51 protein-coding genes, 6 tRNA genes and 1 pseudogene are annotated in these 56,538 nt (G+C 53.8%); 42 read left to right on the top strand and 16 right to left on the bottom strand.

Going from position 1 to position 56,538, the window contains the following annotated elements:
- The first annotated feature begins 96 nt into the window (after positions 1 to 96).
- A tRNA-Trp gene (locus KP80_RS20795) sits at positions 97 to 172 on the top strand.
- A 99-nt stretch (positions 173 to 271) separates the two neighbouring features.
- Here the strand turns inward: KP80_RS20795 and hdfR are convergent.
- Positions 272 to 1,090: an HTH-type transcriptional regulator HdfR gene (gene hdfR, locus KP80_RS20790; RefSeq protein ID WP_052285545.1), complete on the bottom strand. Its 819-nt coding sequence runs from the start codon at positions 1,088 to 1,090 to the stop codon at positions 272 to 274.
- Positions 1,091 to 1,208: 118 nt separating this feature from the next.
- Between hdfR and KP80_RS20785 the strand changes: the two genes are divergently transcribed.
- Positions 1,209 to 1,547 carry a DUF413 domain-containing protein gene (locus tag KP80_RS20785; RefSeq protein WP_052285544.1) on the top strand — a complete coding sequence of 113 codons (339 nt, stop codon included), beginning with the start codon at positions 1,209 to 1,211 and terminating at the stop codon, positions 1,545 to 1,547.
- Positions 1,548 to 1,572: 25 nt separating this feature from the next.
- Here KP80_RS20785 and KP80_RS20780 read toward each other — a convergent pair whose 3' ends face one another.
- Entirely contained in the window at positions 1,573 to 3,093 is a 1,521-nt protein-coding gene (locus KP80_RS20780) for a YifB family Mg chelatase-like AAA ATPase (RefSeq protein ID WP_052285543.1), read from the bottom strand.
- Positions 3,094 to 3,445: 352 nt separating this feature from the next.
- Between KP80_RS20780 and ilvL the strand changes: the two genes are divergently transcribed.
- The 6 genes from ilvL (at position 3,446) to ilvA (ending at position 10,001) form a co-directional block, all read left to right on the top strand.
- Positions 3,446 to 3,544: an ilv operon leader peptide gene (gene ilvL / locus KP80_RS22735; protein ID WP_072129181.1), complete on the top strand. Its 99-nt coding sequence runs from the start codon at positions 3,446 to 3,448 to the stop codon at positions 3,542 to 3,544.
- Between the two features lie 139 nt (positions 3,545 to 3,683).
- Entirely contained in the window at positions 3,684 to 5,330 is a 1,647-nt protein-coding gene (gene ilvG / locus KP80_RS20775; protein ID WP_052285542.1) for an acetolactate synthase 2 catalytic subunit, read from the top strand.
- Entirely contained in the window at positions 5,327 to 5,593 is a 267-nt protein-coding gene (gene ilvM / locus KP80_RS20770; RefSeq protein ID WP_052285541.1) for an acetolactate synthase 2 small subunit, read from the top strand. The genes ilvG and ilvM overlap by 4 nt, the downstream gene beginning before the upstream one ends.
- Positions 5,594 to 5,610: 17 nt before the next feature.
- Complete coding sequence (gene ilvE, locus KP80_RS20765) at positions 5,611 to 6,540, top strand: branched-chain-amino-acid transaminase (protein WP_052285540.1); 930 nt, start codon at positions 5,611 to 5,613, stop codon at positions 6,538 to 6,540.
- A gap of 60 nt (positions 6,541 to 6,600) precedes the next feature.
- Positions 6,601 to 8,451, top strand: coding sequence for a dihydroxy-acid dehydratase (ilvD, locus tag KP80_RS20760; RefSeq protein ID WP_052285539.1), 1,851 nt, complete (start codon positions 6,601 to 6,603; stop codon positions 8,449 to 8,451).
- Between the two features lie 5 nt (positions 8,452 to 8,456).
- The gene (gene ilvA / locus KP80_RS20755; protein WP_052285538.1) at positions 8,457 to 10,001 is read left to right on the top strand and encodes a threonine ammonia-lyase, biosynthetic; all 1,545 of its coding nucleotides are present in this window, start codon (positions 8,457 to 8,459) and stop codon (positions 9,999 to 10,001) included.
- 40 nt (positions 10,002 to 10,041) lie between these two features.
- Here the strand turns inward: ilvA and ilvY are convergent, their stop codons facing one another.
- Complete coding sequence (gene ilvY / locus KP80_RS20750) at positions 10,042 to 10,932, bottom strand: HTH-type transcriptional activator IlvY (RefSeq protein WP_052285537.1); 891 nt, start codon at positions 10,930 to 10,932, stop codon at positions 10,042 to 10,044.
- A 151-nt stretch (positions 10,933 to 11,083) separates the two neighbouring features.
- Here ilvY and ilvC point away from each other — a divergent pair, with 151 nt between their 5' ends.
- Entirely contained in the window at positions 11,084 to 12,559 is a 1,476-nt protein-coding gene (gene ilvC / locus KP80_RS20745; protein ID WP_052285536.1) for a ketol-acid reductoisomerase, read from the top strand.
- 53 nt (positions 12,560 to 12,612) lie between these two features.
- On the opposite strand, the gene KP80_RS20740 is transcribed toward ilvC, so the two are convergent.
- Complete coding sequence (locus tag KP80_RS20740) at positions 12,613 to 13,227, bottom strand: SAM-dependent methyltransferase (RefSeq protein ID WP_052285535.1); 615 nt, start codon at positions 13,225 to 13,227, stop codon at positions 12,613 to 12,615.
- A gap of 182 nt (positions 13,228 to 13,409) precedes the next feature.
- Between KP80_RS20740 and KP80_RS20735 the strand changes: the two genes are divergently transcribed.
- Positions 13,410 to 13,847: an RrF2 family transcriptional regulator gene (locus KP80_RS20735; protein ID WP_052285534.1), complete on the top strand. Its 438-nt coding sequence runs from the start codon at positions 13,410 to 13,412 to the stop codon at positions 13,845 to 13,847.
- Positions 13,847 to 14,212: a hypothetical protein gene (locus tag KP80_RS20730; protein WP_052285533.1), complete on the top strand. Its 366-nt coding sequence runs from the start codon at positions 13,847 to 13,849 to the stop codon at positions 14,210 to 14,212. Before KP80_RS20735 ends, KP80_RS20730 begins: the two co-directional genes overlap by 1 nt.
- A gap of 54 nt (positions 14,213 to 14,266) precedes the next feature.
- On the opposite strand, the gene ppiC (KP80_RS20725) is transcribed toward KP80_RS20730, so the two are convergent.
- Entirely contained in the window at positions 14,267 to 14,548 is a 282-nt protein-coding gene (ppiC, locus tag KP80_RS20725) for a peptidylprolyl isomerase PpiC (protein ID WP_052285532.1), read from the bottom strand.
- Positions 14,549 to 14,598: 50 nt separating this feature from the next.
- The gene (gene ppiC, locus KP80_RS20720) at positions 14,599 to 14,880 is read right to left on the bottom strand and encodes a peptidylprolyl isomerase PpiC (protein WP_052285531.1); all 282 of its coding nucleotides are present in this window, start codon (positions 14,878 to 14,880) and stop codon (positions 14,599 to 14,601) included.
- 115 nt (positions 14,881 to 14,995) lie between these two features.
- Here ppiC (KP80_RS20720) and rep point away from each other — a divergent pair, with 115 nt between their 5' ends.
- The gene (rep, locus tag KP80_RS20715) at positions 14,996 to 17,020 is read left to right on the top strand and encodes a DNA helicase Rep (RefSeq protein ID WP_052285530.1); all 2,025 of its coding nucleotides are present in this window, start codon (positions 14,996 to 14,998) and stop codon (positions 17,018 to 17,020) included.
- Between the two features lie 37 nt (positions 17,021 to 17,057).
- Here rep and gppA read toward each other — a convergent pair whose 3' ends face one another.
- Together gppA and rhlB are read right to left on the bottom strand one after the other, a co-directional pair.
- Entirely contained in the window at positions 17,058 to 18,539 is a 1,482-nt protein-coding gene (gene gppA, locus KP80_RS20710) for a guanosine-5'-triphosphate,3'-diphosphate diphosphatase (RefSeq protein ID WP_052285529.1), read from the bottom strand.
- A gap of 135 nt (positions 18,540 to 18,674) precedes the next feature.
- A complete protein-coding gene (gene rhlB / locus KP80_RS20705; protein WP_052285528.1) occupies positions 18,675 to 19,940 on the bottom strand; it encodes an ATP-dependent RNA helicase RhlB in 1,266 nt (421 codons plus the stop codon).
- 143 nt (positions 19,941 to 20,083) lie between these two features.
- Here rhlB and trxA point away from each other — a divergent pair, with 143 nt between their 5' ends.
- The 21 genes and pseudogenes from trxA to KP80_RS20605 all read left to right on the top strand — a co-directional run bounded on the left by trxA (position 20,084) and on the right by KP80_RS20605 (position 38,091).
- Positions 20,084 to 20,413, top strand: coding sequence for a thioredoxin TrxA (gene trxA, locus KP80_RS20700; RefSeq protein WP_002883224.1), 330 nt, complete (start codon positions 20,084 to 20,086; stop codon positions 20,411 to 20,413).
- A gap of 137 nt (positions 20,414 to 20,550) precedes the next feature.
- A pseudogene (locus KP80_RS23365) lies at positions 20,551 to 20,655 on the top strand (hypothetical protein); the annotation flags it as partial.
- An 89-nt stretch (positions 20,656 to 20,744) separates the two neighbouring features.
- Entirely contained in the window at positions 20,745 to 22,004 is a 1,260-nt protein-coding gene (rho, locus tag KP80_RS20695; RefSeq protein ID WP_052285527.1) for a transcription termination factor Rho, read from the top strand.
- A gap of 240 nt (positions 22,005 to 22,244) precedes the next feature.
- Positions 22,245 to 23,348, top strand: a complete 1,104-nt coding sequence (gene wecA, locus KP80_RS20690) for a UDP-N-acetylglucosamine--undecaprenyl-phosphate N-acetylglucosaminephosphotransferase (protein WP_052285526.1) — start codon at positions 22,245 to 22,247, stop codon at positions 23,346 to 23,348.
- A gap of 13 nt (positions 23,349 to 23,361) precedes the next feature.
- A complete protein-coding gene (gene wzzE / locus KP80_RS20685; protein WP_052285525.1) occupies positions 23,362 to 24,405 on the top strand; it encodes an ECA polysaccharide chain length modulation protein in 1,044 nt (347 codons plus the stop codon).
- 56 nt (positions 24,406 to 24,461) lie between these two features.
- Positions 24,462 to 25,592, top strand: coding sequence for a non-hydrolyzing UDP-N-acetylglucosamine 2-epimerase (gene wecB, locus KP80_RS20680; RefSeq protein WP_072129180.1), 1,131 nt, complete (start codon positions 24,462 to 24,464; stop codon positions 25,590 to 25,592).
- Complete coding sequence (wecC, locus tag KP80_RS20675) at positions 25,589 to 26,851, top strand: UDP-N-acetyl-D-mannosamine dehydrogenase (RefSeq protein WP_052285523.1); 1,263 nt, start codon at positions 25,589 to 25,591, stop codon at positions 26,849 to 26,851. Before wecB ends, wecC begins: the two co-directional genes overlap by 4 nt.
- Entirely contained in the window at positions 26,848 to 27,915 is a 1,068-nt protein-coding gene (rffG, locus tag KP80_RS20670; RefSeq protein WP_052285522.1) for a dTDP-glucose 4,6-dehydratase, read from the top strand. Before wecC ends, rffG begins: the two co-directional genes overlap by 4 nt.
- A gap of 230 nt (positions 27,916 to 28,145) precedes the next feature.
- Positions 28,146 to 28,820 carry a dTDP-4-amino-4,6-dideoxy-D-galactose acyltransferase gene (gene rffC, locus KP80_RS20665; protein ID WP_052285521.1) on the top strand — a complete coding sequence of 225 codons (675 nt, stop codon included), beginning with the start codon at positions 28,146 to 28,148 and terminating at the stop codon, positions 28,818 to 28,820.
- 4 nt (positions 28,821 to 28,824) lie between these two features.
- On the top strand, positions 28,825 to 29,955 hold the full coding sequence (gene rffA / locus KP80_RS20660) for a dTDP-4-amino-4,6-dideoxygalactose transaminase (protein ID WP_052285520.1): 1,131 nt from the start codon (positions 28,825 to 28,827) through the stop codon (positions 29,953 to 29,955).
- Between the two features lies 1 nt (position 29,956).
- Positions 29,957 to 31,207, top strand: a complete 1,251-nt coding sequence (gene wzxE / locus KP80_RS20655; protein WP_052285519.1) for a lipid III flippase WzxE — start codon at positions 29,957 to 29,959, stop codon at positions 31,205 to 31,207.
- Positions 31,204 to 32,283, top strand: coding sequence for a TDP-N-acetylfucosamine:lipid II N-acetylfucosaminyltransferase (locus KP80_RS20650; RefSeq protein ID WP_052285518.1), 1,080 nt, complete (start codon positions 31,204 to 31,206; stop codon positions 32,281 to 32,283). The genes wzxE and KP80_RS20650 overlap by 4 nt, the downstream gene beginning before the upstream one ends.
- Complete coding sequence (gene wzyE / locus KP80_RS20645; RefSeq protein WP_052285517.1) at positions 32,280 to 33,629, top strand: ECA oligosaccharide polymerase; 1,350 nt, start codon at positions 32,280 to 32,282, stop codon at positions 33,627 to 33,629. Before KP80_RS20650 ends, wzyE begins: the two co-directional genes overlap by 4 nt.
- A gap of 1 nt (position 33,630) precedes the next feature.
- Positions 33,631 to 34,371 (top strand): lipopolysaccharide N-acetylmannosaminouronosyltransferase, encoded by a 741-nt coding sequence (wecG, locus tag KP80_RS20640; RefSeq protein WP_052285516.1) that lies wholly within the window; start codon positions 33,631 to 33,633, stop codon positions 34,369 to 34,371.
- A gap of 231 nt (positions 34,372 to 34,602) precedes the next feature.
- Positions 34,603 to 35,988 (top strand): bifunctional threonine/serine APC transporter ThrP, encoded by a 1,386-nt coding sequence (thrP, locus tag KP80_RS20635; RefSeq protein ID WP_052285515.1) that lies wholly within the window; start codon positions 34,603 to 34,605, stop codon positions 35,986 to 35,988.
- 102 nt (positions 35,989 to 36,090) lie between these two features.
- Positions 36,091 to 36,167, top strand: a tRNA-Arg gene (locus KP80_RS20630).
- Between the two features lie 58 nt (positions 36,168 to 36,225).
- Positions 36,226 to 36,301, top strand: a tRNA-His gene (locus tag KP80_RS20625).
- Positions 36,302 to 36,325: 24 nt separating this feature from the next.
- Positions 36,326 to 36,412, top strand: a tRNA-Leu gene (locus KP80_RS20620).
- A gap of 47 nt (positions 36,413 to 36,459) precedes the next feature.
- Positions 36,460 to 36,536, top strand: a tRNA-Pro gene (locus tag KP80_RS20615).
- Positions 36,537 to 36,634: 98 nt separating this feature from the next.
- Positions 36,635 to 36,711 (top strand) — tRNA-Pro (locus KP80_RS20610).
- A gap of 144 nt (positions 36,712 to 36,855) precedes the next feature.
- Positions 36,856 to 38,091, top strand: a complete 1,236-nt coding sequence (locus KP80_RS20605) for an anaerobic sulfatase maturase (protein ID WP_052285514.1) — start codon at positions 36,856 to 36,858, stop codon at positions 38,089 to 38,091.
- 37 nt (positions 38,092 to 38,128) lie between these two features.
- Here KP80_RS20605 and KP80_RS20600 read toward each other — a convergent pair whose 3' ends face one another.
- The 5 genes from KP80_RS20600 to hemC form a co-directional block, all read right to left on the bottom strand.
- The gene (locus tag KP80_RS20600) at positions 38,129 to 39,781 is read right to left on the bottom strand and encodes a sulfatase-like hydrolase/transferase (RefSeq protein WP_052285513.1); all 1,653 of its coding nucleotides are present in this window, start codon (positions 39,779 to 39,781) and stop codon (positions 38,129 to 38,131) included.
- Positions 39,782 to 40,476: 695 nt separating this feature from the next.
- Positions 40,477 to 41,673 carry a protoheme IX biogenesis protein HemY gene (hemY, locus tag KP80_RS20595; RefSeq protein WP_052285512.1) on the bottom strand — a complete coding sequence of 399 codons (1,197 nt, stop codon included), beginning with the start codon at positions 41,671 to 41,673 and terminating at the stop codon, positions 40,477 to 40,479.
- 3 nt (positions 41,674 to 41,676) lie between these two features.
- Positions 41,677 to 42,885, bottom strand: coding sequence for a uroporphyrinogen-III C-methyltransferase (hemX, locus tag KP80_RS20590; protein ID WP_052285511.1), 1,209 nt, complete (start codon positions 42,883 to 42,885; stop codon positions 41,677 to 41,679).
- 21 nt (positions 42,886 to 42,906) lie between these two features.
- Positions 42,907 to 43,647 (bottom strand): uroporphyrinogen-III synthase, encoded by a 741-nt coding sequence (gene hemD, locus KP80_RS20585; protein WP_052285510.1) that lies wholly within the window; start codon positions 43,645 to 43,647, stop codon positions 42,907 to 42,909.
- On the bottom strand, positions 43,644 to 44,585 hold the full coding sequence (gene hemC / locus KP80_RS20580) for a hydroxymethylbilane synthase (protein WP_052285509.1): 942 nt from the start codon (positions 44,583 to 44,585) through the stop codon (positions 43,644 to 43,646). Before hemC ends, hemD begins: the two co-directional genes overlap by 4 nt.
- 408 nt (positions 44,586 to 44,993) lie before the next feature.
- On the opposite strand from hemC, the gene cyaA reads away from it, so the two are divergent.
- A complete protein-coding gene (cyaA, locus tag KP80_RS20575) occupies positions 44,994 to 47,540 on the top strand; it encodes a class I adenylate cyclase (protein ID WP_052285508.1) in 2,547 nt (848 codons plus the stop codon).
- A gap of 43 nt (positions 47,541 to 47,583) precedes the next feature.
- Here cyaA and cyaY read toward each other — a convergent pair whose 3' ends face one another.
- A complete protein-coding gene (cyaY, locus tag KP80_RS20570; RefSeq protein ID WP_052285507.1) occupies positions 47,584 to 47,904 on the bottom strand; it encodes an iron donor protein CyaY in 321 nt (106 codons plus the stop codon).
- A 138-nt stretch (positions 47,905 to 48,042) separates the two neighbouring features.
- Here cyaY and lptM point away from each other — a divergent pair, with 138 nt between their 5' ends.
- The 8 genes from lptM (at position 48,043) to corA (ending at position 54,958) form a co-directional block, all read left to right on the top strand.
- On the top strand, positions 48,043 to 48,246 hold the full coding sequence (gene lptM, locus KP80_RS20565; protein ID WP_052285506.1) for an LPS translocon maturation chaperone LptM: 204 nt from the start codon (positions 48,043 to 48,045) through the stop codon (positions 48,244 to 48,246).
- A gap of 35 nt (positions 48,247 to 48,281) precedes the next feature.
- Complete coding sequence (gene dapF / locus KP80_RS20560; RefSeq protein ID WP_052285505.1) at positions 48,282 to 49,106, top strand: diaminopimelate epimerase; 825 nt, start codon at positions 48,282 to 48,284, stop codon at positions 49,104 to 49,106.
- A complete protein-coding gene (locus tag KP80_RS20555) occupies positions 49,103 to 49,810 on the top strand; it encodes a DUF484 domain-containing protein (protein ID WP_052285504.1) in 708 nt (235 codons plus the stop codon). Before dapF ends, KP80_RS20555 begins: the two co-directional genes overlap by 4 nt.
- Positions 49,807 to 50,709, top strand: a complete 903-nt coding sequence (xerC, locus tag KP80_RS20550) for a tyrosine recombinase XerC (RefSeq protein WP_052285503.1) — start codon at positions 49,807 to 49,809, stop codon at positions 50,707 to 50,709. The genes KP80_RS20555 and xerC overlap by 4 nt, the downstream gene beginning before the upstream one ends.
- Positions 50,709 to 51,425: a 5-amino-6-(5-phospho-D-ribitylamino)uracil phosphatase YigB gene (gene yigB, locus KP80_RS20545; protein ID WP_052285502.1), complete on the top strand. Its 717-nt coding sequence runs from the start codon at positions 50,709 to 50,711 to the stop codon at positions 51,423 to 51,425. The genes xerC and yigB overlap by 1 nt, the downstream gene beginning before the upstream one ends.
- A 64-nt stretch (positions 51,426 to 51,489) precedes the next feature.
- Entirely contained in the window at positions 51,490 to 53,652 is a 2,163-nt protein-coding gene (gene uvrD, locus KP80_RS20540) for a DNA helicase II (RefSeq protein ID WP_052285501.1), read from the top strand.
- 147 nt (positions 53,653 to 53,799) lie between these two features.
- Positions 53,800 to 53,856, top strand: coding sequence for a YsgD/CorL family protein (ysgD, locus tag KP80_RS23360; protein ID WP_218007475.1), 57 nt, complete (start codon positions 53,800 to 53,802; stop codon positions 53,854 to 53,856).
- 151 nt (positions 53,857 to 54,007) lie between these two features.
- Complete coding sequence (corA, locus tag KP80_RS20535; RefSeq protein ID WP_052285500.1) at positions 54,008 to 54,958, top strand: magnesium/cobalt transporter CorA; 951 nt, start codon at positions 54,008 to 54,010, stop codon at positions 54,956 to 54,958.
- Positions 54,959 to 55,030: 72 nt separating this feature from the next.
- Here corA and rarD read toward each other — a convergent pair whose 3' ends face one another.
- Positions 55,031 to 55,924: an EamA family transporter RarD gene (rarD, locus tag KP80_RS20530; RefSeq protein ID WP_052285499.1), complete on the bottom strand. Its 894-nt coding sequence runs from the start codon at positions 55,922 to 55,924 to the stop codon at positions 55,031 to 55,033.
- 50 nt (positions 55,925 to 55,974) lie between these two features.
- Positions 55,975 to 56,442 carry an acyl-CoA thioesterase YigI gene (gene yigI / locus KP80_RS20525; protein ID WP_052285498.1) on the bottom strand — a complete coding sequence of 156 codons (468 nt, stop codon included), beginning with the start codon at positions 56,440 to 56,442 and terminating at the stop codon, positions 55,975 to 55,977.
- Positions 56,443 to 56,538: the final 96 nt, after the last annotated feature.

The raw sequence follows: 56,538 nt of genomic DNA, 5'->3' as shown, positions 1-56,538 counted from the left end.
AGATGTGTATAAGAGACAGCGTCCGTTCCGCCACTTATTTAAGATTAAGCCTGCTAAAATAGCAGGCTTAATGATAAGAAAAATTAAGAAAGATTTAGGGGCGTAGCTCAGTTGGTAGAGCACCGGTCTCCAAAACCGGGTGTCGCGAGTTCGAGTCTCTCCGCCCCTGCCATATATAATCCTTTGCTTCGGCGAAGGATTTTTTTTGTCTAAAATTTGCCTCTCTAAAGGCCCAAAGTTATTTCCTCCGGGCCAAAACTCTCTGCGAAAATTAAAAAACGTTATTTTTCAATATGTCGTAAATCTGCGCCTGTTTGTCGCTATTTTGCAGCCAAATTGCGTATAAAGGGCGTGAGATGGGTGAGCCGTCGGTAACCGGATAGAGTTCATTTTGTTCCAGAGCCCAGGCTGTAGGTAACCAGGTACAACCTTTCAGCGGTAAAAGCTGGCGGCGAGCCAAACTGGCAGAGCTGGTAGTTAAGAGGGGGATATCATCTCCGGCGATTAACCCAGCTTCATGCTGCTGAAAATCCGCGCCCCATTCTAAGCGAAGGTAATTAAGCTCCGATTTGACCGCCATCGGCATTGCGCAGTAAAGCTCGAGCGGGAAATGCCCTAAGAGCTGGCTGCTGAATTCATCCATTTTGGGCGTTTCTGTGGTGATCAGTAGGTCGAGCTGGCGTTCATGTAACTGCTTTACCAACGATTGTCGCTGGGCAATCCGCGCTTCAAACTGTAGCGTATCATCTGCCTGGTAAAGCCTGGCAAGCCATTCATTGAGCATACACTCCCACAGCGAGGCGCTGGCACCGATAGAAAATTCGTTGTGTCGTGAGGTATTTGCCACCTCTTTACGTGCCGCCTGCCAGGTACTCATCAACGTTTCGGCATAGGGAAGAAGTTTCTCCCCTGCTGCAGTGAGGCGGATGTTATTACGATGGCGGGTGAACAGGTTTACTCCGAGCTGGTTTTCTAACTGACGGATGCGAAAACTGACCGCAGATTGTGTCAGATAGAGCGCTTCCGCGGCCCGCCCAAAGTGGCGAGTTCTGCTCACTTCGAGGAAAGTTTTCAGCAATTCGGTATCCACAGCTTTCTCCGCAATTTTTTTTGTCGTAATGATTTAAATCTTTTGTTTTACACTCTGTCAAGCGTATCTAATACTCCGCGCCATAAATAGCTCGGCCAAAGAATTAGGAGCGTGTAGGATGGCGGAAAGCTTTACGACGACTAATCGTTTTTTCGATAATAAAAATTATCCGCGCGGGTTCTCTCGGCATGGTGATTTCACCATCAAAGAGGCTCAGCTGTTGGAGCGTTACGGCTTTGCCTATAACGAACTCGATCTCGGTAAGCGCGAGCCTGTGACCGAAGAAGAGCAGCAGTTCCTCGCGGTATGCCGCGGTGAACGTGAGCCGGTGACGGAAGCCGAACGCGTATGGCACAAGTATGTGACGCGTATTAAGCGTCCAAAGCGCTTCCATACTCTGTCTGGTGGCAAGCCACAGGTAGAAGGTGCTGAAGACTACACCGACAGCGACGATTAATAAAAAAGGGGCTCAGGCCCCTTTTTTATTGCAGCAAAGTTTGCAGATGCAGCAGCATTCTGTCGATACCACGATAACTTAGCGCTTCCTGCAGATGATGCCTCGCTATAAATTCAGCTCCCTCCATATCCGCTAGCGTACGTGAAACTTTCAACAGACGTTGCCAGGCCCGTATAGAAAGTCCCAACCGTATTAACGTCTGTTCCAGCCAAAGAGCATCATCATGATGTAACGTGCAGTGCAGCTTGATCTCGCTACTACTCAGGTGAGTGTTAAGTTTATCCTGCCGAGCATACTGAAGGCGCTGAGTGGCCATTACCCGTTTTTGTACCATCAGGCTACTTTCTCCCGGCTGAACCGGTTGGCTAAGCAAGCCTGGCGGTGGGAGTGGAATCTCCAGTGACAAATCGAAGCGGTCAAGGAATGGCCCCGAGAGGCGATTCAGGTAGCGTAAGGTTTGCTCCGGCGTGCAGCGATTATGCTGTCCTTCATAGTGACCGGTTGGGCTAGGATTCATTGCGGCAATGAGTTGGAAACGAGCCGGATACGTAATTTTTGCTCGCGTGCGGGAAATGTGAATCTTGCCAGACTCAATAGGTTCCCGTAGCGCGTCCAGAACCCGGCGTTCAAACTCCGGCAGCTCGTCCAGGAACAAGATGCCATTATGAGCCAGTGAAATCTCTCCGGGAGCCGGTATTGATCCACCGCCGACCATGGCAGCTAGCGATGCGCTGTGGTGTGGTGCGCGAAACGGACGACAGCGCCATTGGGTTCGTACATCGCCAATATTTCCCAAACTGATGATTGCGGCACTTTCCAGCGCTTCGCGATCATTCAGCGGGGGTAATAACCCGCGTAATCGACTGGCAAGCATGGTTTTTCCCGTGCCGGGAGGGCCAATTAGCAGCAGATTATGTCCTCCAGTCGCCGCGATTTCTAACGCCCGCTTACCTTGTTGTTGACCGATAACGTCGCTGAGATCTTCACTGTTCTCAAAGGCCGGGAGCGTTTCAGGTGGCGGGAGACGCAGCATCTGTTTCCCTTCAAGAAAGGCACAGACCTCAAGAAGATGGCTGGCGACTAGACAGTCGCTACCACCCAGTAGCCCGACCAGCGGAGCATTCTCTTCTGCAACAATAATTTGCCGTCCGGCATCAATGGCTTCTCTTGCTGCAGATATCGCCCCAGGAATACCGCGTAGTGCGCCCGTAAGCGCCAGTTCACCCACAAACTCATATTGGCCCAGTTTATCGCTGTTAAGCTGCTCAGAGGCCGCCAGAAGCGCAATAGCGATAGGCAAATCATATCTCCCCCCTTCTTTGGGGAGGTCGGCGGGGGCAAGGTTAATGGTGATCTTTTTAGCTGGGAAGGTATAACCGCTGTTGATGATGGCGCTACGTACCCGATCCCGCGACTCTTTGACGGTCGTTTCTGGTAACCCAACCATAATAAGGCCTGGTAGACCCTGACTGATATGAACTTCAATGGTAATGAGCGGGGCATTCACCCCCAGCGCAGCGCGCGTGTAAACAACAGATAGCGACATAATTCCTCCCAGGATGGCGGATTATGTCTGATCAGTTCTTGGCGTTAATGGTTTTTTCCCGTATTTACGCTGCTTATTCGCGTTTTTTAACTTCTTTTCACCACATTTCATCGAGTGAGGAATCACGATCGCATTTTGATGAACTTGTTTCCTGCAATCTTTAATTGTTATTGGACCTAAACGCAAAAAGGTGAAATTTTTTCATTTCATAATTTTTGTATATAAAACAAATCGTTTTAATTAATTCATTAGCATGATAAGCAATGGGGTCATAAAAAAAACTTGTGTAATTTGTGATGTCTGTGGTAACTCTGTAGGTATTCCTTCGAACAAGATGCAAGAACAAACAAAAATGAAAGCCCTTCTACTAGTGATTAGCCTGGTCGTGATTAGCGTGGTGGTGATTATTATCCCACCGTGCGGGGCTGCACTTGGACGAGGAAAGGCTTAGAAATCAAGCCTTAACGAACTAAGACCCCCGCACCGAAAGGTCCGGGGGTTTTTTTATGACTTAAAAACAATAACGAGGAGCAGAGAATGAGTACTAGCATAAAATTCTGTTTCTCACGATCTGCGGCGGGGAACTAACTATGAATGGCGCACAGTGGGTGGTACATGCGTTGCGAGCGCAGGGAGTCGAAACGGTATTTGGCTATCCAGGTGGTGCCATTATGCCCGTTTACGACGCTCTGTATGACGGCGGCGTAGAGCATCTGCTGTGTCGACACGAGCAGGGCGCAGCAATGGCGGCTATCGGTTATGCTCGCGCTACCGGTAGAACCGGTGTTTGTATTGCCACATCCGGTCCAGGTGCAACCAACCTGATCACTGGTTTAGCCGATGCGCTGCTCGATTCTGTTCCCGTTGTTGCCATCACCGGTCAGGTTGCCGCACCCTTCATCGGGACGGACGCCTTCCAGGAAGTGGATGTTCTCGGTTTGTCGCTGGCCTGCACCAAACACAGTTTCCTCGTGCAATCCCTGGAAGAGCTGCCACGCGTAATGGCGGAAGCATTCAAGGTGGCAAACTCAGGCCGTCCAGGCCCGGTACTGGTTGATATTCCTAAAGACATTCAGGTTGCTCAGGGTGATTTAGAGCCCTATTTCTCGACCGTAGAAAGTCATGACGATTTCCCGCACAGCGAAATGGCGCAGGCCAAACACATGCTGGCGCAGGCGAAAAAGCCGATGCTGTATGTGGGTGGTGGTGTCGGGATGGCGCAGGCGGTTCCAGCGTTGCGTGAGTTTATGGCGGTGACCCATATCCCTGCGGCCTGCACCTTGAAAGGTTTAGGGACGGTACCTGCGGAATATCCGTACTATCTGGGTATGCTGGGAATGCACGGTACCAAAGCGGCCAATCTGGCAGTACAGGAGTGCGATCTGCTGATCGCCGTGGGTGCGCGTTTTGATGACCGCGTAACCGGCAAGCTCAATACCTTCGCTCCACATGCCAAAGTTATCCATATGGATATCGACCCCGCAGAAATGAACAAACTGCGCCAGGTGCATGTCGCGCTGCAAGGTGACCTGAACGCGCTGCTGCCGGCCTTACAGCAGTCGCTGGCGATTGACACCTGGTGCGAGCATAGCGCGGCGATGCGTGCTGAACACGGCTGGCGCTACGATCACCCGGGTGACGCCATCTACGCGCCGCTGCTGCTCAAGCAACTGTCTGACAAAAAGCCAGCGGATAGCGTGGTGACAACCGATGTTGGCCAGCATCAAATGTGGTCGGCTCAACACATGACCTACACTCGCCCGGAGAATTTCATCACCTCCAGCGGTTTAGGCACCATGGGCTTTGGCCTGCCGGCCGCCGTAGGTGCCCAGGTGGCGCGACCGAACGATACGGTCATCTGTATCTCCGGTGACGGCTCCTTCATGATGAATGTTCAGGAGTTGGGCACCGTAAAACGCAAGCAGTTACCGCTGAAGATTGTATTACTCGACAACCAGCGGTTAGGGATGGTTCGACAATGGCAGCAGCTGTTCTTCCAGGAACGTTATAGCGAAACCACCCTGACCGATAACCCCGATTTCCTCACGTTGGCCAGTGCCTTCGGCATCCCAGGCCAACATATCACCCGTAAAGACCAGGTTGAAGCGGCACTCGACACCATGCTGGCAAGCGAAGGCCCGTACCTGCTTCATGTCTCAATTGACGAACTTGAGAATGTCTGGCCACTGGTGCCGCCTGGCGCCAGCAACTCACAAATGCTGGAGAAATTATCATGATGCAACATCAGGTCAACGTGCAGGCCCGCTTCAACCCGGAAACCTTAGAACGCGTCTTACGTGTGGTCCGCCATCGTGGTTTTCAAATTTGCTCGATGAATATGGAAACCGCCAGCGACGCGCAGAATATAAATATTGAACTGACCGTTGCCAGCCAGCGTCCGGTCGACTTACTGTTTAGTCAATTGAATAAACTGGTGGACGTGGCCTCGGTTGCCGTTCAGCAGTGTACAAGCACATCACAACAACAAATTCGCGCCTGAGCGCAATAGGAAGAGAAATGACGACGAAAAAAGCGGATTACATCTGGTTCAACGGAGAGATGGTACGTTGGGAAGAGGCGAAAGTGCACGTCATGTCCCACGCATTACACTACGGGACTTCCGTATTTGAAGGTATCCGTTGCTACGACTCTCACAAAGGCCCGGTCGTTTTCCGCCACCGCGAGCACATGCAGCGCCTGCGTGACTCTGCCAAAATCTATCGTTTCCCGGTCTCTCAAAGCGTTGATGAGCTGATGGAAGCCTGCCGTGAAGTGCTGCGTAAAAATAATCTGACCAGCGCTTATATCCGTCCTCTGGTCTTCGTTGGTGACGTTGGCATGGGTGTGAACCCACCTGAAGGCTATACCACCGACGTGATCATCGCGGCGTTCCCGTGGGGGGCTTATCTGGGCGCCGAAGCGCTGGATCAGGGGATCGATGCGATGGTCTCTTCCTGGAATCGTGCGGCACCCAACACCATCCCAACTGCTGCGAAGGCGGGCGGTAACTATCTCTCTTCGCTGCTGGTTGGCAGCGAAGCGCGCCGTCATGGCTATCAGGAAGGTATCGCGTTGGATGTTAACGGCTACCTGTCCGAAGGGGCCGGCGAAAACCTGTTTGAAGTGAAAGATGGCGTTCTGTTCACACCACCGTTTACCTCTTCCGCGCTGCCGGGTATCACCCGCGATGCGATTATTAAGCTGGCGAAAGAGATTGGTATTGAAGTGCGTGAGCAGGTGCTGTCCCGTGAATCCCTGTACCTGGCGGATGAAGTGTTTATGTCCGGTACTGCCGCCGAAATTACGCCGGTACGCAGCGTTGATGGTATTCAGGTTGGCGAAGGCCGCTGTGGCCCGGTCACCAAACGTATTCAGCAAGCATTCTTTGGCCTCTTCACCGGTGAAACCGAGGATAAATGGGGCTGGTTGGATCAGGTTAATCAATAAGATAGAAATGGGGCGGCACGCACCGTCCCACTAACGAGACAGAGACTGGGAGTACAAAGCATGCCTAAATACCGTTCCGCCACCACCACCCACGGCCGCAATATGGCGGGCGCCCGCGCACTGTGGCGCGCCACCGGGATGACCGATGATGACTTCGGCAAACCGATTATCGCTGTCGTAAACTCGTTTACCCAGTTCGTGCCGGGTCACGTTCACCTGCGCGACCTTGGTAAACTGGTTGCTGAGCAGATCGAAGCCTCCGGCGGCGTGGCGAAAGAGTTCAACACCATTGCTGTCGATGATGGTATCGCGATGGGCCACGGTGGCATGCTGTACTCACTGCCATCTCGCGAACTGATTGCCGACTCTGTCGAATACATGGTTAACGCCCACTGCGCCGACGCGATGGTGTGTATCTCCAACTGCGACAAAATCACCCCGGGGATGCTCATGGCTTCCCTGCGCCTGAATATTCCGGTGATTTTTGTTTCCGGCGGCCCAATGGAAGCCGGGAAAACCAAACTGTCCGATAAGATCATTAAGCTCGATCTGGTCGACGCAATGATTCAGGGTGCAGATCCAAAAGTGTCCGACTCTCAGAGTGAGCAAATCGAACGCTCCGCTTGCCCAACCTGCGGCTCCTGTTCCGGTATGTTCACCGCCAACTCAATGAACTGTCTGACCGAAGCGCTGGGCCTGTCGCAGCCGGGCAACGGCTCGCTGCTGGCAACGCACGCCGACCGTAAAGAGCTGTTCCTCAACGCCGGCAAGCGCATCGTTGAGCTGACCAAACGCTACTACGAGCAGGATGACGTGAGCGCGCTGCCGCGTAATATCGCCAACAAATCGGCGTTTGAAAATGCCATGACTCTGGATATCGCCATGGGTGGTTCCACTAACACCGTTCTGCACCTGCTGGCTGCCGCGCAGGAAGCAGAAATTGATTTCACCATGAGTGATATCGACAAGCTGTCTCGTAAAGTGCCGCAGCTGTGTAAGGTGGCGCCAAGTACCCAGAAATACCATATGGAAGATGTCCATCGTGCGGGTGGCGTGTTGGGGATTTTAGGCGAACTGGATCGCGCTGAGCTGCTGAACCGTAATGTGAAAAATGTGCTGGGGCTGACGCTGCCGCAAACGCTGGACCGTTACGATGTGATGCTGACCCAGGACGACGCGGTCAAAAAAATGTTCCGCGCGGGCCCGGCGGGCATTCGCACCACCCAGGCGTTCTCGCAGGACTGTCGCTGGGATACGCTGGATGACGATCGTGCTGAAGGCTGTATCCGTTCACTGGAACATGCCTATAGCAAAGATGGTGGTCTGGCTGTGCTGTACGGTAACTTCGCGGAAAACGGCTGTATCGTAAAAACCGCCGGTGTAGATGACAGCATCTTGAAATTCACCGGCCCGGCCAAAGTGTATGAAAGTCAGGACGAAGCGGTAGACGCTATTCTCGGTGGTAAAGTGGTTGCCGGCGACGTGGTGGTGATTCGCTACGAAGGGCCAAAAGGCGGGCCAGGCATGCAGGAAATGCTCTACCCAACCACCTTCCTGAAGTCTATGGGCTTGGGCAAAGCCTGTGCGCTGGTAACCGACGGTCGTTTCTCCGGCGGGACCTCCGGTCTGTCTATCGGCCACGTTTCCCCGGAAGCGGCCAGCGGTGGCAACATCGCGATTATCGAAGATGGCGACATGATTGCTATCGACATTCCGAACCGTGGTATTCAGCTGCAGTTGAGCGATGCGGAAATCGCCGCACGCCGTGAAGCGCAAGAAGCGCGCGGTGACAAAGCCTGGACGCCGAAAGACCGTCAACGGCAGGTTTCCTTTGCCCTTCGCGCCTATGCCAGCCTGGCAACCAGCGCTGACAAAGGTGCGGTGCGCGATAAATCCAAACTGGGAGGTTAACCACCATGGCGGACTCACAGCCCCTATCCGGTACCCCTGAGGGTGCCGAGTATCTCAGAGCGGTGCTACGCGCACCGGTCTACGAAGCGGTACAGGTGACGCCGCTACAGAAAATGGACAAGCTCTCTTCACGCCTCGACAACGTTGTCCTGGTCAAGCGTGAAGACCGTCAGCCGGTGCACAGCTTCAAGCTGCGCGGTGCCTACGCGATGATGGCTGGCTTAACTCCTGAGCAGAAGTCGCATGGGGTGATCACCGCCTCTGCAGGTAACCATGCGCAGGGCGTCGCTTTCTCAGCTTCCCGCCTGGGGGTCAAAGCGCTGATCGTGATGCCGGTCGCCACTGCGGATATCAAGGTCGATGCCGTTCGCGGTTTCGGCGGTGAGGTCCTCCTGCATGGTGCCAACTTTGACGAAGCCAAAGCGAAAGCGATTGAGCTGTCACAGCAGCAGGGTTTCACCTGGGTGCCGCCGTTCGATCATCCGATGGTGATTGCCGGGCAGGGCACGCTGGCACTGGAGCTGTTGCAGCAGGACGCACATCTTGACCGGGTGTTTGTGCCGGTCGGCGGTGGCGGTCTGGCTGCCGGCGTGGCGGTGCTGATCAAACAGCTGATGCCGCAGATCAAAGTGATTGCCGTTGAAGCCGAAGATTCCGCTTGCCTGAAGGCGGCGCTGGATGCGGGTCATCCGGTGGATTTACCGCGCGTTGGGCTGTTTGCCGAAGGCGTTGCGGTGAAGCGCATCGGTGATGAAACGTTCCGTCTCTGTCAGGAGTATCTCGACGACATTATCACCGTCGATAGCGATGCAATCTGCGCGGCGATGAAAGACCTGTTCGAAGATGTGCGTGCGGTGGCTGAACCTTCTGGTGCCTTGGCGCTGGCGGGGATGAAAAAATATATTGCCCAACATGATATTCACGGCGAGCGTCTGGCGCATGTGCTCTCGGGTGCTAACGTCAACTTTCACGGCCTGCGCTACGTATCCGAACGCTGCGAGCTAGGGGAACAGCGTGAAGCGCTGTTGGCGGTGACCATTCCGGAAGAAAAGGGCAGCTTCCTGAAGTTCTGCCAGTTGCTGGGTGGCCGCTCGGTAACCGAGTTTAACTACCGCTACGCCAATGACAAAAATGCCTGCATCTTTGTTGGCGTGCGCCTGAGCCGTGGCCTGGAAGAGCGTAAAGAGATCCTCCAGATGCTCAACGAAGGTGGCTATAGCGTGGTGGATCTGTCCGATGATGAAATGGCGAAGCTGCATGTTCGCTATATGGTCGGTGGGCGTCCATCGCAACCGCTGCAGGAACGTTTGTACAGCTTTGAATTCCCGGAATCCCCGGGGGCGCTGCTGAAATTCCTGCATACCTTAGGCACGCACTGGAATATTTCGCTGTTCCACTATCGCAGCCACGGTACCGACTACGGCCGCGTGCTGGCGGCATTTGAGCTAGGTGACAATGAGCCGGACTTCGAAACCCGGCTCAATGAACTGGGCTACGACTGCCACAACGAAACCCACAATCCCGCGTTCCGCTTCTTCCTCGCGGGCTAACAGTAGCGGGTGATGCGCATAAGTTGCCACCCGACAACTATCAGTGGTTCGGCAATAGTGACCAGAACGCATCAACAAGCGGCTCATGTAGCCGCTTTTTTTGTGCACAAACGCCAAGTTCAAACGGCGTTTTTTCGTCGCTGCGCTCCAGAATCATCACGCGGTTGCGCACGGGTTCGGGACTGTTTTCCAGCACCACCTCCGGTAGCAGCGCCACGCCGCAGCCGAGCGCGACCATTGACACCATCGCTTCATGACCGCCAACAGTGGCGTAAATCGACGGGTTGCTGATTTTATGACGGCGGAACCATAGCTCAATGCGGCGGCGTACCGGGCCCTGATCGGCCATGATAAATGGCACCGTCGGCCAGTCTGGATTCTCAACCGACACCTGATTACGCACCGGACAAGGGAGCGCAGGGGCGATCAGCACCACTGCCAGATTCTCCAGCATGGAGAATGCCACCGCGCCCGGTAGCGTTTCCGGCTTCCCGGCAATCGCCAGGTCGGCCTCCCCGGTCACCACTTTGTCCATTGCATCGGCGGCATCGCCGGTGGTGAGTTTGATTTCCACCGACGGATGCTCAGCGCGGAAACGATCGAGAATCGGCGGCAAATGGCTGTAGGCGGCGGTAACGGAACAGAAAATGTGTAGCTCACCCGACAGCGATGGGCCCTGCTGGTCAAGTGTGTGGCGCAATTGCTGATATTGCAGTAGCGTTTGTTGGGCGAAAATGCGCAGCTCTTCACCCGCTTCGGTGAGCGTCACCGTGCGGTTATCACGCACAAAAAGCGGTTGGCCGAGGTCTTCTTCCAGCCGCTGGATCTGCCGGGAAAGCGTGGAGGGGCTGACGTGCATCGCCCGGGCGCTGCGGCCAAAATGGCGGCTTTCCGCCAGATGCAGGAAGGTTTTGAGATCGCGTAAATCCACAGATCGTACTCCACGATTTTACGTTGCACTAATTGCAACGTGACGTTGTGAATATATCAATTTCCGCAATAAATTTCCTGTCATATAGTGGGTCCATTCTCGCAAAAGCGAACCGAACAATAAGACACACAACATCACGGAGTACACCATCATGGCTAACTACTTTAATACACTGAATCTGCGCCAGCAGCTGGCACAGCTGGGCAAATGTCGCTTTATGGGCCGCGACGAATTCGCCGATGGCGCAAGCTACCTTCAGGGTAAAAAAGTGGTCATCGTCGGCTGTGGCGCTCAGGGTCTGAACCAGGGTCTGAACATGCGTGACTCCGGTCTGGACATCGCTTACGCGCTGCGTAACGAAGCGATCGCTGAAAAACGCGCTTCCTGGCGTAAAGCGACCGAGAATGGTTTCAAAGTCGGGACTTATGAAGAACTGATTCCTCAGGCTGACCTGGTGGTTAACCTGACGCCAGACAAACAGCACTCTGACGTTGTACGTTCCGTACAGCCCCTGATGAAAGACGGCGCGGCGCTGGGCTATTCCCACGGCTTTAACATCGTGGAAGTCGGTGAGCAAATCCGTAAAGATATCACCGTAGTGATGGTGGCGCCGAAGTGCCCTGGTACCGAAGTGCGTGAAGAATACAAGCGTGGTTTCGGTGTACCGACGCTTATCGCGGTTCACCCAGAAAACGATCCGAAAGGCGAAGGTATGGCGATTGCCAAAGCCTGGGCCGCAGCAACTGGCGGTCACCGCGCGGGCGTTCTGGAGTCTTCCTTCGTAGCAGAAGTGAAATCTGACCTGATGGGTGAGCAGACTATCCTGTGCGGCATGCTGCAGGCCGGTTCTCTGCTGTGCTTCGACAAACTGGTTCAGGAAGGTACTGACCCGGCATACGCAGAAAAACTGATTCAGTTTGGCTGGGAAACTATCACCGAAGCGCTGAAACAGGGCGGTATCACCCTGATGATGGACCGTCTGTCTAACCCGGCGAAGCTGCGTGCTTATGCGCTGTCCGAACAGCTGAAAGAGATCATGGCGCCGCTGTTCCAGAAGCACATGGATGACATCATCTCCGGCGAATTCTCTTCCGGCATGATGGCTGACTGGGCGAACGACGATAAGAAACTGCTCGGCTGGCGCGAAGAGACTGGTAAAACCGCGTTCGAAACGGCTGCACAGTTCGAAGGTAAAATCGGTGAGCAGGAGTACTTCGATAAAGGCGTACTGATGATCGCGATGGTGAAAGCAGGCGTTGAGCTGGCGTTTGAAACCATGGTTGATTCCGGCATCATCGAAGAGTCTGCTTACTACGAATCACTGCACGAGCTGCCGCTGATTGCGAACACCATCGCGCGTAAGCGTCTCTATGAGATGAACGTGGTTATCTCCGATACCGCAGAATACGGTAACTACCTGTTCTCTTACGCTTGCGTACCGCTGCTGAAATCGTTCATGACTGAAATTCAGCCGGGCGATTTGGGCAAAGCGATTGCTGAAGGCGCAGTGGACAACGCGCAGCTGCGTGATGTGAATGAAGCCATTCGCGGCCACGCTATCGAGCAGGTTGGCAAGAAACTGCGTGGCTACATGACCGATATGAAACGTATCGCTGTCGCTGGCTAATACAATCCCGTTATCATCCGGCCCGGTCTGCGCCTCGCGACCGGGCCGTTTTTTTATGCGCGTTTCAGCGCGACCACCGCATCAGAAACCTCATCCTGCTGCCCTTCCGGCCCGATCATTACTCGCGAGACTTCTTCGCAGAACGCCACTTCCCAACCCTGAGGTAGCGGGCCTAACGACGCCAGCACTTCGCTTGCCGGCAGGAATGGACGAACATGTTTAGACCAACTGGGGACTTTGCCGTGTGACGTGATCAGTAGCAATCCGTCCGGCGCGAGATGGCTAAACGCAGTGCGAAAAAGGGTGGCGCGATCGAAATCCAGCGGTGACTCGAGGAAAGAGGCGGCGATCAGGTCGAATTCACCGGACGGAAAAGTTTGCGTGAGATCGTGGCGTTCAAAAGTGATATTCACGCCAGCACGGGCGGCATTGGCTGAAGCGTATTCAATGGCGCGATGCGAAAGATCCACCGCCGTGACCTGCCAGCCCTGCATTGCCAACCATACCGCGTCATCTCCCCGACCACAGCCTAATTCCAGCGCTTTGCCTGGGATTAACGCTTCGGTAAAACGTACCAGTATTCGCCCCGGGATCCCGTTCGAGAGGGGCGACATGGCGTCGTAATGTGCTTCCCAGAAGTTCTCTGGCGTTTGTTCTACGTTGTGCATCTCCACCTCGATGGCCGGTTATTATTTCATGTAATATTTAAAGTAACATAAGATTCCTTTTCGTCAATGATCGAAAGGAAAAAGATAAATTTCATTATTTATTAGTGTCTTGAGTTTATTATTTGTTTTATTTCTTTGGCTGGGATTGCCAAATTTAGAGTTTATGTAATATCGTAAGTTACATGAAAACGAACAACTCATTCTCCGCAACGCTGCATATTCTGCTGCACATGCAGCAGATGGATAAGCCTCTGACTTCGGAGCAGATGGCGGCCTTTATCGAAGGCAATCCGGCATTCATCCGCAAGCTGCTCGCTGGGCTACGGGAAAATAACATCGTTTGTGCCACCAAAGGGCATCACGGCGGTTGGCGGCTGTGCCGGCCGGTGGATGCAATCACGCTTCACGATATCTACATGGCATTGGGTGAACCGGCGCTGTTTGCTATTGGTAACCGCAGCGAGAACCCGCAGTGTCTGGTTGAGCAAGGCGTGAATCGGGTGATGTCGGCTACGCTCGCTGACGCGCAAACATTGATTCTCGATCGCTTTAAGAGCCTCACTTTGCACGATATTGGCAGCGAATTTATCAGCTACTTCAACGACAAAGGCCACGACTAATGATTGCTACCTTAACAACCTGTCTGATGATTGCCCTGGCAGCCAGCAGTATTTCAATGACGGTAACGCAAACGGAATTGTTTGCCGCATTCCGAGAATGGACAGCAAAAAAGAACGCGCTGATGGGTCATCTTTTCCAGTGTTTTTACTGTTTAAGTCACTGGGTGGTTTTTGCCGGAATGGTGGTGTATCGCCCGGCATTGCTGAACAGTGGATTTGTATTGATTGACTTGGCGATGACGGCGTTTATCACCATTACTGTCACCACTTTGATTAGCGGTCTGATGTTCAAGGTCTTCCAGGCGGCGATTCGCACTCACGTGATGAAGCACGAAGCCCAGCAGATCTTACAAGCACATAAATAAAAAAAAGCCTCTCTTTGCAGAGAGGCTTTTTTTATCTCGGCCTGATAAGGCGAATTAGTTGCGGTACAGCACTTTAATGATGTGGTAGCCGAACTGCGTGTGCAGTGGGCCAGTAGGCTCCAGCACCGGGCAAGAGAACACCACTTTATCGAACGCGGGAACCATCTGACCCTGGCGGAATTCACCCAGGTGGCCGCCTTTTTTACCTGATGGACAGGTAGAGTGCTTCTTCGCCAGCTTCTCAAAGTCGGCGCCATTTTTAATCTGCTCCAGAAGATCCAGTGCCAGTTGTTCTTCTTTTACAAGGATATGCAGTGCTGCTGCTGTTTTAGCCATGATTTGTGCCTTCAAAGGGGGAGATATCAGGCTGGCGATTTTAGCACGGCTTATCGGCGATATAGCACTTTGATGATGTGGTAGCCATATTTGGTCTTTACCGGCCCGTAAGGTTTTAGTAACGGGCAGCTAAACACGGCGGCATCGAACGGCCCAACCATGACGCCCTGTTTGAATTCACCCAGATCCCCACCGTTGCGCCCGGAAGGACAGCGTGAGTAGCGTTTGGCCAAATGATCAAAACTGATCCCACGCTCCAGTTTGCTGAGGATCTCAAGGGCCAGTTTCTCTTCTTTTACCAGAATATGCAGGGCTGCTGCGCTCTTCATCATGGGCTCATACTCATCAACGGATTTCTGCCCAACACTTTACCATTCGGCGGGTAAATCTCAGCCCGACTTTCTGCTACAATCCACACCCCCGTGTTTATAGATTGAGCAATACGTCATGCGTTTGAACCCCGGACAACAACAAGCCGTCGAATTCGTCACCGGACCCTGCCTGGTGCTGGCGGGTGCTGGATCCGGTAAGACCCGCGTTATCACCAATAAAATTGCCCACCTGATCCACCAGTGTGGCTACCAGGCGCGGCATATCGCAGCGGTCACCTTTACCAACAAAGCGGCGCGCGAGATGAAAGAGCGTGTGGCGCAGACATTGGGACGCAAAGAGGCACGTGGGCTGATGATCTCGACCTTCCATACCCTGGGGCTGGATATCATCAAGCGTGAGTATGCGGCGCTGGGGATGAAGTCGAACTTCTCCTTATTCGACGACACCGATCAGACAGCGCTGCTGAAAGATTTGACCGAAGGGCTAATCGAAGACGATAAAGTGCTTTTCCAGCAGCTGATTTCGACGATCTCCAACTGGAAAAACGATCTGATGACGCCCGCGCAGGCGGCCGCCACTGCGAAAGGCGAGCGCGACAGGATCTTTGCCCATTGCTATGGCCTGTACGATGCGCATATGAAGGCCTGCAACGTACTGGACTTTGATGACCTGATTTTACTGCCGACGCTTCTGTTGCAGCGAAATGAAGAGGTACGCGAGCGCTGGCAAAATAAAATTCGCTACCTGCTGGTGGATGAATATCAGGATACCAACACCAGCCAATATGAGTTGGTTAAGCTGCTGGTGGGCCAACGCGCCCGTTTTACCGTCGTGGGTGATGACGATCAGTCTATCTACTCATGGCGCGGCGCGCGCCCGCAAAACCTGGTGCTGCTGAGCAAAGATTTCCCGGCGCTGCAGGTGATTAAGCTCGAGCAGAACTACCGTTCCTCCGGGCGTATCCTGAAGGCGGCGAATATTCTTATCGCCAATAATCCGCACGTATTTGAAAAACGTCTGTTCTCCGAACTGGGTTACGGTAAAGAGCTCAAAGTATTGAGCGCGAACAATGAAGAGCACGAAGCGGAGCGCGTAACCGGTGAGCTTATCGCCCATCACTTCGTTAATAAAACGGAATATAAGGATTACGCGATTCTTTATCGTGGCAACCACCAGTCGCGGGTGTTCGAAAAATTCCTGATGCAAAACCGCATCCCGTACAAAATTTCCGGCGGCACCTCGTTCTTCTCGCGTCCTGAAATTAAAGATCTGCTCGCGTATCTGCGCGTGCTGAGCAACCCGGATGATGACAGTGCCTTCCTGCGCATCGTCAACACGCCAAAGCGTGAGATTGGTTCGGCGACGCTGCAAAAACTCGGCGAGTGGGCGACGACTCGCAACAAGAGTCTGTTTACCGCCAGTTTTGATATGGGGCTGAACCAAACGCTGACCGGACGTGGCTATGAGTCGTTAACGCGTTTTACCCACTGGCTGGGGGAAGTGCAGCGTCTGGCTGAGCGAGAACCCATAACCGCAGTACGCGATCTGATCCACGGTATCGACTACGAATCCTGGCTGTTTGAAACCTCGCCAAGCCCGAAGGCGGCCGAAATGCGCATGAAAAACGTCAACACGCTGTTTGGCTGGATGACGGAAATGCTGGAAGGTAGCGAGCTGGAAGAACCGATGACGCTCACTCAGGTGGTGACCCGCTTTACGCTGCGCGACATGATGGAACGCGGCGAAAGCGAGGAAGATATGGATCAGGTGCAGCTCATGACCCTTCATGCCTCTAAAGGGCTGGAATTCCCTTACGTTTTCCTCGTCGGGATGGAGGAGGGGCTGCTGCCACACCAGAGCAGTATCGATGAAGATAACGTCGATGAAGAACGTCGTCTGGCCTACGTTGGGATCACTCGCGCGCAGAAAGAGCTTATTTTCACGCTGTGCAAAGAACGCCGTCAGTATGGTGAACTGGTGCGGCCCGAGCCGAGCCGTTTCCTGCTGGAGCTACCGCAAGATGACGTTGCGTGGGAGCAAGAGCGCAAAGTGATCACTGCTGAAGAACGGATGCAGAAAGGGCAGAGCCACTTGGCAAATCTGAAAGCGATGATGGCGGCGAAGAAAGCGAAATCGTAAGCCGGATAAGCTGGTGCTATCCGGCTATTGTTTAAGGTTATCGCACTTCTAAAGGCCAGTGGACATAGCTTTGCCACTGGCTTTCTTGATCGATCGTCTCTTTACCCAGCGGATGTTGCTCCAGCCAACCTTTTGGCAGCGTAAGGGTCAGGCTTTCCTCTTTGACCTGCAGCGTCATATTCGGTACCAGATCGTCACGGCGACGGCTGGCGAAAATAATCGCCAGGCGTAATAGGCGGCAGAGATGCTCGGCCGCGCGCGGAGGCACGGCATTTTGCTGGTGGAGCGATGAAAGGTCGATAGGGTTAGTCTGGTTGAGCAACAAGGTAGCCAACAGCTTCTTTTGCGCAGGGGTAAAGCCTGGCAAATCGAGATTGCGCACCAGATAGGCGGCGTGCTGCGGAGCTTGTTTAAAATCAACACTCAGGCCGATTTCATGCAAAGCGCAGGCGCTTAACAGCAGTTCGCGGCTTAATGGCTCCAGATCCCAACTGTTGCCGACCTGATCGACAAAACGGGCAGCCAGCTGTGCGACGCGGTTAGCCTGCTCGGTATCCACCATAAAACGGCGCTGAATATTGCGTAACGTGCGGCTGCGAATGTCTTCGTCCACCGCCAGATGCAGCATGCCGTAGACCAGGCCTTCGCGAAGTGCACCACCGGCCAGCGTCATGCACTGGATATCCAGCTCGGTGAAGATGGCGATAAGAATCGCCAGCCCGCTTGGGAAGACCAGCGCACGTTCCAGCGTCAGCCCTTCAATTTCCAGCTCTTCCAGACGCCCGCATTGGATAGCGCGCTGTTTAAGCTGCTGAAGTTTGGCGAGGGTAATGCGTTCATCCATCCCCTGCGCCATCATGATTTCTTGTAACGCCTGAACCGTTCCGGATGCGCCAACGCAAACTTTCCAGCCGTGCTGACGCAATTCGTCGGCAACCGGTTTGAGCACTTCACGTGCCGCACGTTCGGCTTCGTCGAAATGTTCCTGTGCCAGGTTACGATCGGTAAAGTAGCGCTCAAGCCAGGTAACGCAGCCCATCGACAGGCTGAACAGTGACGTTGTTTGCGCACCGGTGCCGGTAACTAGTTCGGTGCTGGCACCGCCGATATCAACCACTAAACGGCGATCGTCGCCGCCGGTAGTGTGCGCAACACCCTGATAAATCAGGCGCGCTTCTTCTTCGCCACGGATAACCTGCACCGGGCAGCCGAGAATTTCCTGGGCTTTGGCGATAAAGACATCGGCATTAACGGCAAGACGCAGCGTTGCAGTCGCAACAATACGAATTTGGGTCGGGGGAATATCTTGTAAACGTTCGGCGAACAGGCGCAGGCACTGCCATCCACGTTCCATGGCCTCTGTGGACAACATGTTGTCCCGGTTGAGCCCGCCAGCCAGACGCACTTTGCGCTTTATGCGCGTGAGCGTCTGGATACTTCCCGCCACCTCGCGAACCAGCAGCATATGAAAACTATTAGAACCAAGGTCTATAGCTGCATAAAGCGAGGTGGAAGTCATACACTTCATCCTTCAAATTGTCTCTGCGTTGACTGCGCGCGCTCACCCGAATCACTTACTAATGTAAGCTCATCGGGATTCGTTTGCTTGCCGCCTTGATAAAATTCGAATGATTTTGTGTATGGCATAATGTATTTAACCTGAACGACGACGGTTACGTGGTGCGCCAGAACGACGCGGGCCATTGCCCTGACGAACACGCGTCAGACGTAATGGTTTTGGCAGTTCAGTCAACAGCGCATCCGGGTTGTACTTACTGACCGGAATAGAGTGGCCAGTGTAGGTTTCAATCGCCGGTAAGTTCAGTGCGTACTCTTCACAAGCCAGGCTGATGGAGTGTCCGCTAGCGCCTGCGCGCCCGGTACGGCCGATGCGGTGAACGTAGTCTTCACAGTCGTCCGGTAGATCGTAGTTAAACACGTGCGTCACGGCTGGGATATGCAGGCCGCGTGCAGCAACGTCGGTTGCCACCAGAATGTCGATATCACCGCTGGTGAAATCTTCCAGAATACGCAGGCGTTTTTTCTGTGCGACGTCACCGGTCAGCAGGCCTACGCGATGCCCGTCTGCTGCCAGATGGCCCCAGATGTCTTCACAGCGGTGCTTGGTGTTGGCGAAGATAATCGCGCGGTCTGGCCACTCTTCTTCCAGCAGCGTTTGCAGTAAACGCATTTTTTCTTCATTGGAAGGGTAGAACAGCTCTTCTTTAATACGGTGACCCGTTTTCTGCTCTGGCTCGACTTCCACGTACTCGGCGTTGTTCATTTGCTCGAACGCCAGTTCGCGGACGCGGTAAGACAGCGTTGCAGAGAACAGCATATTCAGACGCTGGTTGGTCGGCGGCATACGACGGAACAGCCAACGGATATCTTTAATAAAGCCCAGATCGTACATACGATCGGCTTCATCCAGTACCACCACCTGAATCGCGCCCAGGTTGATGTGGTTCTGTTTTGCATAATCAATAAGACGGCCAGTGGTGCCGATCAGGATATCGACGCCGCTCTCCAGCACTTTCAGCTGTTTGTCATAGCCGTCACCGCCGTAGGCCAGGCCCAATTTCAGGCCGGTCGCCTGAGCCAGTGGCTCAGCATCGGCGTGAATCTGTACGGCCAGCTCACGGGTTGGCGCCATAATTAAGGCGCGCGGTTGGTTCACCTGACGGTCTGCACTCGCCGGGTGAGAAAGGAGATAATGAAACGTGGACGTCAGAAACGCCATCGTTTTTCCGGTACCGGTTTGCGCCTGTCCAGCCACATCACGTCCGGCAAGCGTCAGCGGCAAAGCCAGCGCCTGAATGGGCGTGCAATTATAAAACCCTTTAGTTTCAAGGGCTTCAACCACTTTAGGGTGCAGGGCGAAGTCGGAAAACTTCTGTTCTGTTAAATGTGTTTTGCTCATAGTGTGGTAGAATATCAGCTTACTATTGCATTAAGAAAGCGTATCCGGTGAAATAACGTCAACCTTTGTTGGCGAAGTTAACATCAACACCTCGTTGGTTAATGCTACACCAACACACCAGGCTTATTCCTGTGGAGTTAAATATGAGCGATAAAATTATTCACCTGACTGACGACAGTTTTGACACGGACGTACTCAAAGCTGACGGGCTGACACTCGTCGATTTCTGGGCAGAGTGGTGCGGTCCGTGCAAAATGATCGCCCCGATTCTGGATGAAATCGCCGAGGAGTATCAGGGTAAACTGACCGTTGCTAAACTGAACATCGATCAGAACCCAGGCACTGCCCCTAAGTATGGCATCCGCGGTATCCCGACGCTGCTGCTGTTCAAGAACGGCGAAGTTGCAGCAACTAAAGTTGGCGCGCTGTCTAAAGGCCAGCTGAAAGAGTTCCTCGACGCTAACCTGGCGTAAGAAATTCGGTTTGGGCGTCCAGTGTTCTTAAATTAAGCAGAACTCTGGACGCCCGGCTTCAGTCGTGCTAAGTTATTTTTGACTTCGTTTTAAACATACCTTGTTTGAATCTTGTTTTATCCAAACCTCCCGTTGCGATGTATGACGTCAGAGGTGGAAAAATTCCAGGTTTGTCACTCTTTCCGTCTTGTCGTTTCAGTTCTGCGTACTCTCCTGTGACCAGGCAGCGAACAGACATGAGTGATGGCCGTAAACAGGCACGGATGACCCTGCCATACCATTCACAACATTAAGTTCGAGATTTCCCCCAAGTTTAAGAACTCACACCATTATGAATCTTACCGAATTAAAGAATACGCCGGTTTCTGAGCTGATTACTCTCGGCGAAAATATGGGTCTGGAAAACCAGGCACGTATGCGCAAGCAGGACATTATTTTTGCCATCCTGAAGCAGCACGCAAAGAGTGGCGAAGATATCTTTGGTGACGGTGTACTGGAGATATTGCAGGATGGATTTGGTTTCCTCCGCTCTGGAGACAGCTCCTACCTCGCCGGTCCCGATGATATCTACGTTTCCCCTAGCCAAATCCGCCGTTTCAATCTCCGCACTGGTGACACCATTTCGGGTAAGATCCGTCCGCCGAAAGAGGGTGAGCGTTACTTTGCGCTGTTGAAAGTTAACGAAGTTAACTACGACAAGCCGGAAAACTCGCGCAACAAGATCCTGTTTGAGAACTTAACCCCGCTGCACGCAAACTCTCGTCTGCGTATGGAGCGTGGTAACGGTTCTACCGAAGATTTAACCGCTCGCGTTCTGGATCTGGCATCGCCAATCGGTCGCGGTCAGCGTGGTCTGATTGTGGCACCGCCAAAAGCCGGTAAAACCATGCTGCTGCAGAACATCGCGCAGAGCATCGCGTATAACCACCCAGACTGCGTACTGATGGTTCTGCTGATTGATGAACGTCCGGAAGAAGTGACCGAGATGCAGCGTCTGGTTAAAGGCGAAGTCATTGCTTCCACCTTTGACGAACCGGCATCTCGTCACGTTCAGGTCGCTGAAATGGTTATCGAGAAAGCGAAACGTCTGGTTGAACACAAGAAAGACGTTATCATCCTGCTCGACTCCATCACCCGTCTGGCCCGTGCCTACAACACCGTGGTACCAGCTTCCGGTAAAGTATTGACCGGTGGTGTCGACGCTAACGCCCTGCACCGTCCGAAGCGTTTCTTCGGTGCGGCACGTAATGTGGAAGAGGGCGGCAGCCTGACGATTATTGCCACCGCGTTGGTGGATACCGGCTCTAAAATGGATGAAGTTATCTACGAAGAGTTTAAAGGTACCGGCAACATGGAACTGCACCTCTCTCGTAAGATTGCTGAAAAACGCGTCTTCCCGGCTATCGACTACAACCGTTCTGGTACCCGTAAAGAAGAGCTACTCACCACTCAAGAAGAGCTGCAGAAAATGTGGATCCTGCGCAAAATCATCCACCCAATGGGTGAGATTGATGCGATGGAATTCCTCATCAATAAGTTGGCAATGACCAAAACTAACGACGACTTCTTCGACATGATGAAACGCTCGTAAAACCTGGTTTTTGACGACAAACGCCACACTTTTGTGTGGCGTTTTTGTTTTTAGGAGTTTAGGTGATACGGCTTCGCATTTTTTTCACGGACAATTACGGTTTACAGCTACAATAAGAGTTAGTTTGTAAAATCGGTTATAAATCAGGCGAGTTTACCCAACATTCATCAGACCTGCTCTTCTGATGAGCCGCTATCGTGGGTATACTTTCGCTATTAATATTCGCAGCGAGTATAAATTGTGAGTTTACTGACCGTCGGTACTGACTTGATCAGTATTTTTTTATTCACCACCGTATTCCTTTTTTTCGCCCGTAAAGCGGCTAAAAAGGTCGGTTTGGTGGATAGACCTAATTATCGTAAACGTCACCAGGGGCTTATTCCGCTAGTGGGTGGCATCTCGGTTTACGCCGGGATCTGCTTAACTTTTGCGATTGCAGATTACTACATTCCTCATGCCTTCTTGTACCTGGCCTGTGCTGGTGTTCTGGTGCTGGTGGGTGCCCTTGACGATCGCTATGACATCAGTGTGAAAATCCGCGCAACTATCCAGGCGCTGATTGGCATCGTGATGATGACGGCAGGCAATTTATACCTCCGCAGCCTGGGTTATATCTTCGGTTCGTGGGAACTGGTGCTTGGGCCGTTTGGCTTCTTCCTCACTCTGTTTGCCGTTTGGGCAGTGATTAATGCCTTCAACATGGTTGACGGGATTGACGGTCTTCTCGGCGGCTTGTCGAGCGTTAGTTTTGGTGCAATTGGGCTTATTCTGTGGTTTGACGGTCAGACGAGTCTTGCCATGTGGTGCTTCGCGATGATTGCCGCCATTCTGCCGTACATCATGCTGAATCTAGGTGTGCTGGGGCGTCGCTATAAAGTGTTTATGGGCGATGCGGGCAGTACGCTGATTGGTTTTACGGTTATCTGGATCCTGCTGGAAACCACTCAAGGGACACACCATCCTATCAGCCCGGTCACCGCGCTGTGGATTGTCGCCATTCCGTTGATGGATATGGTGGCAATCATGTACCGCCGGCTGCGTAAGGGGATGAGCCCATTCTCCGCTGACCGTCAACACATTCACCATCTGATCATGCGCGCAGGCTTTACTTCTCGTCAGGCGCTGGTGCTGATCACCGTTGCCGCTGCGCTGTTGGCCGGAATCGGAGTCCTGGCTGAGTACACGCGCGTTGTGCCTGAATGGGTCATGCTGCTACTGTTCTTCGTGGCCTTTGGCATGTATGGGTACTGCATTAAGCGGGCCTGGAAAGTGGCGCGTTTTATTAAACGTATGAAGCGCAGAATGCGTCGGAACAGTGAAAACCATCCAAAATTAACCAAGTAAAACTGGGGTAGTAATGACACAACCATTACCGGAAGCACAGTTGGCGAGTGCTGAGAATGAACTGGATATTCGTGGCCTGTTTCGCGCGTTGTGGTCGGGAAAACACTGGATTATCGGCTTTGCGGTGCTGTTTGCCGCCGTGGTGCTGATTTATACTTTTTTTGCCCGGCAGGAGTGGAGCTCGACGGCTATCACTGACCGCCCGACCGTCAATATGCTCGGCGGTTACTATTCGCAACAGCAGTTCTTGCGCAACCTGGATGTGAAAGTCAACCCAACCACGGCCACACCGCCTTCGGTGATGGATGAAGTTTACAAAGAATTCGTTATGCAGCTCGCGTCGTGGGATACCCGTCGCGACTTCTGGTCGCAGACGGACTACTACAAGCAGCGGATGGTGGGTAATTCCCGTGCCGACGCCGCGCAGCTGGATGATCTGATTAACGACATTCAATTTATCCCGGGTGATGCGCAAAAAAGCGTGAGCGACAGCGTGAAGCTGAACGCGGAAACCGCGCAGGATGCCAACAATTTGTTACGCCAGTACGTGGCGTTTGCTAGCCAGCGCGCAGCCGGCCATCTGAATGATGAACTGAAGGGCGCATGGGCCGCGCGCACGATTCAGGTGAAAGCGCAGGTGAAACGCCAGGAAGAGGTCGCTCAGGCGATTTTCAACCGCCGTATGCACAGCATTGAAGCCGCATTGAAGATTGCGCAGCAGCACAATATTAACCGTAGCGTGACGGATATACCGGCCGATGAACTCCCGGATTCGGAGCTTTCATTATTAGGCCGTCCGATGCTGCAGGCTCGTCTGGAAAATCTGCAGGCCGTAGGGCCAACGTTTGACCTTGATTACGATCAGGGGAGGGCTATGCTGACGACCCTGAATGTTGGTCCGACGCTGGCTGCTAGTTTTCAGACATATCGGTATTTGCGGACACCAGAGGAACCGGTAAAACGCACCAGCCCACGTCGCGTATTCCTGATGGTCATGTGGGGCATTGTCGGCGCATTGGTGGGTGCTGGGGTGGCACTGGCGCGTCGTCGCACGTAAATACCCATCAATGATGAAGGGCGATGGGCCTGTTTCATCTAAAGAAGAGAATCGATGTGAAAGTACTGACTGTATTTGGCACACGACCAGAAGCTATCAAGATGGCACCTCTGGTTCATGCGCTAGCAAAGGATCCTCATTTTGAGGCGAAAGTATGCGTAACTGCGCAGCATAGGGAAATGCTTGATCAGGTGCTAAACCTCTTCTCCATCGTTCCGGATTATGACCTGAACATCATGAGTCCTGGACAGGGTTTAACTGAGATTACCTGCCGAATTTTGCAGGGGTTAAAGCCCGTTCTGGAGTCTTTCAAGCCGGACGTGGTGCTAGTGCATGGCGACACGACGACCACGACGGCCGCAAGTCTGGCGGCATTTTATCAACGCATCCCGGTCGGACATGTGGAGGCGGGTTTGCGTACCGGCGATCTCTACTCGCCGTGGCCGGAAGAGGCAAACCGTACGATAACCGGTCACCTGGCCATGTACCACTTTGCGCCGACAGAAAATTCGCGGCGGAATCTGCTGCGGGAAAATTTGCCGGATAGCCGTATTTTTGTCACCGGCAACACGGTGATTGATGCTCTGTTCTGGGTGCGCGATCGGGTGATGAATGACGAAGCGCTGCGCGCTGATTTGTCAGAACGCTATCCGTTCCTGAATAACGGCAAAAAGATGATCCTGGTGACGGGGCATCGTCGTGAAAGCTTTGGCCAGGGCTTTGAAAAAATCTGCCACGCGCTGGCAGAAATCGCCGCGACCAATTCGGATGTGCAAATTGTCTATCCGGTGCATCTGAATCCAAATGTCAGCGAGCCTGTTAACCGTATTCTGGGCCATATCGATAACGTCATACTTATCGATCCACAGGACTACCTGCCCTTCGTCTGGTTGATGAACCACGCCTGGCTGATTCTGACCGATTCTGGCGGCATTCAGGAAGAGGCTCCTGCGCTGGGTAAACCGGTGCTGGTGATGCGCGAAACAACGGAACGCCCGGAAGCTATTGATGCGGGTACGGTTCGTCTGGTGGGAACGGACAGTCGTCGCATTGTGGATGAAGTCACGCGCTTGCTGCGCGATGAAGACGAATATCAAAGGATGAGCCGGGCGCATAACCCCTATGGGGATGGCCTGGCATGCGAACGTATTTTACTAGCATTAAAAAACAATCAGGTAACGCTATGAGCTTCTCAACCCTCTCGGTGATCGGACTAGGCTATATCGGTCTTCCTACTGCAGCTGCATTTGCCTCACGGCAAAAGAAGGTCGTGGGTGTCGATATTAATCAGCACGCGGTGGATACCATTAACCGCGGTGAAATTCATATTGTCGAACCCGATCTCGACAGGGTGGTGAAAACGGCGGTCTCTGCCGGCTACCTGCGAGCAACCACCACGCCCGAAGCCGCTGATGCTTATCTCATTGCTGTACCGACGCCATTTAAAGGCGACCACGAACCAGATATGGTTTACGTTGAAGCGGCAGCGCGCTCTGTTGCGCCGGTGTTGAAAAAAGGCTCGTTGGTCATCCTTGAGTCCACCTCTCCCGTTGGTGCAACCGAGCAGATGGCTGGTTGGCTTGCGGAGATGCGCCCTGATCTGACCTTCCCGCAGCAGGCGGGTGAGCAGGCGGATATTAACATCGCCTACTGTCCGGAGCGTGTGCTGCCAGGACAGGTGATGGTTGAATTGATTAAGAACGACCGCGTGATTGGCGGCATGACGCCGGTGTGTTCTGCGCGCGCGAGTGAGCTGTATAAAATTTTCCTGGAAGGCGAATGCGTGGTGACTAACGCCCGTACCGCTGAAATGTGCAAGCTGACGGAAAACAGTTTCCGCGATGTGAATATCGCCTTTGCCAACGAACTGTCGCTCATCTGCGCTGACCAGGGGATCAACGTCTGGGAACTGATTCGCCTGGCGAATCGTCATCCGCGCGTCAATATCCTGCAGCCGGGGCCGGGTGTGGGCGGGCACTGTATCGCCGTCGACCCATGGTTTATCGTGGCGCAGAACCCGGAGCAGTCGCGCCTTATCCGCACCGCGCGAGAAGTGAACGATCACAAGCCGTTCTGGGTTATCGACAAGGTGAAGGCCAACGTTGCCGATTGCCTTGCGGCTAGCAACAAGCGCGCCAGCGAGCTGAAAATTGCCTGCTTTGGCCTGGCGTTTAAACCGAATATTGACGACCTGCGTGAAAGCCCAGCGATGGAAATCGCTGAACTGATTGCCCAGTGGCACAGTGGTGAAACGTTGGTGGTTGAACCCAACATTCATCAGTTGCCAAAAAAACTCGACGGGCTGTGTTCGCTGGTATCGCTCGACACCGCGCTGGCTAGCGCCGATGTGATTGTGATGCTGGTCGATCATACCCAGTTTAAAGCGATTGGCGGCGAGACTATCGCCCAACAGTATGTGATAGATACCAAAGGAGTCTGGCGTTGAAACGTATTCTGGTTACAGGTGGAGCGGGGTTTATTGGCTCGGCGGTGGTGCGTCACATTATCAATCACACGTCGGACAGCGTCGTCGTTGTCGACAAACTGACCTACGCAGGCAACCTGGCTTCGCTGGCGCCGGTAGCACACGATGAGCGCTTTGCGTTTGAACAGGTCGATATCTGCGATCGCGGTGAGTTGAATCGCGTATTTGCGCACTATCGCCCGGATGTGGTGATGCATCTGGCGGCGGAAAGCCATGTCGATCGTTCTATCGACGGTCCGGCGGCATTTATCGAAACCAATATTGTTGGCACTTACACGTTGCTGGAAGCCGCTCGTGGCTATTGGTCTGCACTTGATGAAGGCTCCAAAGGGGCGTTTCGCTTCCATCATATTTCGACCGATGAAGTGTATGGCGATCTGCACTCGATGGATGATTTCTTCACTGAAACCACGCCATATGCGCCAAGCAGCCCTTACTCCGCATCGAAGGCCAGTAGCGATCACCTGGTTCGCGCCTGGCTGCGTACCTATGGGCTACCGACGCTAATCACCAACTGCTCGAATAACTACGGCCCTTATCACTTCCCGGAAAAGCTGATCCCGCTGACCATTCTCAACGCGCTGGCGGGGAAACCACTGCCGGTGTATGGCAATGGGCAGCAAATCCGCGATTGGCTGTATGTCGACGATCACGCGCGCGCGCTCTATCTGGTGGCAACCGAAGGCGCCATTGGCGAAACCTACAATATCGGTGGTCATAACGAACGTAAAAATCTCGACGTCGTCGAGACAATTTGTTCGCTGCTGGAAGAGTTGGTACCGCAGAAGCCCCAGGGTGTCGCGAGCTATCATGATTTGATCACTTTCGTTGCTGACCGTCCCGGCCACGATCTGCGTTACGCTATCGATGCGGCAAAAATTGCCCGCGAGCTAGGCTGGATGCCACAAGAGACCTTTGAAAGCGGTATGCGTAAAACGGTGCAGTGGTACCTCGCCAATGAAAGTTGGTGGAAGCAGGTGCAGGACGGCAGCTATCAGGGCGAACGCCTGGGTCTGCAGGGCTAAACACCCGTAGGAGGAAAGCGATGAAAGTCATTTTTCTGGCAGGATGGTCAGTCAGAAGCGGGGCTTTATCATTGGCGGAACTCTCCTCGACAGTTAACGGCCCAGCCACGTGCTGGGCAACACTATTTCATTCAATTAAGCCTTTAACCTGATATTGCACTACATAGTTAAGGTTTCGTGGTATTGAGCTACCCGGTTATAAGACCTCAGTACATTATAGGAGCTTCTCCGTGCCCGTCCGCGCCAATATTGATCCCCTGACGTGGGAAAATCAGTTTTTCAACGTCAATAGTGCGATTGTCCGCCTCGATGACGACGCGCCGCCGCTGACTACGGAACGGTTAGCCGATTGGTCGCGGGTTCAGGTGAAAATTGCCGCCCATCAGATGGCTGAGCTTGATGCACTTCAGCAGTTGGGATTTCAGCTGGTTGAAGGGGAAATCGATTTAGCATTGCCGGTGGTGCCGGTGGCCAGTACGCAGGCACAGGTGGCGGTCGAATCAGACATTCCCGCTCTGCGCCTTCTGGCCGCGCAGGCATTTGCGCTAAGCCGTTTTCGTGCGCCGTGGTATGCCCCGGACGCCAGCGGCCGTTTTTATGCACAGTGGATCGAGAATGCGGTCAAAGGGACTTTCGATAACCAGTGCCTGGTTTTTCGCGATGATAGCCAGGCTATCCGCGCCTTTATTTCCCTACGAGAATTGAACGCTCACGACGCGCGTATTGGCCTGCTGGCCGGGCGCGGAGCGGGTGCAGAACTGATGCAGGCAGCGGTGCGCTGGGCGCATACCCGCGGCCTTTCGACGCTACGGGTGGCGACGCAAGCCGGCAATACCGCAGCACTTCAACGCTATATTCGCAGCGGCGCTAACGTGGTTAGCACTGCTTACTGGCTATACAGGTGACATCATGATCCCATTTAACGCCCCACCGGTCGTGGGTACTGAACTCGATTACATGCAATCCGCGATGAGCAGCGGAAAACTGTGCGGCGACGGCGGTTTTACCCGTCGCTGCCAGCAATGGATGGAGCAGCGCTTCGGTAGCGCAAAAGTCCTGCTGACGCCTTCCTGCACCGCATCTTTGGAGATGGCAGCCATTCTGCTGGATATTCAGCCGGGCGATGAAGTGATCATGCCGAGCTATACCTTCGTCTCAACCGCTAATGCCTTTGTGCTGCGCGGGGCGAAGATTGTGTTTGTCGATGTACACAAAGAAACGATGAATATCGATGAGACGCAAATTGAAGCAGCCATCACCGATAAAACTCGCGCGATTGTGCCGGTTCATTACGCGGGCGTGGCCTGTGAAATGGATACCATCATGGCGCTGGCGAAGAAATATAACCTGTTCGTCGTGGAAGACGCCGCGCAGGGCGTGATGTCGACCTACAAAGGCCGTGCGCTGGGCTCGATTGGTCATATTGGCTGCTTTAGCTTCCATGAGACCAAAAACTACACCGCCGGGGGAGAAGGTGGCGCGACGTTGATTAACGACCGTGCGCTGGTTGAGCGGGCGGAAATTATTCGTGAGAAAGGCACCAACCGCAGCCAGTTCTTCCGTGGGCTGGTGGATAAATACACCTGGCGCGATATTGGCTCCAGCTACCTGATGTCCGATCTGCAGGCGGCCTATCTTTGGGCACAACTGGAAGCGGCCGAACGTATCAATAAGCAGCGTCTTTCACTGTGGCAGAGCTACTATGATGCGTTGCTGCCGCTGGCAAATGCGGGCCGTATTGATCTGCCGGTAATCCCGGAAGGCTGCGGGCACAACGCACACATGTTCTACATTAAGCTGCGCGATGTTGAAGACCGCAGCGCGTTGATTAGCTGGCTGAAAGAGGCCGAAATTCTGGCGGTGTTCCACTATATTCCTCTGCACTCCTGCCCGGCAGGTGAAAAGTTCGGTGAGTTCCGCGGTGAAGACCGCCACACCACCAAAGAAAGTGAGCGTTTACTTCGACTGCCACTGTTCTACAATTTGTCGACGATCGATCAGCGTACGGTGATCAACACGCTGCTGAGCTATTTCGCCTGATATGTCGCTGGCTAAAGCTTCGGTGTGGACCGCCGCGTCCACGCTGGTAAAAATTGGCGTTGGGCTGCTGGTGGTTAAACTGCTGGCCGTCTCTTTTGGCCCCTCAGGGGTTGGTCAGGCTGGTAACTTCCGCCAGTTGGTGACGGTACTTGGTGTGCTGGCTGGGGCGGGAATTTTCAACGGGGTGACCAAGCTGGTTGCCCAGCATCACGACGATCCAACGCGCCTGCGTCAGGTCGTCGGAACGTCTTCAGCGATGGTGCTGGGATTTTCGACGCTGTTGGCGTTGATTTTTCTGCTGGCCGCCGCGCCCATCAGCCTGGGGCTGTTTGGCCATACGGACTATCAGGGGCTGGTACGCCTGGTCGCGTTGGTTCAAATGGGCATCGCCTGGGCGAACCTGCTGCTGGCGCTGATGAAGGGTTTCCGCGATGCGGCGGGTAACGCGCTGTCGCTGATTGCCGGTAGCCTGATTGGCGTAGTGGCTTACTATGCTTGCTTTTTACTGGGCGGCTACGAAGGTGCGCTGCTCGGGCTAGCGCTAGTCCCCGCGCTTATCGTGATTCCAGCTGCGGTGATGTTGTCCCGGCGAGGGTTGATCCCATGGGCGTACCTGAAACCGCGCTGGGATGCCGCACTGGCGAGTCAACTGGGTAAGTTTACCCTGATGGCGCTGATTACCTCGGTCACCATGCCGGTGGCCTATGTGATGATGCGAAACCTGATGGCGGCGCACTACAGCTGGGATGAGGTCGGGATTTGGCAGGGTGTGAGCAGCATCTCTGACGCTTACCTGCAATTTATCACCGCCTCGTTTAGCGTTTATCTACTGCCAACGCTGTCACGGCTGACCGCAAAGCAGGATGTCTCCCGTGAAATTGGCCGATCGCTGAAGTTTGTCCTGCCGGCGGTGGCCGCAGCCAGTCTGACCGTTTGGCTACTGCGCGACTTTGCCATTTGGCTGCTGTTCTCGGCTAAATTTATCGCGATGCGTGACCTGTTTGCGTGGCAGCTGGTGGGCGATGTACTGAAAGTAGGCGCTTACGTCTTTGGTTATTTAGTGATTGCCAGGGCGTCGCTGCGTTTCTATATTCTGGCGGAATTGAGCCAGTTTACGTTGCTGACGGCGTTTTCTCATTGGTTGATCCCGGCGCACGGTGCGTTGGGGGCAGCGCAGGCCTATATGGCAACCTATATTGTTTATTTCACGCTGTGTTGCGGCGTATTTTTCATTTGGCGTAAACGGCAATGACCGAACTGATACACATCCTGGGATCGGATATCCCTCATCATAACCAGACGGTGCTGCGGTTTTTTGCTGATGAGCTTGCCGTAGAGCACGCGCACGCCCGTCAGTTTATGGTGGTTAGCAAAGAACACGGCCTGTCAGCCATGTTTCCAACGCTGGCCATTGACCGCTATACGGATAAATCGGCGCTGGCGAAAGCCGTCGTCGCCAGGGCGAAAGCCAATCGCCAGCAGCGCTTCTTCTTCCACGGCCAGTTTAATACCGGGATTTGGTTGGCCCTGCTCAGCGGTGGTCTGAAGCCGTCGCAGGTGAGTTGGCATATCTGGGGTGCGGATCTGTATGAAGTTTCGCGCGGCTTCAAGTTTCGTCTGTTTTACCCGTTACGTCGTATGGCGCAAGGCCGAGTTGGGCGCGTGTTTGCGACCCGTGGCGATCTCAGCTACTTTGCCGCTCTGCATCGTCAGGTGCCGGGTGAGCTGCTTTATTTCCCGACGCGAATGGACCCGGCGCTGAACGAGTTGGCGGATACCACGCCGCGCGATGGCAAGCTGATTATTCTGGTAGGCAATTCCGGCGATCGTAGTAACGAACACGTGGCCGCGTTGAAGGCGGTACATCAGCAGTTTGGTGACACTGTTAACGTGATTGTCCCGATGGGCTACCCGGCAAATAACGACGCTTACATTGCTGAGGTAAACGATGCTGCGCAGGCATTGTTCAGTGATGATAATGTACAGATATTGCGTGAAAAGCTTGAGTTTGACGCCTATCTGGCATTATTGCGCCGCTGTGACTTGGGCTATTTCATTTTTGCCCGTCAGCAGGGAATTGGCACGCTCTGTTTACTGATTCAGGCGGGGATCCCCTGCGTACTGAATCGGCAGAATCCATTCTGGCAGGACATGGCCGAACAGCATATTCCCGTTTTGTTCACCGATGATGAACTGACCGTATCGGTGGTACGTGAAGCGCAGCGACAGCTGGCGCTGGTCGATAAAAATGACATCGCTTTTTTTAAACCTAACTATCTGACGCCGTGGTATCGGGCGTTGAAACTGGCGGCAGGAGAGGCGGTATGAGCGAAATGCAATTTACCGGACTGTTTGCTGTGTGGCTGCTGTCGACGCTGTTTATCGGCACGTTAACGTGGTTTGAATTTCGCCGCGTGCGTTTTAATTTTAACGTCTTCTTCTCGCTACTGTTTTTACTGACCTTCTTCTTCGGCTTCCCGCTGACCTGTACGCTGGTGTTCCGCTTTGGCGTCGGCGTGTCGCCACCGGATGTGCTGCTGCAAACGCTGTTGATCTCGGTCTGCTTCTACGCGGTGTACTACGTCACCTATAAAACCCGGTTACGTCCGGCCACGGCTAGCGCGCAGCGCCGTCCGTTATTCACGATGAACCGGGTAGAAACGCACATTACCTGGATTCTACTGATGGGGCTGGCGCTGTTTACCGTGGGGACCTTCTTCCTGCACAACGGTTTCCTGTTGTTTAAGCTGCATTCGTATAGTCAGATTTTCTCCAGCGAAGTGTCCGGAGTCGCCCTCAAGCGTTTCTTCTACTTCTTTATTCCGGCTATGCTGGTGGTTTATTTCTTGAAGCCCAGCTGGAAGGCCTGGATAGGTTTTCTGATTGCCACTGTTGCATTTGGCCTGCTGACCTATGCCATTGTGGGCGGTACGCGTGCCAACATTATTATCGCTTTTGCCATCTTCCTGTTTATCGGCATCATTCGCGGATGGATTTCGCTGTGGATGCTGGTGGCGGCGGGCGTGATGGGTATTGTCGGAATGTTCTGGCTCGCGCTTAAGCGTTACGGCATGGACGTGAGCGGTGATGAAGCGTTTTATACCTTCCTCTATCTAACCCGCGATACCTTTTCGCCGTGGGAAAACCTGGCGCTGCTGCTGCAAAACTACGACAAGATTGAGTTTCAGGGACTGGCACCGATGGTGCGCGACTTCTACGTCTTTATCCCTAGCTGGCTGTGGCCATCACGCCCCAGCATTGTGCTGAATACGGCCAACTACTTTACCTGGGAAGTGCTGAATAATCATTCCGGGCTGGCTATTTCCCCGACGCTGATTGGTTCTCTGGTTGTTATGGGTGGCATGTGGTTTGTTCCGCTGGGGGCCGTCGCGGTTGGGCTGATTATCAAATGGTTCGACTGGCTGTATATGCTGGGTAACCAGGAACCTAACCGTTATAAATCAGCGATTTTGCACAGTTTTTGTTTTGGCGCGATCTTTAACATGATCGTGTTGGCCCGCGAAGGGCTGGATTCCTTCGGCTCTCGCGTGGTCTTCTTTATGGTTATTTTTGGGGTCTGCTTGCTGGTGGCGAAATTGTTGTACTGGTTGTTTGAAAGCGCGGGGCTGATACATCAGCGGCTAAAACGCCCTTCGCATGTTGGAGAAGTTTAACATGGCTGATTTACTGACCGCGCCAACCTACACTTTGCGTGGCCTGAAGCTGATTGGCTGGCGCAATATGCAGCATGCGCTGGATTATCTGTATGCGGGCGGCAATCTGAAGCAAGGGACGCTGGTGGCGATTAACGCCGAGAAGATGCTGACGCTGGAAGACAATGCTGAGGTCAGAACGCTGATTAACGCGGCGGAGTTTAAATATGCCGACGGTATTAGCGTGGTGCGCTCTGTTCGTAAGAAATACCACGATGCTGACGTGTCGCGCGTTGCGGGCGCCGATCTGTGGGAAGCGTTGATGGCGCGGGCAGGAGCAGAGGGTACGCCGGTTTTTCTGATCGGTGGTAAGCCTGAGGTGCTGGCTGAGACAGCAGAGAAACTGCGTCAGCAGTGGAACGTGAATCTGGTCGGTACCCAGGACGGGTATTTCACGGCAGAGGAGCGTCCGGCGCTGTTCGAACGCATTCGTGACAGCGGGGCGAAAATCGTCACCGTCGCAATGGGCTCGCCAAAGCAGGAAATTTTGATGCGCGACTGCCGACAGATTCACCCTGATGCACTGTATATGGGCGTGGGTGGCACCTATGATGTCTTCACTGGTCACGTAAAGCGTGCGCCAAAAGTGTGGCAAAAATTGGGTCTGGAATGGTTGTATCGTCTGCTTTCCCAACCCAGCCGCATTAAACGTCAGCTGCGCCTGCTGCGCTATTTACGCTGGCACTACACCAATAATCTCTGAATATCCTGCGTCTTAGCCTGAATGTATCGCGCATTTCCTGCGTGATACATTCACATGTCCGATACTTTATTCCTCATTTCTATTTGCCATTTATTCGAAATTGTTAAACCATTCGCATGCCCTGATGACCTGTCCGTCATTCTACGGAGAGGTCCATATCCGACAGACATCTATTTTTTCTATAAGAATAAAACCGGCAATGACCGGGAATACGCAAACACAAGAGGATTTATGGCAGAGAAAAAACCGGAGCTCCAGCGCGGTCTGGAAGCCCGACATATCGAACTAATTGCCCTCGGAGGCACTATCGGTGTTGGCCTGTTTATGGGGTCGGCAAGTACCCTGAAGTGGGCTGGGCCGTCGGTGTTGCTGGCCTATATTCTGGCGGGCATATTTGTCTTCTTCATCATGCGTTCGATGGGGGAAATGCTGTTCATTGAGCCGGTGACCGGTTCGTTCGCCGTCTACGCGCACCGCTATATGAGTCCGTTCTTCGGTTATCTCACCGCCTGGTCATATTGGTTTATGTGGATGGCGGTAGGGATATCAGAGATCACCGCCATTGGAGTCTACGTCCAGTTCTGGTTCCCGGAAATGGCCCAGTGGATACCGGCATTGATTGCCGTCGGGCTGGTTGCGCTGGCAAACCTGGCCGCAGTGCGTCTGTACGGTGAAATCGAATTCTGGTTCGCCATGATTAAGGTCACCACGATTATTGTGATGATCGTCATTGGCCTGGGGGTGATTTTCTTTGGCTTTGGCAACGGCGGCACCTCGATTGGTTTTAGCAATCTGACCGAGCACGGCGGCTTCTTTGCCGGTGGCTGGAAAGGCTTCCTGACGGCGCTGTGTATCGTGGTGGCATCCTATCAGGGCGTTGAGCTTATCGGTATGACCGCCGGTGAAGCGAAGAACCCGCAGGTGACGCTGCGTAGCGCAGTTGGCAAAGTGCTGTGGCGCATCCTGATTTTCTACGTGGGCGCGATTTTCGTTATCGTCACTATCTTCCCGTGGAATGAGATTGGCACTAACGGCAGCCCGTTTGTGCTGACCTTTGCCAAGATCGGTATCACCGCCGCGGCAGGGATTATCAACTTTGTCGTGCTGACGGCAGCGCTGTCTGGCTGTAACAGCGGGATGTACAGCTGTGGGCGTATGCTCTACGCGCTGGCGAAAAACCGTCAGCTTCCGGCGGCAATGGCGAAGGTCACAAAAAGTGGTGTACCGGCCGCAGGTGTAAGCGTATCGATTGTGATCTTGTTGATTGGCTCTTGTCTGAACTACATCATTCCAAATCCGCAGCGTGTGTTTGTCTATGTTTACAGCGCCAGCGTTCTGCCGGGGATGGTGCCGTGGTTTGTTATTCTGATTAGCCAACTGCGTTTTCGTCGTACGCATCAAGAAGCGATCGCTAGCCACCCATTCCGCTCAATTTTGTTCCCATGGGCCAACTATGTGACTATGGCGTTCCTGGTTTGTGTGCTGGTGGGGATGGGATTCAATGAAGATACCCGTATGTCTCTGTTTGTCGGTGCGCTCTTTTTAGCCGTTGTGACGTTGGTTTATAAGGTATTTGGTATGAGCCAAGGACCGGATGTGCGAAAAGTGCAGAAATAAGCGACAAAACGCGCAAAGCATGAGCAAACGATAATTTTCTTTAAAAAGGCACTAGACAGCGGGGTAGGAAGTCCGTAATATCCGACCCCGCAACGGCGCTAAGCGCCCGTAGCTCAGCTGGATAGAGCGCTGCCCTCCGGAGGCAGAGGTCTCAGGTTCGAATCCTGTCGGGCGCACCATTTACCCGGTGCTGGAGCTGCGGTGGTTTTGATAACCGCGTAGGAAAGATTTGCAGTGGTGGCTATAGCTCAGTTGGTAGAGCCCTGGATTGTGATTCCAGTTGTCGTGGGTTCGAATCCCATTAGCCACCCCATTATTTGATTAGAGTTGTGAACATGCGATGGTGGCGGAATTGGTAGACGCGCTAGCTTCAGGTGTTAGTGTTCTTACGGACGTGAGGGTTCAAGTCCCTCCCTTCGCACCACGACTTTAACGAATTGAACGAAACGTTCAAAGCAGTAAGCAGAATTTCGGCGAGTAGCGCAGCTTGGTAGCGCAACTGGTTTGGGACCAGTGGGTCGGAGGTTCGAATCCTCTCTCGCCGACCAATTTTGAGTCCTGCTTAGGCAGGGTTTTTTGTTTACGGGCATCCCGTCTACAAAAAAACGAATTGAACTAAAAATTCAAAAAGCAGTATGCAGTATTTCGGCGAGTAGCGCAGCTTGGTAGCGCAACTGGTTTGGGACCAGTGGGTCGGAGGTTCGAATCCTCTCTCGCCGACCAATTTTGAACCCCGCTTCGGCGGGGTTTTTTGTTTTCTGCAATCCGGCTCACATCGCCTTCGCAACAAACGCCCCTTTCACTTTTCATCATCGCAGTACTATCTTCTTCCCCAATGGATATCGCTTTACTCAGGAAGGAGTGAACATGCTGCAACAGGTTCCGACGCGTGCGTTTCACGCGATGGCAAAACCGAGCGGTTCGGAGTGCAATCTGAACTGTGACTACTGTTTTTATCTCGAAAAACATGCCTTATACCCCTCTCAACCTTCGCTACGCATGGATGATTCGACGCTGGAAGCCTATGTTCGCCATTACATTGCTGCTAGCGAAGCGCAGAATGAAGTTGCCTTTACCTGGCAGGGCGGTGAACCCACGCTGTTAGGGCTCGATTTTTATCGCAGAGCCGTAGCGCTACAGCAGCAATATGGCGCGGGGCGCACCATCAGCAATAGCTTTCAGACCAACGGCGTGCTGCTGGACGATGAGTGGTGCCAGTTCCTGGCGCAGCATCAGTTCCTGGTTGGGCTATCGCTCGATGGTCCGGCAGAGATCCACAACCAGTATCGTGTGACAAAAGGCGGCCGCCCGACGCACAAGCTCGTGATGCGCGCACTGGGGCTGCTGCAAAAGCACCGGGTAAACTACAACGTGTTGGCGTGTGTTAACCATACCAGCGCCCATGAGCCTCTGCAGATCTACGATTTCTTGTGTGAGGCGGGTGTGGAGTTCATTCAGTTTATTCCTGTCGTAGAGCGCTTGGCGGATGAAGCTGCCGCACGGGCAGGGCTTTCTCTCCATGCCCCTGGAGAAATGAAAGGTTCGCTGACGCCGTGGTCGGTTCGTCCTGAAGAGTACGGTGACTTTCTGACAGCGGTGTTTAACCGCTGGATCCAGCGTGATGTAGGGCGGGTGTTTGTGATGAATATCGAGTGGGCTCTCGCGAGCTTTGTCGGCGCACCGGGCACGGTTTGTCATCATCAACCAACGTGCGGACGGTCACTGGCGGTGGAACATAATGGTGACGTTTATGCCTGCGATCACTTTGTCTATCCAGAATTTCTGCTCGGCAATTTGCATAGTGATACCTTCGCGAGCATGGTGGATTCCTCCGCTCAGGAGCAGTTTGGTAAAGATAAATACACCCTTTTGCCTACACAGTGTCGTGAATGCCAGGTGCTAAAAGCTTGCTGGGGCGGTTGCCCGAAACACCGCTTTTCACTGACGGCTACAGGTGAGCCGGGATTGAATTACCTCTGTGCTGGTTATCAGCGCTATTTTCGCCATTTGCCACCGTATCTGAAAGCAATGGCGGAGCTGCTGGCAAATGGTCGGCCAGCCAGCGATATCATGCGCGCGAATCTAATTAAGGTGGGTCAATAAAAGAGGCCCACCTCCAGTAAGGAAGTGGGCCTAAGACTTACGACTTAATTTGTGTTTTTGGCGGGTATTTCTGCAGGATTTTCTTATATTCTTCAATTTCAACGGTTAGCGGTATGCCCATCGGGGTGTGACGGATACCAACAGAATCTGATTCCTGTGGGTCAGCATAGAGGTTAAAGAGCATTGCTCCCGCCGCCGGCATTACCGTTCCGGTGAAGCCCCCCTGATATCCACTCTGAGTGAAGGCGAATGGCTGTTGCAGCAATGTATAGAATTTGAACTCATCAATACGTACGGCGGAAAGCTGTCCATTAAGGAAGTAGTGCTCCGCTTTACGGTTCGATTGGCCGTCGGTTCCGATGAAGAATGAGGACTGATCGATACCATCGATGAAGGTGGTACTTGGCACCAATTTGGAGACTTCTGCACCTGGCTTACCAGCCAATGCCATCGCTGTTGGGAAAAGATCCGCCAGATCGACGATACCTTCTGATTTACGTGGTTGGATCATGCCTTTCCAGTAAACAAATGTCGGGACGCGAACGCCGCCTTCCCAGGTGGATCCTTTCGAACCGCGGAACGGCGTACGACCGTGCGGCGGAAGCTCAGCCTCTGGGCCGTTATCAGACGTAAAGACAATGAGCGTGTTATCAAGCTGACCGTTTTTCTCCAGCGTTTTATAAAGGTTAGCGAAGATATCGTTCATCTCCACAATACAGTCGCTGTAGGTCGTGCGCGCCGGTGAACTGCCCGCATATTTCGCATTAGGATAGTTGTCGAAGTGACAGCCTCGGGTACCGTAGTAGAGGAAGAACGGTTTATCGCTTTTGGTCATTTTATTGAGGAAGTCGACACCGTATTGCATCCAGCGCTGATCGAGGTCTTCCATGTATTTTGGCGTGATATCGGCAATGGCTTCTTCCTTACCGCCGCGTACCGCGTGAACGTCATCTTTGCTAAAAGGCATGTTTTTGATGAAGTTAGTACGGGATGGGCTGAGCGCCACTTCCGGGTTCATATGGACATCACGCCATTCGGTATACATATCAGAAACGGAGTTGAAGCCACGGAAGTCATCAAAACCGACGTTTTGTGGCTGTGAACCTTCGTTATCCCCCATGTGCCATTTACCAATGGCCTGAGTGACGTAGCCCTGGTCGTGCAGCAGTTCAGGTAATGTTGTTAACCCTTCCAGACCGCCTGGCTGACCATACATCGGTGGGACAAGGATGCCATGGTGGACGGAGTATTGGCCGGTCATGATTGTGGCGCGGGTAGGAGAGGAACTTGGCTGAGAATAGGCTGAGGTGAGGATCAAACCCTGGTTAGCAACGGCGTCAATATCCGGAGTTGGGTTACCGACTGCAATACCACCGCCGTTGAAACCAACGTCCATCCAGCCCACATCATCCAGAAGGAAGATAACAATGTTGGGTTTCTTGCCCGTTTTTTTCTGGATCTCGGCCAGTTTAGCCTGAGTCTCTTTATTCTGTTCCGGATGCATCATCACCGGCATCATATTGTCGGCAATAGGGGTTGCTGTTTTCCCTATATATTGATTGGGATGGTCGTAGCCGGGTGAATCTTGTTTTGCCACCGCCCCTGCGGGTGTATCTGCTGCATGAGTCAGCACAGGCAGTGCAGCAATCACCGTAATGGCGAGTAGTTTTTTAGGGAAAGATAAATCCATTATAATGTCTCCATAATAAATATATATATTTCAATAAATAATGGTGTTTGTATTTCTGAAGCTGCTCAATGATGAATGTGATTTATAACCAAATAATATTTATGAATATATATGAAATGAACAGCGCCACGAACTCGTCGTGATGGGAATCTTATACTCTCAATTTCCGCACTGTAAATATAAGGAGGGAGCAGATGTGGATAGGGACATAATATAAATTGTTACTTATTTTTTAAATATAAAAATAATAGATATGTAGCTCGTAAGTATCTATTGTGATTATTTTATTCAATTTTTTAATTTGATGAGGGCGAAGCCGCTATGGGAATAATGTTTATGCAGAGGAAACGAAATATTTTTCTGTAACAGGAGGTTTTATCCCCCAGGATCCTGTGACATAATGCGCCGCGTAGATGCTCATTCCATCTCTTATGCTCGCCTTACGGCTTCATAAACCCAGGAATGACGCAGAGCCGTTTACGGTGCTTATCGTCCACTGACAGATGTCGCTTTAGCCTCATCAGACACCATGGACATAACGTTGAGTGAAGCACCCATTATGTTGTCGAATTAAACCTGTTTAACGCCTGCTCCTAAACGAGCAGGCGTTTTTTTATGGGCCAAAGACCGGCGTGGGAAGACCTTTAGGCCAACAAAAGGGGGCCGTGCGGCCCCCTTTATTCATTGTGCCGGTTTTACGCTGGCGGATTGTTCTGCAAAGTCAGCATCAGACCATCCCGACGCATGGTTGCAGCCTCTTCCGGTTGCTTCAGGCGATCGAGCACATCAGCAAGCCAGGCGTAGTCAAATGCGTCCGGACGCTGCTTAAGCGCCGCACGGAATGCCAGGCTCGCTTCCTGCCACTCACCGTGTTTCATCAATGATTGGCCTAGCGTACTCCACAGCAGCGGGCGATCGCCTACGGTTTTGATCTGCTGGCGCAGCAGTTTTTCCATCTGCTCCGGGTTATTGGTGTGCAGACGCGGTATCAGCATAACCAGACGATCGTCATACTGGCGCTTCAGTCCGTCGATAATGATCTGCTGCGCGGTGTCATGATCGTCACACTCAATCAAGTGATCGGCCATGGCAACCTGCAGAGCGACCTGATGGCGCGTTTTGCGGCTTTGGTTTTTCCACCAGTTACGCAGTCCTTCGCTACCCTGGTCGGCACGAGCTTGATCCATCAGACCAATCCAGGCTTGCTGTTCCAGCGCGGCGCGATGGGCATCGTCACCCACGTGGGCTTTCGCCATGGACGGGATGATGTCCAACAGCGAACTCCATGCGCCGGTCTGAATATAAGCCTGCTCGGCCAAACGCAGCACTTCCGGGTGACGTGGGGCGATTTCCAGCAACTTATCGACACCGTGGCGTGCGGCGTGGGTTTCGCCACGAGCCAATTGCAGACGAACGCGGGTGATTTCAACCGGAATCAGATCGTTGCCGGCATTTTCTGCCGCGCGCTGCAGATGCTGATTTGCGCGGGCTTCATCGCCGCGCTGCTGGGCAGCCTCTGCGGCCAGCAGATAGTTCACCACCGGTTGCTCAGCGTGATCGGCATTTTTCGACATCAGCTTTTCAACCTGCTGATAATCACCTTCGGCCAGCTTCAACAGCGCCTGTTCTGTTTGCTTACGCGCACGGCGACGTTTACGTCCGACAAACCAGCCGCGAGTATGGGCGCCGGTGCGGAAAATGCGGCGTAGAATCCACTCCAGCGCGAACAGCACGACCATCACCAGAATCATGATGATGACCAGACCGGTCACGCTGGTCTCGATGTTGTAATTATCTGTCTGAATCAGGACGTAGCCCTGATGGCCTGCGATCATCGGGCCAACAACAATGCCCGCAATCAGCAGTGCGAAAAGTAAGAGAACTTTCAGCATCGATTATTCTCCCTGTGGTGCAGCGGCGGCTGGCTGCGCGGGTGCAGGTTCCGTCACTGCAGGTTGTACGTCAGCGGGCTGTGCAGCGGCTGGCTGAGCCATCAGGTTACGCACGCGAGTTTGCATCAGCTTTTCCAGAATAGGTTGGCTTTGCAGCGTTTCCGGCACATTCATGCTGATGCTCTGCTGGCTGAGCTTCTCGATCTCATCGAGGAACGCTTTCGTCGCCGAGTCATCGGTATCGTAGTAGGCGCGAACCCAGGTCGATACGTTATCCAGCGCCTGCTTGTAGGTTTCATCCTGATGGCGCGGCACGGCTTGTACGGCGGCTAACAGCTGGGAGCGAATATTTTCCCGCAGGTAGATGTCCTGGTTTGGCGCCAGCAGCGGTACGGCGGTTTCATCGCGGCGGCGAATGGTGATAAAGCTGTCCATAAAGCTCTGCCAGCTTTTCTGCAGGTTCACACGCCATTCGCTGAGTGACGCCGACAGCTCGCCGTCATCGTTGTCCATCGGTGAATCGTCGTTGTTGTTATCTGCCAGACGCAGATTATCCACCTGGTTTGCCAGCTGGTTAACCTTGAGAATGATGCCGTCGTAATCCACCTGTGAGACCGCTGCGAGACTAGCGATATCTTCCGTCAGCGCTCGACGGGCGGTGATTAAGCTCGGGTCATTCATATCAGCAAGGCTGGCATCGGCGCTTTTTAATAGCGCCGCAGCGGTGGTGACGTCCTGATCGCTCCACAATTTACGCCCGGCCAGCTTAACGAGGAAATCGGATTGCGACAGCAACCAGGTTTTGGCGTCAGTACCGGAAATAGCGGCCACTTTCTGCTGCACTTCGTCGAGCTGTTTGGCCATTTCACCCTGTTGGGCTTTCGCCTCATCCAGCTGCGTTGCCTGCTGTTTGATCGTCGCTTCCAGTGCCTCTTTCTGCGCATCCTGCGCTTTTTGCAGTGCAATAAGCTGATTGGCGAGAGTGTCGCTGGTGGTGGTTTGGTTGACGGCCTGTTGTTTGCCCCAGCCGTACAGGCCTACACCTGCCGCCAGCGCAATAGCAATTGCGACCGCGCTCAGCACGAGGCTGGTTTTTCCGCTGTTATTTTTTTTCTCAGCATTTTCTGGCTTAGGAGATTCGGGCTGCGGCGTGATGTTCACGGCCTCCCCGGACTCTTCAACCACGGCGGAGTTCTCTTTTTGTTCCGTCATTATGGCTTCCAATTTTGAGAGTTATTGTAGTGCGCGCAGCAGCGCATCGTTGTCTGCGCTATCGGCAACCTGAATATCCTGCCAGCCCATCTCCAGGGCTAGTTTTGCAATGCGTTCGCTGACCACCACTAACCGACACTTCAGCAACCAGTGCTCCCGATACCAGAGGGGAATGAGCGTCCAAAGTTGTTGCAGCATCTCGCCGCTGGTGACCACAAGTGTTGTCACCTCACGTGTTTGCCAGCGCATGGCCTCTTCAGCACCATCGTAGTGAACAGGACTGCGTTGGTAGCATTCACACAGCGTCACTATCGCCCCGCGCTCGGTCAGCGTCTCGGCCAGCAATTCACGGCCACCGTTGCCGCGCAGGATCAGCGCTTTCTTACCGGCAATGGTTTGCAATTCAGGTAATTGTAGCAACACTTCGCTGATTTCCCGATCTAATGGATAGCGAACGTCGAGGCCGCTGACCTGATGCAGTGCTAATGCCGTGGTGCGACCAATGGCAAAATAGCGTGGTGCGGTAGGCCAGAGAAGGTGCTGCTGCTGAAGCTGGGCATGGGCGAAGCTGACGGCGTGCTGCGACAGCGCAAAGACCAAATCGCCTTCGCTCAGTGCGTGCAATGAATGGCTGAGCGTATTCAGTTCCCGCCCGGGGGTAAATTCAATGAGCGGGAAACTCCAGGCAACCTGCCCCAGCGCGCGCAAACGGCTGACTAACTCTTCACCTTGCGGGGAGGGGCGGGTTACCAGGATGGTCATAAGGAGGTGTCTCCGTTGTATACGGCCGCCAGAATTTCACGGGCACCGTTATCGAGCAGCTCATCGGCCAGCTCAACCCCCATTTTCTCGGCGTCTTCCGGTTTACCGCGGCGTTCACCGCGCACCGTTTCGCGCCCATCCGGTGAGCCAACCAGCGCGCGCAGCCACAATTCACCGTTGATGAATTCGGCGTAGCTGCCGATAGGGACCTGGCAACCGCCTTCCAGGCGTGTGTTCATTGCACGTTCGGCGCAAACGCGAATGGCAGTTTCGTCATGATTCAACGGCGCAAGTAGCGCACGCGTTTGTGCATCATCCAGACGACATTCAATGCCGACTGCGCCTTGGCCGACAGCCGGGAGCGACTCTTCCGGCGGCATCGCCTGGCGGATACGCGCATCCAGCTCCAGGCGTTTAAGCCCGGCAACGGCGAGGATAATGGCATCGTAATCACCATTATCAAGTTTACTGAGGCGTGTGCCGACGTTGCCACGCAGCGAGCGGATCACCAGATCCGGACGGCGCTGGGCAATCTGACACTGGCGACGCAGGCTGGAAGTGCCGACAACGCTGCCTGCCGGGAGGTCATCCATGCAGGCGTAATGATTTGAAACGAAGGCGTCGCGCGGATCGTCACGCTCGCAGATGGTGACAAGACCGAGCCCTTGCGGGAATTCAACCGGAACATCTTTCATGGAGTGCACGGCGATATCGGCACGGCCTTCGAGCAATGCCAGCTCAAGTTCTTTGACAAAAAGCCCTTTACCGCCCACTTTGGCCAGCGGTGTATCAAGGATAATATCGCCGCGGGTCACCATCGGCACGAGCGTCACCGTAAGCCCTGGATGGCAGGCCATCAGGCGTTCTTTTACATAGTGCGCTTGCCAGAGAGCGAGCGGACTTTGGCGTGTGGCAATTCTCAAAACTTTGTCTAACATGCTTGTTACCGTCATTATCGTCCGTTGTTCATCCTAACATTGTTGCCTTAATGATGTTAGTTTTCAGGGTTTCATACTCGGAACAAATCGCAATGCAGGAAACGTGCCTGTAGCGTAAATGATGGCAGGTATAAACGGGTTGTGTTTACCGTTTATTACTGGCACTGTCTTGATCGTATGCCGGGGTTTACAGCAGCATTCAATGCTACACTTGTTGTAGTGCAACATTCTTTACGGTCAACCGGCAAGGTGTTAAATTGATCACGTTTTAAACCGATTTTTGTCCGAATTTTGATAATCACAACGGCGGACGAGAAACGGTAACGGTTCTTCTTGTTGAAATATTAAAAATCTCCGTATCTGCACTTCTCACGATACGTCGAGGTTTTGAACATCAGGCGATATGTCTTGTACCTCTATATTGAGACGCTAAAACAGAGACTGGATGCCATCAACCAACTGCGCGTGGATCGCGCGCTTGCAGCCATGGGCCCTGCTTTCCAGCAGGTATACAGTCTACTGCCGACATTATTACATTATCATCATCCGCTGATGCCGGGTTACCTTGACGGTAACGTTCCCAAGGGCATCTGCCTCTACACGCCTGATGAAACCCAACGCCATTATCTCGACGAACTCGAGCTGCATCGCGGTATGCCGCCGCAGACCTCTGCGAAGGGTGAACTGCCGATCACCGGCATCTACTCGATGGGCAGCACCTCGTCCGTCGGTCAGAGCTGCTCTTCCGACCTGGATATCTGGGTTTGTCACCAGTCGTGGCTCGATAATGACGAACGCCAATTACTGCAGCGTAAATGCAGCCTGCTGGAAAGCTGGGCGGCATCGCTGGGCGTTGAAGTCAGCTTCTTCCTGATCGATGAAAACCGCTTCCGTCATAACGAAAGCGGCAGCCTCGGCGGTGAAGACTGCGGTTCAACGCAGCATATTTTATTGCTCGACGAATTTTACCGTACGGCGGTACGCCTGGCCGGCAAGCGTATTCTGTGGAATATGGTGCCGTGCGAGGAAGAAGAGCATTACGACGATTACGTCATGACGCTCTACGCGCAGGGTGTACTGACGCCAAACGAATGGCTCGACCTCGGCGGATTGAGCTCGCTCTCTGCCGAAGAGTACTTTGGTGCCAGTCTGTGGCAGCTCTATAAGAGCATCGACTCACCGTACAAAGCGGTGTTGAAAACCCTGCTGCTGGAAGCCTACTCCTGGGAATACCCCAACACGCATCTGTTGGCGAAAGACATTAAACAGCGCCTGCATGACGGCGAGATCGTTTCTTTCGGTCTCGATGCCTATTGCATGATGCTGGAGCGCGTTACCGAGTATCTGAAGGCGATTGAGGACGAAACCCGTCTTGATCTCGTTCGCCGCTGTTTCTACCTCAAGGTATGCGAAAAACTCAGCCGTGAACGCGCCTGCGTCGGCTGGCGCCGTGAAGTTGTCGGCCAGTTAGTGAAAGAGTGGGGCTGGAGCGAAGAGCGTCTGGCGATGCTCGACAACCGCGCTAACTGGAAAATCGATCAGGTGCGCGAAGCGCACAACGAACTGCTCGACGCGATGATGCAGAGCTACCGTAACCTGATCCGTTTCGCGCGCCGCAATAACCTGAGTGTTTCCGCAAGCCCGCAGGATATCGGCGTGCTGACGCGTAAACTGTACGCGGCGTTTGAAGCGCTGCCGGGCAAGGTCACGCTGGTTAACCCGCAAATCTCCCCGGATCTGTCTGAACCCAATCTGACCTTTATCTATGTTCCGCCGGGACGCGCTAACCGTACGGGTTGGTACCTGTACAACCGCGCGCCGAATATGGAATCCATCATCAGCCATCAGCCGCTGGAATATAACCGTTATCTCAATAAGCTGGTGGCCTGGGCGTGGTTTAACGGCCTGCTGACTTCACGCACGCGCCTGTTTATCAAAGGCAACGACATTGTCGATCTGGCGAAACTGCAGGAAATGGTGGCCGATGTATCGCACCACTTCCCGCTGCGCCTGCCGGCACCGACGCCGAAAGCGTTGTACAGCCCGTGTGAAATTCGCCATCTGGCGATTATCGTCAACCTTGAATACGACCCGACGGCGGCCTTCCGCAATCAGGTGGTGCATTTTGATTTCCGTAAGCTGGACACGTTCAGCTTCGGTGAAGATCAGAAATGCCTGGTCGGCAGCGTTGACCTGCTGTACCGCAACTCGTGGAACGAAGTGCGTACGCTGCACTTCAACGGCGAACAGGCGATGATCGAAGCGCTGAAAACCATTCTGGGCAAAATGCACCAGGACGCCGCGCCGCCGGACAGCGTCGAAGTGTTCTGCTACAGCCAGCATCTGCGTGGTTTAATCCGCACTCGCGTCCAGCAGCTGGTTTCTGAGTGTATTGAACTGCGTCTATCCAGCACCCGTCAGGAAACCGGCCGCTTCAAAGCGCTGCGCGTTTCCGGACAAACGTGGGGACTGTTCTTTGAACGCCTGAACGTATCGGTGCAGAAGCTGGAAAACGCCATTGAGTTCTATGGCGCTATCTCGCATAACAAGCTGCACGGCTTGTCGGTGCAGGTTGAGACCAACCACGTTGAACTGCCACAGGTGGTCGACGGTTTCGCCAGTGAAGGGATTATCCAGTTCTTCTTTGAAGAATCGGGTGAAGAGCAGGGCTTTAATATCTACATTCTTGACGAGAGTAACCGCGCAGAGGTCTATCACCACTGTGAAGGCAGCAAGGAAGAGCTGGTGCGTGATGTCAGCCGTTTCTACTCATCGTCACACGATCGCTTTACCTACGGATCTAGCTTTATCAACTTCAACCTGCCGCAGTTCTATCAGATTGTGAAGGTTGATGGTCGTGCGCAGGTGATTCCGTTCCGCAGCCAAGCGCTGACGCCACCGCCGTCTAACCACGACAACGATAATACGCCGCTGCTGCAGCAGTATTTCTCGTAGAGAGGCCGGATACGGTAGGTAAACCGTTATCCGGCATTCGATCCTAACGGAAGCTGACCGTTTCGCCAGACTGCTGCGTGGCCGCCTGTTCCAGCAAATCCCAGAAGCTTTCGCCGCTGCGGTCGCAGATCCATTCGTCGCCTTTTAAGTCAAAGTGATAGCCGCCCTGTTTCGTCGCTAGCCATACCTGGTGCAACGGCTCCTGGCGGTTAATAATAATCTTGCTGCCGTTTTCGAAGCTAATGGTCAGCACGCCACCGTTGATTTCGCAGTCGATATCGCTGTCGCCGTCCCAGTCGTCCAAACGTTCTTCAATGGTGAGCCAAAGGGTATCGGCCAGGCGATGAAATTCACTGTCGTTCATTGTCGTTTCCCGTTTTTTAGTGATTCGGCAGTATAGCGTGAAACAAATCACGTTGCAGTCAGGCGCTTAACGCTTGCTTTTGCGCCTTCTCCTGCGATGATAGAAAATAGAAAGCATTGAACTACAGGCATCCTGAGAATGAATAAGATTTTCCGACCTCTGGCGGTATTAATCGCCTTGATTAGCCTTGCTGGCTGTGGCCTGAAAGGCCCACTCTATTTCCCTCCGGCTGATAAAACGGCAGCACCGCCGACTCAACCGGCGACGCCTCCGGTTCAAAGTGATACGCCGGATCGCAACGACCGCGGTGATAACGGCGGCCCAACGCAGGTTAATTACTAATTAATACGTTCTGTTCCGCGCAACTGGAGTAGATGATGCAGTTCTCTAAAATGCATGGCCTCGGCAACGATTTCATGGTTGTCGACGCGGTAACGCAGAATGTTTTTTTCTCGCCAGAGCTGATTCGTCGCCTGGCGGACAGGCATCAAGGTGTGGGCTTCGACCAACTGCTGGTAGTTGAACCGCCTTACGATCCCGATCTGGATTTTCACTACCGCATCTTCAACGCCGATGGCAGCGAAGTTTCGCAATGCGGCAACGGCGCGCGCTGCTTCGCCCGCTTTGTACGTCTGAAAGGGCTGACCAATAAACGTGAGATCCGTGTCAGTACGGCGAATGGTCGTATGGTATTAACCGTCACGGATGATGAACTGGTCCGTGTCAACATGGGCGAACCCAATTTTGAGCCGTCCCAGGTTCCATTCCGCGCTAACAAAGCGGAAAAGACCTATATTATGCGTGTAGCTGAACAGACAGTATTGTGCGGTGTGGTTTCCATGGGGAACCCACACTGCGTCATTCAGGTCGATAGCGTCGATACGGCGGCAGTAGAAACGCTGGGCCCGTTGATGGAAAGCCATGAACGTTTCCCTGAACGTGCAAATATTGGTTTCATGCAGATTGTGAAGCGCGAACACATCCGTCTGCGCGTTTATGAACGCGGCGCGGGTGAAACGCAGGCCTGTGGAAGCGGAGCCTGTGCGGCGGTCGCCGTCGGGATTCAGCAGGGGTTGCTGGCGGAAGAGGTACGCGTGGAATTACCGGGCGGGCGTCTTGATATCGCCTGGAAGGGCCCGGGCCAACCGTTGTTTATGACTGGCCCGGCGGCACATGTCTATGACGGATTTATTCACCTATGAAACAAGTCGGGGAAGAACAACAGGATGCAGCCACTGCGCTAACTGACCGCGCGGTGGCGGACTATCTGTTGCAACATCCTGAATTTTTTATTCGTAATGCCTCTGTGGTTGAGCAAATGCGTGTCCCGCACCCGGTGCGGGGCATGGTGTCGCTGGTTGAGTGGCACATGGCGCGTTCGCGCAACTACATCGCGATGCTCGAAGAGAACATGGATCAACTGATGGACCAGGCTGCAGCCAACGAAGGGCTGTTCTACCGCCTGCTGCATCTGCAAAATCGGTTGGCCTGTGCAGAAAGCCTCGACGATCTGCTGCTGCGGTTTCACCGCTGGGCCCGCGAGCTGGGGCTGGCGGGCGCATCACTGCGCCTGTTTTCCGATCGCTGGCGACTCGGCGCACCCTCGAAATATACCCACCTTGTCCTCTCGCGGCAGGCATTCGAGCCGCTGCGCATACAGCGTTTAGGGCAGGAAAATCACTATCTGGGTACCCTAAATGGCCCGGAATTATTACTGCTGCTGCCAGAGGCGAAAGCCGTGGGGTCGGTCGCGGTGTCGATGATGGGCAGCGATGGCGATCTCGGGGTGATTCTGTTCAGCAGCCGCGACCCGCACCATTATCAGGCTGGGCAAGGAACGCAGCTATTGCAGGAAATCGCCCTCATGTTGCCGGGCCTGCTGGAACGATGGATTGAACGCGTATGAGCGATACCTCGCTGACGCCCGCCGTAACGCGTTTTCTACGCTATCTCGGCGTAGAGCGGCAGCTTAGCCCGATTACCTTACTGAATTATCAGCGTCAGCTTGATGCCGTTATTGAAATGGCCTGCGCTATGGGCCTGCAGAATTGGCAACAATGTGATGCTGCGATGGTGCGCAGTTTTGCTACCCGCAGCCGCCGAAAAGGGTTGGGTGCGGCGAGCCTGGCGCTACGCCTGTCGGCGCTGCGCAGTTTCTTTGACTGGATGGTCAGCCAGGGCGAACTGCCGGCAAATCCGGCCAAAGGGGTGGCGGCACCGAAAGCACCGCGCCATTTGCCGAAGAATATTGACGTCGACGACGTGAATCGCCTGCTGGATATCGATCTCAACGATCCGCTGGCAGTGCGCGATCGTGCGATGCTGGAAGTGATGTACGGCGCCGGTCTGCGTTTGTCAGAACTGGTGGGGCTGGATATCAAACATCTCGACCTCGATACCGGCGAAGTATGGGTGCTCGGTAAAGGGAGCAAAGAGCGCCGCTTGCCGATAGGCCGCAACGCTGTAATGTGGATTGAACATTGGCTCGATCTGCGTGGCCTGTTCGGCGGAGATGATGATGCACTGTTTCTGTCCAAACTGGGCAAGCGTATTTCAGCGCGTAACGTGCAAAAGCGCTTTGCCGAATGGGGCATCAAGCAGGGGCTGAATAGCCACGTCAATCCGCACAAGCTGCGCCACTCGTTTGCGACTCATATGCTGGAGTCGAGCGGCGATCTGCGCGGCGTGCAGGAACTGCTGGGTCACGCTAATTTATCGACCACCCAAATCTATACCCACCTTGATTTTCAACACCTTGCAACGGTGTACGATGCGGCGCATCCACGCGCCAAACGGGAGAAATAATGCGTTTTTATCGACCGCTGGGCACCATTGCCGCGTTGACGTTTGACCTTGACGATACCCTTTATGATAACCGTCCGGTGATTGACCGGACGATGCAGGAGTCGCTGAATTTTGTGCGCGGCTATCATCCGGCGCTGGTGAACTTTGATGCGCGGATGCTGCAAAGCTGGCGTGATGAACTGCTGCAAAGCGAGCCGGAAATTTACCATGACGTCACTGAATGGCGTTGGCGTGCGCTGGAGCACGGTCTGCGTAAAGCGGGGCTGACGACGAAAGAGGCGAGGGCGGGTGCCGATGCCGCGATGGCTAATTTTGCCGAGTGGCGCAGCCGAATTGATGTTCCGCAAGAAACCCACGACACCCTGACCAAGCTGGCGCAGAAATGGCCGCTGGTGGCGATCACTAACGGTAACGCCCAGCCAGAGCTGTTCGGTCTGAGTCGCTATTTTGAGTTTGTGCTGCGTGCGGGCCCGGACGGGCGTTCAAAGCCGTACGCCGATATGTATCACCTGGCCGCGGAAAGGCTCAATGTGCCGCTGGGTGAAATCCTGCACGTTGGCGATGACCTGACGACTGACGTCGCGGGTGCGATTCGCTGTGGCATGCAGGCCTGTTGGATCAAGCCGGAAAATGCCGACCTGATGCAGACGACCGACAGCCGTTTGTTGCCACATGTTGAGATTTCGCGGTTGGCATCTCTGACCTCGCTGATATAATCGTCAATAACTCTGTATAAATTCCCAGTGTATCACTGGGTCCTCATTCTTTCCGGCGGTGCCAATGGACGTTTCTTACCTGCTCGACAGCCTCAATGATAAACAGCGCGAAGCCGTCGCGGCAAAGCGCACCAATATGTTGGTGCTCGCCGGTGCTGGTAGTGGTAAGACGCGTGTACTGGTACATCGTATCGCCTGGCTGCAAAGCGTGGAAAACTGCTCGCCGTACTCGATTATGGCGGTGACCTTCACCAACAAAGCGGCGGCGGAAATGCGCCACCGTATCGCGCAACTGATGGGGACCTCTCAGGGCGGCATGTGGGTTGGTACCTTCCACGGCCTGGCGCACCGACTGCTGCGTGCGCACCATCTTGATGCCAATCTGCCACAGGATTTCCAGATCCTCGACAGCGAAGACCAACTGCGTTTACTGAAACGTCTGATCAAGGCGATGAATCTTGATGAGAAGCAGTGGCCGCCGCGTCAGGCGATGTGGTTTATCAACAGCCAGAAAGACGAAGGCTTGCGTCCACATCACCTGCAGAGCTACGGCAATCCGGTTGAACAGACCTGGCAGAAGGTTTATCAGGCCTATCAGGAAGCCTGCGACCGCGCGGGGCTGGTGGATTTCGCCGAGCTGCTGCTGCGCGCTCATGAGCTGTGGCTCAACAAACCGCATATTCTTCAGCACTACCGCGAACGTTTTACCAATATTCTGGTGGATGAATTCCAGGATACCAACAACATCCAGTACGCGTGGATCCGTCTGCTGGCGGGCGATACCGGCAAGGTGATGATTGTTGGCGATGATGATCAGTCTATCTACGGCTGGCGCGGAGCGCAGGTGGAAAACATCCAGCGCTTCCTGAACGATTTCCCAGGTGCTGAAACTATCCGTCTGGAGCAGAACTACCGTTCAACCAGCAATATCCTGAGCGCCGCTAACGCCCTGATTGAAAACAACAACGGGCGTTTGGGTAAAAAGCTGTGGACCGACGGCGTCGATGGCGAACCGATTTCACTCTACTGCGCTTTTAACGAGCTTGATGAAGCCCGTTTCGTGGTGAACCGCATCAAAACCTGGCAGGACAACGGTGGTGCGCTTGAGCAGTGCGCCATTCTCTATCGCAGCAACGCCCAATCGCGCGTGCTGGAAGAGGCGTTGCTGCAGGTGAGCATGCCGTACCGCATTTACGGCGGTATGCGCTTCTTCGAGCGTCAGGAAATTAAAGATGCGCTCTCTTATCTGCGTCTTATTTCCAACCGTAACGACGACGCGGCCTTTGAACGCGTGGTGAATACGCCAACGCGTGGTATCGGTGACCGTACGCTGGACGTCGTTCGCCAGACCTCGCGCGATCGCCAGCTCACGCTGTGGCAGGCTTGTCGCGAACTGCTGCAAGAGAAAGCCCTTGCCGGACGCGCCGCCAGCGCACTGCAGCGTTTTATGGAGTTGATTGACGCACTGGCGCAGGAAACCGCCGATATGCCGCTGCACGTGCAAACTGACCGGGTGGTGAAAGATTCCGGCCTGCGCATGATGTACGAGCAGGAGAAGGGCGAGAAAGGCCAAACGCGTATCGAGAACTTAGACGAACTGGTGACGGCAACGCGCCAGTTCAGCTACAACGAAGAAGAAGAGGATTTACTGCCGCTGCAGGCTTTCCTCTCCCATGCAGCGCTGGAAGCGGGTGAAGGTCAGGCGGATACCTGGCAGGACGCGGTGCAGCTAATGACTCTCCACTCGGCGAAAGGCCTGGAGTTCCCGCAGGTATTTATCGTCGGTATGGAAGAGGGGATGTTCCCTAGCCAGATGTCGCTGGATGAAGGTGGCCGTTTGGAAGAAGAGCGCCGTTTGGCCTACGTCGGTGTGACGCGTGCCATGCAGAAGCTGACGCTGACCTATGCGGAAACGCGTCGTCTGTACGGCAAAGAGGTCTATCACCGTCCATCGCGCTTTATTGGTGAGTTACCAGAAGCGTGCGTGGAAGAAGTACGCCTGCGTGCGACGGTTAGCCGCCCGGTTAACCATCAGCGCATGGGCACGCCAATGGCGGAAAACGACACTGGCTATAAGCTTGGCCAACGCGTTCGTCACGCTAAGTTTGGCGAAGGTACGATCGTCAATCTGGAAGGCAGCGGTGAACACAGTCGTCTGCAGGTCGCTTTCCAGGGGCAGGGGATCAAATGGCTGGTGGCAGCCTATGCCAGACTGGAAACTGTATAACATTCAGAAAAATATCATTATTTTGTAACGATCTGCTAGCCTTACTGAACAGAAGGTAATTAATGCCGGTTAGCGTTTCGTTGCGTGTTGACGCCGTTTTTTTGCTGGCGTAACATGCGCGCACGATTACGCTAAGAGGACAAAGCCTTGGACACACCCAGTAGATGCTGGCTCACCTTCCTGTCATCCAGGAACAACTCCTAAGGCTATCCTCTTATGCTGATAGCCTTAGCGGTTGTCAGCGACCCGTATTTATCCCGTCGCATTGAGTCAGGCTGTTTAATGGTCTGAAACCCCTGTAGTTTCTGTGTGCCCACCGGCTGTCCGATAATTTTTTGCATTGGGAGTCCCGGTCATGCTGAGCGCATTTCAACTGGAAAATAATCGTTTATCGCGTCTTGAAGCAGACGAGATTGAGCACCTGGCCAGTTCGGTTTGGGTTGACTTAGTCGAACCGGATGACGATGAACGAAACCGTGTGCAAAAGGATTTGGGCCAGAACCTGGCCACGCGCCCCGAACTGGAAGACATCGAAGCATCCGCACGTTTTTTTGAAGACGAAGACGGCCTGCATATTCACTCCTTCTTCTTTTATGAAGATGCGGACGATCATGCCGGTAACTCAACGGTGGCATTTACCATTCGTGAAGGGCGTCTGTTTACCCTACGCGAGCGTGAACTGCCGGCGTTCCGTTTGTACCGTATGCGTGCACGTAGCCAGCTGATGGTAGATGGCAACGCCTACGAGCTGCTGCTCGATCTGTTCGAAACCAAAATTGAACAGCTGGCAGATGAAATAGAAAACATCTATAGCGACCTGGAAAAGCTCAGCCGCGTGATTATGGAAGGGCGCCAGGGCGACGAGTATGACGAAGCGCTCTCGACGCTGGCGGAGCTGGAGGATATCGGCTGGAAGGTTCGCTTGTGTCTGATGGATACCCAGCGCGCGTTGAACTTCCTGGTGCGTAAGGCGCGTTTACCGGCCAGCCAGCTGGAGCAGGCGCGTGAGATTCTGCGAGATATCGAATCCCTGCTGCCGCACAATGAATCGCTGTTCCAGAAGGTGAACTTCCTGATGCAGGCGGCGATGGGCTTTATCAACATCGAACAGAACCGCATCATCAAGATCTTCTCGGTGGTTTCGGTGGTGTTCCTGCCGCCTACGCTTGTGGCGTCCAGCTATGGGATGAACTTTGAGTTTATGCCGGAGCTGCGCTGGAGCTTTGGTTATCCCGGCGCGATTATCTTTATGATCCTGGCGGGGCTTGCGCCGTATCTCTACTTTAAGCGCAAGAACTGGCTGTAAGAGCTATGCCGGAGGCGCTGCGCTTTTCGACCTACGAGTAGGACGGGTTAGCGCAGCGCCTCCGGCGTTTTGCTATCCGCGACGGCTCCGTCGCTGGGTATAAATCGCATCCATCACGAAAATCGCCAGCGCGACCCAGATAAACGCGAAGGTGACCATCTTGTCCGCCCCCGGCACTTCACCGTAGAACGTCACCGCCAGCAGGAACATTAGCGTCGGGCCGATATACTGGAAGAAACCGAGCGTCGACAGGCGCAAACGCGTCGCCGCGCCGGTAAAGCACAGCAGTGGAATGGTGGTGACGATACCTGCAGCAATCAGCAGCAGATTCAGCGTCCACGCGTTTTGCCCCATATGGCTGGTAGCGCTGTCGGCGATGCCGAACAGATAAATTGCTGCCACCGGCAGCAGCCACAGTGTTTCAAACAGCATACCGGTTTGTGCATCGACGGCGATTTTCTTGCGCACCAGGCCATAGAAGGCGAAGCTGAAGGCCAGACCTAAGGCGATAATCGGCAGCGATCCGAAGGTCCAGAGCTGCACCAGTACGCCGCAAATTGCCAGAAATACCGCCAGCCACTGCATGCGGCGGAAGCGCTCGCCGAGGAAAATCATCCCCAGCACAATATTCACCAGCGGGTTTACAAAGTAGCCGAGACTGGCTTCCAGCATATGATGGTTATTGACCGACCAGATAAACAGCAGCCAGTTTCCCCCGATCAGCACCGCCGAAAGCGCCAGTAAAAACACCTTCTTTGGCGTTTTGAGCAGCGTTCTGACCTTTGACCACTGACGGCTGATGCTAATCAGCGCCACCATAAAGAAAAACGACCAGATGACGCGGTGGGTCAGGATCTCGTCGGCAGGAACGTAGTAAATCAGCTTGAAGTAAGCTGGAGCGATGCCCCAGATAAAATAGGCGGCGAGGGCAAGAAGCACGCCCTGACGCGTCTGTTTGGGATCCATGAGAAACATCCATTTCGAAAAAGTAACGCAATTTTACGCGATTATGGCGTTTAACCCACCATATAAGTCGCCGTGGCGCTGGCGATATGCGTTTGTTCTTCATTGTGTAGCTCGACGCGGGCAACGGCGACCTTGTTTCCGGCGCGCAGCAGCGAGCTGGTGGCCGTAAAACGCGTACCGCGACCTGGACGGAGATAATCTACGCGTAAATCAATGGTCCCCATCCGCGACAGGCGCTGGCGTAGTTCATCTTCATTGATGGTGTCATGGCGTGCCAGCGTACTGCCCACGCATACCAGCCCGGCGGCGACATCCAGCGCTGAGGCAATCACCCCACCGTGCAAAATACTTTGTGCCCAGTTACCAACCATCATCGGTTGATTGTTAAAGCTCAGCTGCGCAAAGGCCTTTTCGTAGACCTCCAGCTCCAGATTCAGCGCGCGGTTGAACGGCATATGGTAGACAAAAATTTCGCCAACCAGCTTAAGAGCCGCTTCGGCGGTGAGTTGTGCGGACATAATGACCTTGCTTAATATGTTAATGAATTGTTGATTTTATGCCTATTGCATGTTGATTACTACTTTCAGACAGGTTTGATGAGCAAGAACCTGTCT

The organism is Kluyvera genomosp. 1, assembly GCF_001266615.1.
Taxonomy (GTDB): domain Bacteria; phylum Pseudomonadota; class Gammaproteobacteria; order Enterobacterales; family Enterobacteriaceae; genus Kluyvera; species Kluyvera cryocrescens_A.
This window is presented reverse-complemented; position numbering and strand designations above follow the sequence as displayed.

Excerpts from the sequence above, each read along its gene's own strand:
- KP80_RS20785 (WP_052285544.1), top strand. The coding sequence starts at position 1,209 with ATGGCGGAAAGCTTTACGACGACTAATCGTTTTTTCGATAATAAAAAT.
- KP80_RS20780 (WP_052285543.1), bottom strand. The coding sequence starts at position 3,093 with ATGTCGCTATCTGTTGTTTACACGCGCGCTGCGCTGGGGGTGAATGCC.
- ilvL (WP_072129181.1), top strand. The coding sequence starts at position 3,446 with ATGAAAGCCCTTCTACTAGTGATTAGCCTGGTCGTGATTAGCGTGGTG.
- ilvG (WP_052285542.1), top strand. The coding sequence starts at position 3,684 with ATGAATGGCGCACAGTGGGTGGTACATGCGTTGCGAGCGCAGGGAGTC.
- ilvM (WP_052285541.1), top strand. The coding sequence starts at position 5,327 with ATGATGCAACATCAGGTCAACGTGCAGGCCCGCTTCAACCCGGAAACC.
- ilvE (WP_052285540.1), top strand. The coding sequence starts at position 5,611 with ATGACGACGAAAAAAGCGGATTACATCTGGTTCAACGGAGAGATGGTA.
- ilvD (WP_052285539.1), top strand. The coding sequence starts at position 6,601 with ATGCCTAAATACCGTTCCGCCACCACCACCCACGGCCGCAATATGGCG.
- ilvA (WP_052285538.1), top strand. The coding sequence starts at position 8,457 with ATGGCGGACTCACAGCCCCTATCCGGTACCCCTGAGGGTGCCGAGTAT.
- ilvC (WP_052285536.1), top strand. The coding sequence starts at position 11,084 with ATGGCTAACTACTTTAATACACTGAATCTGCGCCAGCAGCTGGCACAG.
- KP80_RS20740 (WP_052285535.1), bottom strand. The coding sequence starts at position 13,227 with ATGCACAACGTAGAACAAACGCCAGAGAACTTCTGGGAAGCACATTAC.
- KP80_RS20735 (WP_052285534.1), top strand. The coding sequence starts at position 13,410 with ATGAAAACGAACAACTCATTCTCCGCAACGCTGCATATTCTGCTGCAC.
- KP80_RS20730 (WP_052285533.1), top strand. The coding sequence starts at position 13,847 with ATGATTGCTACCTTAACAACCTGTCTGATGATTGCCCTGGCAGCCAGC.
- ppiC (WP_052285532.1), bottom strand. The coding sequence starts at position 14,548 with ATGGCTAAAACAGCAGCAGCACTGCATATCCTTGTAAAAGAAGAACAA.
- ppiC (WP_052285531.1), bottom strand. The coding sequence starts at position 14,880 with ATGATGAAGAGCGCAGCAGCCCTGCATATTCTGGTAAAAGAAGAGAAA.
- rep (WP_052285530.1), top strand. The coding sequence starts at position 14,996 with ATGCGTTTGAACCCCGGACAACAACAAGCCGTCGAATTCGTCACCGGA.
- gppA (WP_052285529.1), bottom strand. The coding sequence starts at position 18,539 with ATGACTTCCACCTCGCTTTATGCAGCTATAGACCTTGGTTCTAATAGT.
- rhlB (WP_052285528.1), bottom strand. The coding sequence starts at position 19,940 with ATGAGCAAAACACATTTAACAGAACAGAAGTTTTCCGACTTCGCCCTG.
- trxA (WP_002883224.1), top strand. The coding sequence starts at position 20,084 with ATGAGCGATAAAATTATTCACCTGACTGACGACAGTTTTGACACGGAC.
- rho (WP_052285527.1), top strand. The coding sequence starts at position 20,745 with ATGAATCTTACCGAATTAAAGAATACGCCGGTTTCTGAGCTGATTACT.
- wzzE (WP_052285525.1), top strand. The coding sequence starts at position 23,362 with ATGACACAACCATTACCGGAAGCACAGTTGGCGAGTGCTGAGAATGAA.
- wecC (WP_052285523.1), top strand. The coding sequence starts at position 25,589 with ATGAGCTTCTCAACCCTCTCGGTGATCGGACTAGGCTATATCGGTCTT.
- rffA (WP_052285520.1), top strand. The coding sequence starts at position 28,825 with ATGATCCCATTTAACGCCCCACCGGTCGTGGGTACTGAACTCGATTAC.
- wzxE (WP_052285519.1), top strand. The coding sequence starts at position 29,957 with ATGTCGCTGGCTAAAGCTTCGGTGTGGACCGCCGCGTCCACGCTGGTA.
- KP80_RS20650 (WP_052285518.1), top strand. The coding sequence starts at position 31,204 with ATGACCGAACTGATACACATCCTGGGATCGGATATCCCTCATCATAAC.
- wzyE (WP_052285517.1), top strand. The coding sequence starts at position 32,280 with ATGAGCGAAATGCAATTTACCGGACTGTTTGCTGTGTGGCTGCTGTCG.
- wecG (WP_052285516.1), top strand. The coding sequence starts at position 33,631 with ATGGCTGATTTACTGACCGCGCCAACCTACACTTTGCGTGGCCTGAAG.
- thrP (WP_052285515.1), top strand. The coding sequence starts at position 34,603 with ATGGCAGAGAAAAAACCGGAGCTCCAGCGCGGTCTGGAAGCCCGACAT.
- KP80_RS20605 (WP_052285514.1), top strand. The coding sequence starts at position 36,856 with ATGCTGCAACAGGTTCCGACGCGTGCGTTTCACGCGATGGCAAAACCG.
- KP80_RS20600 (WP_052285513.1), bottom strand. The coding sequence starts at position 39,781 with ATGGATTTATCTTTCCCTAAAAAACTACTCGCCATTACGGTGATTGCT.
- hemY (WP_052285512.1), bottom strand. The coding sequence starts at position 41,673 with ATGCTGAAAGTTCTCTTACTTTTCGCACTGCTGATTGCGGGCATTGTT.
- hemX (WP_052285511.1), bottom strand. The coding sequence starts at position 42,885 with ATGACGGAACAAAAAGAGAACTCCGCCGTGGTTGAAGAGTCCGGGGAG.
- hemD (WP_052285510.1), bottom strand. The coding sequence starts at position 43,647 with ATGACCATCCTGGTAACCCGCCCCTCCCCGCAAGGTGAAGAGTTAGTC.
- hemC (WP_052285509.1), bottom strand. The coding sequence starts at position 44,585 with ATGTTAGACAAAGTTTTGAGAATTGCCACACGCCAAAGTCCGCTCGCT.
- cyaY (WP_052285507.1), bottom strand. The coding sequence starts at position 47,904 with ATGAACGACAGTGAATTTCATCGCCTGGCCGATACCCTTTGGCTCACC.
- lptM (WP_052285506.1), top strand. The coding sequence starts at position 48,043 with ATGAATAAGATTTTCCGACCTCTGGCGGTATTAATCGCCTTGATTAGC.
- dapF (WP_052285505.1), top strand. The coding sequence starts at position 48,282 with ATGCAGTTCTCTAAAATGCATGGCCTCGGCAACGATTTCATGGTTGTC.
- KP80_RS20555 (WP_052285504.1), top strand. The coding sequence starts at position 49,103 with ATGAAACAAGTCGGGGAAGAACAACAGGATGCAGCCACTGCGCTAACT.
- xerC (WP_052285503.1), top strand. The coding sequence starts at position 49,807 with ATGAGCGATACCTCGCTGACGCCCGCCGTAACGCGTTTTCTACGCTAT.
- yigB (WP_052285502.1), top strand. The coding sequence starts at position 50,709 with ATGCGTTTTTATCGACCGCTGGGCACCATTGCCGCGTTGACGTTTGAC.
- uvrD (WP_052285501.1), top strand. The coding sequence starts at position 51,490 with ATGGACGTTTCTTACCTGCTCGACAGCCTCAATGATAAACAGCGCGAA.
- corA (WP_052285500.1), top strand. The coding sequence starts at position 54,008 with ATGCTGAGCGCATTTCAACTGGAAAATAATCGTTTATCGCGTCTTGAA.
- rarD (WP_052285499.1), bottom strand. The coding sequence starts at position 55,924 with ATGGATCCCAAACAGACGCGTCAGGGCGTGCTTCTTGCCCTCGCCGCC.
- yigI (WP_052285498.1), bottom strand. The coding sequence starts at position 56,442 with ATGTCCGCACAACTCACCGCCGAAGCGGCTCTTAAGCTGGTTGGCGAA.